We start from the raw sequence: 56,616 nt of genomic DNA on the forward strand, positions 1-56,616 counted from the left end.
GTAGGCGCCCAGGTCGAAGTCGCCGGGCCGGTCGAACAGTTCGTCGCTCAGGGCCGCGTCCAGGATCTGGGCGGCACGGTAGGTCGCGACGCCCTTCGGGGAGGCGGCCACGAGGTACCAGGTGCCCGATTTGAGGACCAGCCCGTACGGGTGCAGACGGCGGTTCACCTCCTGCGGGGCGCGCCAGCGGTGGTAGCGCACGTCCACCGCGCGCCGGGTGAGCACCGCCTCTACGAGGAGGGGCAGCTGCGGTGCCCCTTCGGGTTCCCGGTACCAGCCGGGGGCGTCCAGATGGAAGACCGCCGCGGTCCGTGCCGCCTCCTCGCGCAGTCCGGCGGGCAGCGCGGCCAGCAGCTTCAGCCGGGCCGCCGTGACCTCGCCCGCGAGGCCCAAGTCGGCGGCGGGGCCGGGCAGTCCGGCGAGGAACAGGGCCCGCGCCTCGCCCTCGCTCAGCCCGGTCAGCCGGGTGCGGTAGCCGTCGAGGAGCTGGTAGCCGCCCCGGCGGCCCGGCTCCGCGTAGACCGGCACCCCGGCGGCCTGCAGACGGGTCAGATCACGGTATGCGGTGCGCACGGACACCCCCAGCTCCTCGGCGATCGCCTGTGCGGTCAGGCGGCCCCGGGACTGGAGCATCAGCAGCACCGACAGCAGTCGGCCGGCGGACATGGCGCCATTCTCCCCCGGAAACCCTGACAGGTTCTGTCACAGTGCTGCCCTACCGTCGGTCCGCGGCCCGGCTCAGCGCACCCGTGGCCGGCATCGCGTATCCCGCAGCGCACCGAACAGGAGCCCCGCCGTGCCCTCGACCGACCTCGCCGGCCTGCCTGCCGTGATCGAACTTCGCCAGTACACGCTGCGTCCCGGGCGGCGCGAGGAGCTCATCGAGCTGTTCGACCGGGAGTTCGTGGAGTCCCAGGAGGAGGTGGGGATGATGGTGCTCGGACAGTTCCGGGACCTCGACGACCCGGACCGCTTCGTCTGGCTGCGCGGCTTCTCCGACATGACGGCCCGCCACCGAGGGCTCACCGACTTCTACGGCGGCCCCGTCTGGGCCGAGCACGGCCCGCGGGCCAACGACACCATGCTCGACTCCGACGACGTCCTGCTGCTGCGCCCCGAGAAGGCCGGGTTCTCCTACGACCCTTCCGGGCGGCCGCCGGTGGGAGCGCCCGCGCCGGACCGGTTCGTGTCCGCCACCGTGTGGTCCTTCCCGTCCGGCCGGCAGGACGGCGTGGCGCTGGTCCGGGACGGCATGCTGCCCGCGCTCGCGGAAACGGGTCCCGCGCCCTTCGCCTTCCTGACCACCGAGGACGCGCCGAACACGTTCCCCCGGCTGCCGGTCCGCACCGGCGAGAACACCGCCGCGCTCTTCACCTCGTACCCCGACGAGGGCGCGCACCACAAGCACCGGGCCGGGGTACGGGCGCACGCCCGGGTGCGGGACGAGATCCTCCCCGCCCTCGATCGGGAGCAGTCCGCGGCCCCCCAGGAACTGAGGCTGGCGCCCACGGGCCGCTCGCTCCTCGCGTGACTCCCCACGAGCGAAGCGAATGAGGCCGGGCAGGCTCCGCGGTTGCCTGCCCGGTCTCATGCGGCGCAGCCGGGGGTCAGGCCGCCGCGCGCCCCGCCTTCAGCGCCGCCGCGATCTCCACGGTACGGCGGGCCTGGTGCCGGGCCGCCTGCAACTGGACGTCGCCCGGCGCGCCCGCACCGGCCACGTGGGAGGTGCCGTAGGGGTTGCCGGACTGGAACTGGATCGGGTCGGTGTAGCCGGGGGGCACGATGATGCCGCCCCAGTGGTAGAAGGTGTTGCCCAGGGCGAGGAGGGTGGACTCCTGGCCACCGTGGGCGGTGTTGGAGGCGGTGAAGGCCGAGTACACCTTGCCCGCGAGCTTGCCCTGGAACCACAGGGGCCCGGTCGTCTCCATGAACGCCCGGAGCTGGCTGGCCGGGTTGCCGAAGCGGGTGGGCGTGCCGAAGAGCACCGCGTCGGCCCACTCCAGGTCGTCGTGACCGGCCTGGGGGACGTCGGCGGTGTCCTGGAGGTGCTGGACCCATTCCTGCCTGAGGTTGATGACCTCCTGCGGAGTCGTCTCCGCGACCTTGCGCAGGCGCACCTGCGCGCCGGCCTTCTCCGCACCCTCGACCGCCGCCTGAGCCAGCGCGTGTACGTTGCCCGTGGCGCTGTAGTAGATGATCGAGACATTCACGGATTCCGACATCGGTTGCCTTCCTTGGTCACCTGGCTAGTGTTCTGTTCACCGGGTACGACGACGCAGCCCCGCGAAATGTGAGGCGGGCGCCCGCCTCACACTCCGGGGCCCTGTGTCGTCGGACCGAACGGGGGCGGAGCGACCGAGGGAGTCGGCGACACCATGACAGACGCATCCGGGGCCGAGGACATCCGGCCCGACGATCCGGGCCTGAGCGCGATCATGAGCGAGCGGCGCCAGCTGCTCAATCTCACCTACCGGCTGCTCGGCTCGCTCACCGAGGCCGAGGACGTCGTCCAGGAGACGTACACCCGCTGGTACGCCATGTCCGCGCCGGAGCGGGAGGCCGTCGAGTCGCCCGGTGCCTGGCTGACCACCGTCGCCAGCCGTATCTGCCTGGACCTGCTCGGCTCGGCCCGGGCCAGGCGGGAGCGTTACGTCGGTGAGTGGGTGCCGGAGCCGCTGCCCGCGGACACGCAGTGGATCAGCGGGCGGTGGGGCGGCGGTACGGCGGTCGACCCGGCCGACCGGGTCACCCTCGACGAGTCGATCAACATGGCCTTCCTCGTCGTCCTTGAGTTGATGACCCCGGCCGAGCGCGTGGCGTTCATCCTGCACGACGTCTTCCGGTACTCCTTCGCCGAGGTGGCCGCGATCGTCGGCCGCAGCGAGCCCGCGTGCCGGCAGCTGGCCTCGTCGGCGCGCCGCCGGATCCGCGCCTCGCAGACCGCCGCGGCCCCGGCGGCCCGGAGCGCCGACATGGTGCGGGCCTTCAAGGCGGCCTGGGAGGCCAAGGACATCGACGCCCTGATCGGGCTGCTGGCCCCCGACGCCACCGCGACCGGCGACGGCGGCGGCCTCGTCCAGGCGGTGCTGCGCCCCATCGAGGGCGCCGAGCAGATCGCGCGGTTCTTCGCCGGGCGGATGGACGTGGTGCCGGATCTGAGGCTGGCGGAGAGCACGGTCAACGGCCAGCCGGGCCTGGTCGCCGAGGTGGACGGCGTGCCGGTGTCGGTGCTGGCGTTCGATGTCGCGGGCGACCGGATCAGGCAGATCTGGTCGGTGCTCAACCCCGACAAGCTCCGCTTGTGGCGCGAAAGTTGACGCCTACCGCGCCGGGTCGCCGCACTTCTGGGCCATCAGCAGGTACTCGTGCGAGCGGTTGGTGCGCATCGGGTCGTCGTCGTCCTTGACCGGCCAGTCGTAGAGATGGACGCGCTCGTCCCCGAGGGTGAGATGGCGGCCGAGCACGCGTGCGGCGTCCCAGGCCAGCGGGACGAACCGGTCACCGATCCGCCGGTTCTGGACGGCGATGACGGCGTAGGCGTCCGGCCGCATCACCGCCGCGACGGCCGCGAAGGCCTCGTCGAGTGCCGTCAGATAGGTGTCGTAGTCGCGCAGCGCGTACATCTGGCCCGGGTCGGGGTCGTCGAGGTCCAGTGCGGTGCCGAAGTACGGCAGGTCGCACAGGACGAGGTCCACGCTGCCGGGGTCGAGCGGCGGCTTGCGGGCGTCGCCGCAGAGCATGCGCTGGTCGGGGTAGCGGGCGACGCGTCGCCGTGCCTCCTCGGCGCGGGCCGGGTTGATCTCCAGGCCGACCCCGAGCCGCCCCTCCGCGGCGCAGGCCACGAGGGTGGTGCCCCATCCGGCGAAGGGGTCGAGGACCAGGTCGCCGGGTGCGGTCAACTCGGTGATCAGCGGGCGCAGTTGGCTGACCAGCCCGCTCTGTCCGGCGACCTCCTCCCGGGCGAACTCCGGGTCCTCCGCGCCGAGCAGGCGCCAACTGGACATCCCCATGGGGTCACGCAACCTTTCCGGTGGGGCGGGTTTCGGGTACGGCCGGTCCGGGCTCGGGCGGCAGCGGGTGCACCGCGGCCTGCGGCAGCCGGCGTTCGAGGCGCAGTACGCCCAGCGCGGAGCCCGCCACGCCCGCCGTGAGCAGGAGCCACATACCGGTGGCCGACAGGGAGAGCAGGGCGGTGAGCACGGTCGGCGCCAGCGCGATGGGCACCGCCCAGGACAGCTGGTAGACGGCGAGATGACGGCCCCGGGTCTCCTCCGGCGCGGCCTGGGCGACCAGCGCGGAGGCCGTGGCGCCGTGCAGCAGTTCGCCCGCCGTGAACAGGGCGGTCGCGGCGAACACTCCGGCGATCAGGGCCGCCCCGGTCGACAGCCCGCCGAGCACGGCGAAGGTGACGAAGGACAGGCCGAAGATGCCCGCGCCGAGCGCCACCGCGCGGGTTCTGCGGTACCTGAGCAGGAGCCGGGTGACCGGGATCTGGAGCACGGCGATGCCGACCGTGTTGACGGCGTACACGATGCCCACCAGTGAGACGGGCGCGTCGAGTTCACTGGTGAGGTACACCGGCAGCGCCACGGCCAGCACCATGTAGGCGAAGGCCGTCGGGATGTTCAGCAGGGTCAGGCTCAGGAAGGGCCGGTTGCGGGCCACCATCCGGTAGCCGCCCTTGCGGGAGACGCGGCCGCCCGCCGGCCGGGCCGGTGCCTGGGGGCGGATCGTGCTCATCAGCCCGGCCGCGAGGAGATAGCCGGCGGCGGCGCCGAGGACGACGACGTAGAACCCGGAGTCGTCGAGGGCGAGGGCCGCGCCCGCGAGGAGGCCGCCCAGGCCCATCCCGGCGTTGCGCAGGCTGCGTTGCAGGGCGAGCAGCTTGTCCCGCTCGGTGCCCCGCACGATCTCCGCGACGAAGGACTGGATGGCCGGCGGGTAGGAGGTGTCGCCGAGGGCGACCGGCAGCACGACCGCGAACATGGCCAGGCCGTTGTCGACGAAGGGATAGGCGCAGAACGCCGAGGCGCGCAGCACGTATCCGCCGACCAGGACGGTCCGGGCGCTGAAGCGGTCGATGAGCACGCCGGCGACCGGATTGCTGATCAGGCCGATCACCGAGGCGGCCGTGACGATGGCCCCGACCTCGGTGAGCGGCAGCCCGGTGACATGGTGGAAGTACAGCAGCGACAGCGGCAGGTACATGCCGCTGCCGGTCGCGTCGACGACCATGCCCGCCATGTACTTGAAGCGGACGGACGACAGGTACCGCCGCATCACGCCTCCCCGTCCCCGGCCGCCGGCACGATCTTCGTCTCGGCGACGATCCGGGCACCGAGCGCCCGCAGTCTGCGCTCGCACTCGGCGCGGGTCGGTGCCGAACCCACCGCCGCCGTGAGGAAGTCCGCGGATCCGGCGGCCGGGGGGATCACCTGCCCTTCCTCGGCGAAGAGCCAGAAGCCGCGCACCCACTCCTCGTCCGGCACGGAGGGCAGCGAGCGCACCAGCCCGGGCCGCTTCATCGTGAGCACCTGTCCCGACATGCACCGCGGCCGCAGCAGTCCCCGCTCGTCCACGGCGCCCTCGACCGCGGGCAGCGAGAGCCCCGCCTCGGCACGGGTCACCTGTACGGCGAGCTGGATCCCGAAGAGGATCTCGAAGACCTCCCGGATCTTGGCGCCGCCGGACCGCCCCGCGATCTCGCACAGCACCAGCCGGTCGTCGGGCGTGTGGAAGACCTCGGCGTGGAAGGCGTGGGTGCGCAGCCGGGAGCCCTCGGGCTTCAGCGCCGCCAGGGTCCGCTCGACCAGCGTGAGCAGCCGGGGGGTGAGCGGGTCGGCCGCGTCCAGGGTCAGGTCGACGCGGGGGCCGGGGTCGACGCCGAAGGAGGCCAGGTCGTACTGGTACTGCGAGGGCCAGGCGGCCACCGTACGGCCGTCCACCACCAGTCCGTCGACATGGCACATCCGCCCGGGCACGTACGCCTCGATCAGCAGGTCGTCCCGCGGCCCGCCCCGGTAGGCCGGCGCGAGCCGCGCTTCCAGCTCGTCCCGGCCGGCGACGATGCTGAGACCGATGGAGTTGTAGCCCTCGCGGTGCTTGAGGACCACCGGGAAGCCGTGCCGGGCGGCGAAGTCGCGGGCCTCCTGGGCGCTGCCCGGCACGGTGTGCGGGGCGACCTCGATGCCGGCCTGCCCGGCCAGTCTCTTCATCAGGGCCTTGTCGCGGAAGGGCCGGATGTCCGCGCCGCGGGCCCCGTCGAGCCCGAGGCGCTCACGCAGCCGGGCGGCCAGGGCGAGGTCCGCCTCGTGGTGGGCGATGACGTGGGTGATCCGGTGCCGCTCGGCGAGGGCGAGCGCGCGGGCGGGCACGGCTTCGTCGTCGAGGGTGTCGAAGAGTTCGAGGTGGGTGAAGTCGTGGTCGAGGTCGCCGGGGAGTTGTTCCCCGGCCGACTCGATCTTGTCGCGGGCGGCGAGGACGACGATGTCGCCGGGGTAGGGCGTGCGGTCGTCGAGGCCGGGGGCGTCGCCGCTCAGCCAGCGGCGGTAGGGGAAGGCGGCGAGGGGGTTGCGGTGCAGGACGAGCACGCTCATGCCGTGGTCACCGTCCCGTCGTTCACCGGGGCCGCCTGGGCCAGGCGGGGCCGCCCGTCGGGGTCCTTCAGCCGTACCTTCAGCACGGTCCCGATGAGTTCGGCGCCGCGCCGGATCGCCGCGGTGGTGTCCTCGCCGGTGACGGCGACCAGGCCGAGGCGGTCCCAGTTGTCCCGCAGCGGCCGTACCGTCTGCCCCGGCCGGGCGCTGACGCGCACCGCGAGCACATCGGCGAGGGCCTGCGCCTCGGCCACGCCGTCGACGGACTCCACGAGGTCGCCGGGCCGTCCGATCACCGACCGTACGGCGGCTCCGCCGTGCGCCTCGGGCCGGTCGGGAAGCGCGTCGGCGAGGCCGAAGGGGGCGCCGAGGGCGAGCTTGACGGTGTCGATGCCGTAGACGCTGTGGACCAGGTCGGTGATGGCGTCGCCGGCGATCCGGTTGTGGCTCTCGACGACCCGGGGGCCGCGGGCGCCGATCCGCAGCTCGGTGTGGCAGACGCCGTCCTTGATGCCGAGCCGGTCCAGGAAGGCGACGACGGCTGCCCGTACTTGCTCCTCGGCCGCCGCGCCGAGCCGGGCGGGGACCGCGTGCCCCAGTTCGGCGAAGTGCGCGGGGTCGGTGAACTTCTCGGTGACGGCGATGACCACGTGACGGCCCGCGGAGCTGAAGGACTCCACGCTGTACTCGGGGCCGTCGAGGTACTCCTCCATCAGGAAGTCCTGGAGCAGCATCAGGGTCGAGACCCGGTCCGTCCTGGTGCCCGCCAGCCGGCGCACCCCGGCCCAGACGTGGTCGGCGTCGGCGGGGCCGTCGAGGCGGTGAACGCCGATGCTCGCGGTGGCGTCGGTCGGCTTGACGATGAAGGGGTAGCCGTGGCGCTCGCCGAAGGAGTCCAAGTCGGCTCGATCGCGCAGGAGTTGGGCGTGTACGGCGTCCGGGGTGCCGGCCAGGTGGGCGCGCATGGCGGCCTTGTCGCGGAAGCGCCGGGTGACCTCGTAGCCGGTGCCGCCCAGAGCGAAGAGGTCGTTGACGCGGGCCGCGTTCTCCAGGCCCGGCTCGGTGATCGATACGGCGGCGGTGAAGCCGGGGGTGTCCCACAGCCGCTTGGCGACGGGTTCCACCAGGTCCCAGCGGGTGTAGTCGAGGACCTCCACGTGGTCGGCGAGGCGCCGTTGCTCGGCGTTGACCTTGGTGGGGTGCTGCAGCAGCAGGACGTGCAGGCCCAACTCCTTTGCCGCGGCGACGGTTTCGTCCGTGGCGCCGACGAGGAGCAGGCAACGCTCGGGAGTCATGGGTCGGTGGGGCTCCGTTCCGGTGGGCGGGGCTGGGCGTCCGTGCGCCTGTCAGTCCGACGAGACAGCGCGGCGAACTGTGAGGTGCGGGCTCGGCGGGCACCGCTCAGGACGTCGGGGCGTCCGGCGTGCCGGGCACATCCTGTGCCTCGGGCCACCAGCTGAGGTAGCGCTCTCCGCTGTCCGGGAAGACGGTGACGACGGTGGCGCCCGAGAGGTCGTACCGGCGCGCGAGTTCCAGGCAGCCGTACGCGGCGGCGCCGGAGGAGACGCCGACCAGCACTCCGGTGGCGGCCGCGAGGGCGCGGGTGGTGGCCGCGGCGTCCTCGTCCTCGACGGCGATCACCTCGTCGATCAGCGTGACGTCGGTGACCGGGCTGGTGAATCCGCCGTTCAGGCCGGGGATGCGGTGGGGGCCCGGTGCTCCGCCGGACAGCAGGGGCGAGCCCGCGGGTTCGACGGCCACGACGTTCAGCCGCGGATTGTGCTCGCGCAGCCGGCGGGCGACTCCGGTCAGGGTGCCGCCGGTCCCGACGGCGCACACCAGGTGGTCGACGCGGCCGCCGCTGTCCCGCCAGATCTCCGGGCCCGTCGTCTCGTAGTGGGCCCGGACGTTGTCGGCGTTCACGTGCTGCGCCGCGTACCAGGAGCCCGGGGTCTCGGCGTGCAGTTCCTCGGCGCGCTCCACGCAGCCGGCGAAGCCGAGGGTGTGGTCGGTGAGTTCGATGCCGGCGCCCAGCATGCGCAGGGTCAGCAGGCGCTCGCGGGAGGCGTTGTCGGGGAGCACGATGCGGCAGCCGTAGCCGCGGGCCGCGGCCAGGGCGGCCAGGGCGATGCCGGTGTTGCCGGAGGTGGACTCGATGACGGTCCCGCCGGGGCGCAGGGTGCCCGCCCGCTCGGCGGCGCGCAGCATGAACAGGGCGGCCCGGTCCTTGATGCTGGACAGCGGATTCGCCGCCTCCAGCTTGGCCAGCACATGGGCGTCGTCGGGCAGCCCGGCGAGTCTCAGCCGCAGCATCGGGGTGTTGCCCACCAGTTCCTCGAGTGAGCTGACGACACTGCCGGTCGACAAGTCGGTCACGGGGCCCCTCCGGATCGGCTCTGCTCGATACACCTGCCGGGGGCTCGGTGCGGCCCCCTCCGCGAGCACATGCTGGCCCAGAATCCGGCGCTCCGGGTCCGCGCGGCCACGCGACCCATGGTTCGGGTTGCCGCACTGCATCGACTGCGGGGGTCGCTCGCGCCGTCGCTCCTGGCGCGGATACGTACGTTCGTGCCGGAGGTCGAAGAGCCGTCCGAGCACGGGGGTACGTAGATGAAGAGCCAGGAAGACGTCGGCGCATGCCTGCCTGACCTGCTGACCGCTCAGGCCCGGGCCCGTCCGGGCGATATCGCCGTGGTGCACGAGGGCGAGTCGCTCACCTTCCGCGAGCTGGCCGACCAGGCCGATGACGTGGCGCGATATCTGCACCATCTCGGCGTCGGCGCGGACGACTGCGTGGGGCTCTTCGTCGAACCGTCGCTGGACCTGGTGATCGGTGCCTGGGGGGTGCTGCGGTCCGGCGGGGCCTACCTCCCGCTCTCGCCCGGCTATCCCGAGGAGCGCATCCGCCATGTCACGCGGGACGCCCGGATGAGCGTCGTGCTCACCCAGGACGACCTGCGCGGCCGGCTGGCGGACGTGCTCGCCTCCGACGCCGTCGTCATCTGTCCGGACGACGTCGTGGAGTTCAGGAAGCGCCGCTCCGGCTCGGACCCGGCCGGGTTGCCGGAGGGGCCGCGGCCCGGGGACCTGGCGTACGTCATCTACACCTCGGGCAGCACCGGCAAGCCCAAGGGTGTGGCGATCGAGCACCGCGCGCTGGCGCATCAGATGCGCTGGCTCGCCGGCACGTTCTCGCTCGGCGCCGACACCACCGTGCTGCACAAGACGCCGATCAGTTTCGACGCCGCGCAGTGGGAGCTGCTGGCCGCCGCCTGCGGCAGCCGGGTCGTGGTCGGGTCCGGCGGCATCCACCGGGATCCGCAGCGCATCGTCGAGGCCGTCACCCGGCACGAGGTGACGGCCCTGCAGTGCGTGCCCACCCTCCTGCAGGCCCTCGTCGACACCGACGAACTCGACCGCTGCACGTCGCTCACCCACCTCTTCAGCGGCGGCGAGGCACTGTCCCGGGCGCTCGCGAGGCGGCTGACGCGGGCCCTGCCGGACACCGCACTGGTCAACCTGTACGGCCCGACCGAGTGCACCATCAACACCTCGGCCCATCTCGTCGACCCCGCCGCCCTCGACGAGGGCCCCGAGACCGTGCCGATCGGCCGGCCCGTGACCGGTCTGCGCTATCACATCCTGGACGCCGACGGCTGCCCCGTGGCGCCGGGTGAGACGGGTGAACTGCACATCAGCGGCGTGCAGTTGGCGCGCGGCTATCTGCACCGGCCGGAGCTCACCGCCGAGCGCTTCACGACGCCCGACGGCCGGGAACGGCTGTACCGCACCGGCGATCTGGCCCGCTGGAACCCGGACGGCACCGCCCAGTTCGCGGGCCGCGTCGACAACCAGGTCAAACTGCGCGGCTTCCGTATCGAGCTGGACGAGATACGCCTGGCCGTCGAGGCGCACGACTGGGTGCGCAACGCCGCCGTCCTGCTGCGCACAGACCCGCGCACCCGGGCCCAGCACCTGGTCGCGTGCGTCGAACTCAGCGCCCGCGAGGCGGCGTTGATGGACCAGGGCGAGTTCGGCGAACACCATGTGTCGAAGGCGTCCAGGCTCCAGGTCCGGACCCAGCTGTCCGACCCGGGCGTCCGCGACGAAGCCGATCTGCGGGGCCGTCCCGCCTTACCCCTGCCCGGCGCCACTGCCGACCCCGAGGCACGGCGCCGGGCCTTCGCCCGCAAGACGTACCGCTTCTACGAGGGCGGCCCGCTGAAGGTCACGGACGTTCTGTCGGCGCTCGGCCGGCGCGCCCGGGGAGCCGGATCGCGCCGCCCGGAGGAGCTGGCGCTGCCCGAACTCGGCGCGGTCCTGCGCAACTTCGGGCAGCACCTCAGCGCGGAGCGGCTGCTGCCGAAGTACGCGTACGCCTCCCCCGGATCCCTGTACGCGGTACAGCTCTACCTGGAGCTCAGCGGCATCGAGGGTGTGGCGCCGGGCCACTACTACTACCACCCGGTCCGGCACGAACTGGTGCTGATCCGCCCTGCCGCGGTGGATCGGGCCCGGCACCGGGTGCACTTCGTCGGTCGCAGAGCGGCGATCGAGCCGGTGTACAAGAAGAACATCCAGGAGGTCCTGGAGATGGAGGCCGGGCACATGGCCGGCCTGTTCGACGAGGTGCTGCCCGCCCATGGCCTGGCCCTCGCCGAGACGCCGCACGACACCGGCCTGCCGCGCCTGCTGGGCTGCGCCGAGGACGACTTCGGCCTGGGCTCGTTCGACCTGGTGCCCTGGACGCCGGAACCCGAGCACCGCGCGCTCGACATCTACGTGCAGTTCCCTCCGGGCAGCGAGGCGGGACGGCCGAGCGGCCAGTACCTGTACCGGGACGGCGAACTGCACCGGGTCAGCGACGCGTTGGTGCTCAAGCGGCATGTGATCGCCATCAACCAGGCCGCCTACGACCGTTCCGGCTTCGGCATCACCCTGGTCAGCCGGGCCGCCGAGCAGGGCCGGGAGCGGCTGGGCTACCTGGACCTCGGCCGTGAACTGCAGCGCCTGATGTCGAATACCGTCCACCTGGGCTTCATGCCCGCCGGGTACAGCTCCCGCACCGGTGACGACCTGCCCGCCGCCCGCCGCATGACGGCGATCCTGCGGACGGCCCGACGGCCCACCGGGCCCTCGTACTTCTGCGTCGGCGGCACGATCAGCGAGGAACAGGTCCGCCACGAGGGCATGCACGAGGACCAGGTGCACATGAAGGGGCCGGAGGAGCTGATCCGGGACGATCTCGTCGCCTCCCTGCCCGAGTACATGCTCCCCAGCCGGATCCTGGTGCTGCCCGCCCTGCCGCACACCCCGAACGGCAAGCTCGACACCAAGGCCCTCGAAGGGGTGGTCGACCGGACGGCGGCCCGGGCTCGTCCCGTGGTGGAGCCGCGCAACGGCGTCGAGGCACGGCTCGGCGCTCTGTGGCGGACGGCCCTGCGGCGGGAGTTCGTCTCCGTGCACGACGACTTCTTCGCGCTCGGCGGGAACTCGCTGATCGCGGTGGGCCTGGTCAAGCGGATCAATGAGAGCTTCGGCTGCGCCCTGCCGCTCCAGGTGCTGTTCGAGGCACCCACGGTGGCGAAGCTGGCCGAGGCGGTGAGCGCGCGCGCCGCGGCGCCCCCCTCGCGGATCACACCGCTGCGCTCCGAGGGCAGCGGGCCGCCGGTGTTCTGCTGGCCGGGACTCGGCGGGGTGACGATGAACCTGCGGCTGCTCGCGGCCCGCGCGCCCGGCGGGCGGCCGGTCCACGGGATCCAGGCGCACGGCGTCAATGAGGGCGAGTCGCCGCTGGCGTCCGTCGAGGAGATGGCCGCCGCCGACGTCGCGGCCCTGCGGCGCGTCCAGCCGCGGGGTCCCTACACGCTGTGGGGCTACTCCTTCGGCGCGCGGGTCGCGTTCGAGGCGGCAGGGCAGCTGGAGCAGGCCGGGCACCGGGTGGAGCAGGTGCTGCTGCTGGCCCCGGGATCGCCGCGGCCGGCCGGCGCCCCACGGCCCTCGCCGGTGGCCGACTTCACCGATCCCGTCTTCACCACCCTCCTCTTCTCCGTCTTCGCCGGCACCGCCCGCGGCCCGGCCGTCGAGGAGTGCCTGCGCGAGTGCGCGGACGAGGAGAGCTTCGCGCGGTTCGTCGAGCGACGCTTCCCGCAGCTGGACAGCGGATTGATCCGCCGTGTCATCGCCGTGGTACGGCGTACGTACGGCTTCACCCATGACCCGGCCGCACGCCAAGTGGCCGCGCCCGTCACGGTGTTCCGGGCCGCCGGGGACGAACCCTCCTTCCTGGAACGCTCACCGGGGCGCACGGCAACCCCGCCCACGATCGTGCAACTGGAGACCGACCACTACGGGGCGCTGCGCGAGCCGGGCGTCGACGAACTGGTCAAGGCGCTCCGGCGCGCCATCCCTCGACCCGCGACCCCCTGGACAAGGACGGCCTGATGCCTCACGTGACCATTCAGCACTTTCCGGCGACCCTCACCGCCGAGCAGCGGCTCCACCTCGTGGAGCAGGTGACGGCCGCCGTGCAGGAGGCGTTCGGGGTCGAGGAGCGGGTGGTCTCCATCGCCCTGGTCCCGGTCCCGCCGCAGGACTGGGACGCCCGGGTCTACCAGCCCGAAATCGCGGGCCACCGCGAGGAGTTGGCGAAGGAGCCGGGCTACTGAGCCACGGCGCCGGTTCTAGAGTTTCGAGCCAGGATCACTGGGGTGACCGCCTTCTCGGTTGCGCCTGCCGGGGGCGTTCACCAAGGATCTGAGGGGACGGCAACCGCCGGGGTGCGGGGAAACGGGGGAAAGGATGACGTCATGAGCGCGGGCAGCGGGCAGACCCGGGACAGCCTGTCCCCCGCCGACACACCGCTGGAATCCCTGCTGCGGATCGCCGACACGCTCGGCAGCCTCGAACGGTACGCCACCGAGACCGCGGGCCACCTGCTGCTGGTGGAAGGCGCCGACAACGGGGCCCCCGGCCGGATCCGGTACATCGACGGCCCGGAGACCGTCCAGGACACGATCGGCGACGCCCTGTGGCGGGCGAAGCGGGAGATCCTCACGGCCCAGCCGGACGAACCCGGCCCCGGAGCCGCACTGGACCTGCTGCACGCGGCCGTCCGCGACCCGCTGGCGCGCGGAGTCGCGCTGCGCACGCTCTTCCAGCACAGCGCCCGCTTCTCCGAGCCCACGAAGAAATACGTGCAGCAGGTCATGGCCCAGGGTGACGTGGCCGTGCGCACGCTCCCGGAGTTCTTCGACCGGCTGATCCTGATCGACGGCGAGATCGCCTTCATCCCCGGCGGTGAACACCCGCACAGCGCGGCACTGATCCGGGACGGCGCCGTCGTCGCGTTCCTGCGGGGGGTGTTCGAGAAGGCCTGGGTACGGGCCGAGCGGTTCCCGTTCCGCCCGGTGCGGGCGGCGGACGCGGCCCGCGAGGTCGTACCCGACGTCCGCCAGGCCATCAAGGCGCTGCTGGTGGAGGGCCGTTCCGACAAGGCGATCGCGCGCCGCCTCGGCATGAGCCTGCGGTCCGTGCAAGGACACATCGCGTCCCTGCGCGAGCAGTACGGCGCCCAGCACCGCTTTCAACTCGGGTACCGGATGGCGCACGGCGAGATTATCGGCCCCGGAAATGGGTGCACGCCCGGCACCACTTCGTAACCCGACCTTGACATCGGTCTATTCGATAAACATACTCAAACTTGACATGGCCGACGTGGAATTATTCGCGACATCATTCGACGCCCCGTCGGAATTCATCCGATGGACCGAAGCGCAACCAACCAAAATGCATGGCATTGCACCCCCTTTGGCGGAATTCCGAGCGCTGGGCCCATTGGAAGCGACCGTCGCCGGCCGGCCGGTGGATCTCGGGGCGCCGAAACAGCGCAAGTTGGTCGCGTTACTCGTCAGCCGCCTCGGCCAGCCGGTACCGGTGGACGTGATGCTGGAGGCCCTGTGGGCCGGCAGCCCGCCGCCGTCCGCGATGACGTCCCTGCAGTCCTACGTCGCCAATCTGCGCCGGGTGCTGGAACCGGGCCGGGCGCCGCGCACCCCGACGCGGGTCCTGCACACCAACGACCGCGGCTATCTGCTGGACGGCCACGTCGTCGAGGTGGACGTCCACCTCTTCGAACGGCGCGCCAAGGCGGGCTGGCAGGCCTGGAACCGGGGTGACCCGCAGGAGGCGCTCAGCGAGTTCGAGGCCGCGCTGGCGTTGTGGCGGGGCGAGGCCTACTCGGAGGTGTCGCACTCCGTCCATGTGGCGGCGGAGGTGGCACGGCTCGGGGAGTTGCGGCTGTCGGCCGTCGAGGGCCGCTGTGCCGCGCTGCTGGCGGTCGGGGCCCACGAGGTGGCGGTCGCCGAGCTGGAGGCCTTCATGCAGGCCCACCCGCTGCGCGAGTACGGCTGCGAGCTGCTGAGCCTGGCGTTGTACCGAGCCGGCCGGCAGGCGGACGCCCTGGCGGTGCTGCGGACCAACCAGCGCCGGCTGGGCGACGAGTTGGGCATCGATCCGCGGCCGGCGCTGCAGCATCTCGAACGCGAGATCCTGAGCCACGCCCCGGCGCTGGACTGGCGTCCGCCACCCGCCCCGGCCCCGACGGCCCCGCGCAGGCCCCCGGCCACCCCCCGGGTCCCCGCGCCCGTGCCGGAGACGGACGAGGAGATCTTCGTCGGCCGTGAGGAGGCGCTGCGGCACCTGGCCGCGGTGTGCGCCGAGGCGGCACGCGGGCGGGGCCAGGTGGTGACGGTCTCCGGTGAACCGGGCGTCGGCAAGACCGCCCTGCTGCGGCGCTTCGCCCAACTGGGCCTTACAGCGCCGGTGTTGTGGGGTGCCTGTCCCGGGCATGTGCCCACTCCGCCGCTGTGGCCCTGGCAGCAGGTGCTGGGGACGGCGGGCACGCACCTTCCGCGCCGCCCGGTCCCGGGTCCCGTGGCCGAGGTGCTCGACGGACAGACACGGCAGCCGCTGGACGGCGCCGACGCGGACGCGGCCACCTTGCGGCGGTTCGAGGCGATCGTGCAGTACCTGACCGGGGCGTCGCACGCCCGGCCCCTGGTGATCGTGCTCGATCACCTCCACCGGGCCGACCCCGGCTCACTGCGGCTTTTGGCCCACCTCGCCGAGTCGGTGCGGACGAGCCGTCTGCTGGTGGCGGTGGCCTACCGATCCGACGAGGCGGCGGCCCTGGCCGGGACCTCGGCCGCGCTGGCCCGGGCGGAGATGACGCAGGTGGAGCTGAACGGCCTGACCGGCGCGGAGACCCGGACCCTGGTGCACGCGATGCTCCGGCGGGAGGTGAGCGGGGCCGCCGCCGAGGAGCTGCGGTACCGCAGCGGGGGCAATCCGTTCTACCTGCGCGAGCTGCTCAAGGTCAGTGACGGCGAGGAGGGCCGGGGCCGGGCACCAACGGTGCCGGGGCCGGTCCGTGAGGTGGTGCTCGGGCGGGTGGCCCATCTGGGCCCTGTCGCCGCGGAGTTGCTGTCGGTCGCCTCCGTCGCCGGCCGCGCCTTCGCCGTCGACGTCGTCGCGGAGGCCGCCTCGCTGGAGATCGAGGCGGCCCTGAAGGCCGTCGACGCGCTCGTGGCGGCCGGACTGATCGGCGAGGACCCGCAACGGCTGGGCTGGTACTCCTTCACCCATGCGCTGACCGCCGAGGTGCTGTACCAGAGCATCGGGCGGCTGCGCCGGGCCCATCTCCTGCGCCGGATCCGCGCCGCGGCCGTACCGCCGCGCACGCCGACATGATTCGGCCTGCCCGCACCCCTCGCACCCGGTCCGGGAAAGTCGAGCGGGAGTCCGGCGCGCCTTGAGGCCGACTTGGCGGATGCGCGGACTCCGCTCGGACCCGGCATATGCCCGCTCGCGCCCCCGATCGCCCGAACGCCGGGAAAGTGCCTAGTCGGCCGCTCGTCCCCGCCGCCCGAACGGTCCCGGGCCGGTGCCGCGCGCCGGTCCGCGCCCAGTCCACGCCAAGTCAGCGCCAAGCCGGTCGACAGTCCGGCCCAAGTCGCATGGACAACACTGGTCGGCGTACGCACCGGAATGATCCGGCCACGCCAGACACCGTGTGGGCACTGCCCCGTCGACCGCTGCCGAGCGACCACTCCCCTGCCCGGGGTTGCCCTCCCCCTCGACGCACATCACCTCGCGTCGGCATTCCACCGGGCCGGGGTCGAAGGAGCCTCGCGTTCCGGTCACGGGACGACCCACTGGAGAAGGACTCGACGACGTACGGGGGAGAACATGAAGTTCCAGGTCCTGGGCACGTTGTGCGCCGAGATCAACGGGAACTCGATCGTTCCCACGGCCGGCAAGCCCCGGCAGATGCTGTCCCTGCTCGCCCTGTATCCGGGACGCGTGGTACCCGTCTCCACGCTCATGGAAGAACTGTGGGGGAGCACACCACCCCAGAGCGCGCTGGCGACCTTACAGACGTACATCCTTCAGCTGCGCCGGCGCCTGGGCAGCGCCATGGGGCCCGACACGCCCGCCAAGGAGGTCCTCGCCACCCGGCACGGCGGCTATGTGCTGGCGATTCCCCCCGACTGCGTCGATGTGCACGCCTACGAACGGCGGGTCGCGGAGGGCCGGTCGGCGTTCGAGGCGGGCGACGACACCGTCGCGGCCGACCGCTTCCGGCAGGCGCTCACGCTGTGGCGGGGACCGGCGCTGGTCGACGTACGGGTGGGGCCGGTGCTGCGGATCGAGGTCATGCGGCTGGAGGAGAGCCGCCTCGGGACCGTCGAGCGGCGGATCGACGCCGATCTGAGGCTCGGCCGGCACACCGAACTCATCCCTGAACTCACCGAGTTGACGGCACGCTACCCGCAGCACGAGGGCCTGCACTCGCAGGCCATGGTGGCGCTGTACCGCTCGGGCCGGCAGGCGTCGGCCCTGGAGGTCTACCGGACGTTGCGCATCCGGCTGATCGAGGGCCTGGGCGTGGAGCCGTCCCCGCGGGTGCAGCGGCTGCACCAGGCGATGCTGGTGGTCGACCCCCAGCTGGACGTCGTCGCCGGACCGCGCCGCAGTTCCACGTTCGACCTCTACACCGCCTGAAGGCCAAGGCCGCGGCCGGTGCCCGGGGCACCGGCCGCGGCAGGCGTCCGGCCTGCTCAGTCCCGCTTCACGGCGCAGATGACCACACGGTTGATGATGGCGTCCGCCGGGATGTCGGCGGGATCCTTGGCGGTCACCTTCGTGACCTCGAACCCGCACTCCTCCAGCCAGCTCCGGTACGTGGACAGCTTCTGCAGCCCGCCGCGCCCCACCACACAGCCGAGGATGTAGGCCGGGAAGAAGTCCGCCTGGAGGTCGTCGGGGTCCGTGATGTCCTCGGGGTACACGGGCGCGAGGACCACGACCTGCCCGCCCGGCTCCAGCGCCCGGTGGGCGTTCCTGAGGATGGTGAGGACCTCGTCCTTGTCGTACATGTCCACGAAGTGCTTGAGCAGCACCACGTCGTAGCCGCCCGGGAGGGACTCGAGGACGTCACCGGCCACGAACGAGCACTGCTCCGTCAGCCCGTGCTCCTCGAAGGTCCGCAGGCACGCGGCCTCCAGGGCGGGCTGGTCGAAGGTGGTCACCCGCAGGCCGGGCGAGCCCTTCAACTGGCAGGTCATCACGGCCCCGAGGCCGTTGCCGCCGCGCGCGTCGAGCACCCGCGCCCCGGCCGGGACGTCGAAGCTGCGAAAGAACCAGGGATAGACACTGGCCGTCTCGTTCTGCGCCAGCGGCCCCCACGCGGAGCGCACCTCCGGGACCACGGCCGCCGCCTCGAACATCGTGCCCTCGAAGCCGTAGAGCTCCTTGAGCCCGACCGCACTGCCGGTCGAGATGGACTCGGGCAGGTAGTACAGCTGCCGCATCATGCCCGTCTTGATCATGCCCATGAAGGTCAGGACGCGCTGGAGGTCGGCCTCCGGGACGTCCGCGAGCGCGGCGAGGGTGTAGCCGCCGGTGGTCTCGTCCAGGGCGACGAAGCCCTCCTTCAGCGGCAGTTGCAGCACCTGCTCCACGGCGTCGGGCTTCGCGCCCACGACCGCGCCGAGCTCGGCCGCGGTCAGGGCGCCCTCCTTGCGCAGGGCGTCGACGATGCCGAGCTCGAAGCAGGCGTACAGGGTCATGAACCGGGTCGGTCCCACCATGTACTCGCGCATCCGGGCCAGTACCGCTTCAGGGTTGGACACAGCAATCCCCTCGGATCGACCTGTGGGGCCAGGCCCCGCTCCAGTGCTGCTACCGAGTATCGGGAGCGGATCTGGAGCGCCGGTAGAGCGGTGCTGTGGTGCGGCCCGGGTCCGGGTCACCTGCCGTAGCGGCGGTCCCGGACGGCGTACGAACGCAGCGCGCGCAGCAGGTCTATCTCGCGGAAGGCCGGCCACAGGACCTCGACGAAGTGCACCTCGGCGTAGGCGGACTGCCACAACAGGAAGCCGGACAGCCGCTGTTCGCCCGAGGTGCGGATGATGAAGTCCGTGTCGGGGCCCGCCGGGGAGTAGAGGTTGTCGGAGATGTGCTGGAGGTCGAAGTTCTCGGCCAGTTCGCGCGGGTCGCCGCCGGCGGAGAGGTGTTTGTCGAAGGCGGAGCGCACCGCGTCGATGATCTCGCGGCGCCCGCCGTAGCCGACCGCCACGTCGACCTTGAGGCCGCCGCGGCCGGTGGTGCCCGCGACGGCGTCCTTCAGGGACCGGGCCGTCTCCCCCGGCAGCAGGTCGAGTGCGCCGATGACGTCGATCCGCCAGTCCTCGTCGGCCGCGCAGATGCTCGCCACGGTCTCCTCGATGATCTCGAGCAGGGGCCCGAGTTCGGCCGGCGGCCGGTGCAGGTTGTCGTCGGACAGCATCCACAGCGTGACGTGCTCGATGTCGGCGGCGTCGCACCAGCGCAGGAAGTCGCCGACCTTCGCGCCGCCCACGCGGTAGCCCTCACGGACGTCGTCGTGCCCGGCGCCGCGGGCCCAACGCCGGTTGCCGTCCAGCATGATGGCGACATGCCGTGGTCGTGGCTTGCCCTCCAGCTTACGCGCCAGCCGCCTGACGTACAGGGCTTCCAATGCCGACCGAAGCGCCCTCAAGGCCACGTGCCATGTCCCTTCGTCCCCACCAACCGCCAATGGGGGCCACCGTATCCCCCGTCGGGGAGCTTCAGCCATCGACGCTGTTCAGGCGGCGCTGGGCGGGGGCGGAAGGGGGTGGGCTCAGGATGTGCGGTAGGCCACGCGGCGGGCCATGTCCGCCAGTTCCGTTCGCCACACCTCGTCGAGGGGGGCGTCCGCGATGGCCTTGCGGCCCCGTTCGACGAGGCCGTCGATGTGCCGCTCGACGTCGCGCGGCACACCCGTGTCCACCAGACGGCGGCGCACTTCGTCGGGGGTGTGGCCCGGCTCGGTGATCAGGGTGTGGATGTGCTCGTCGCGCTGCATCGCCCAGCCGAGCAGCAAGGTCATCTTGTGCTGGGTGAAGTCCAGGCCGGTGGGCTTGCCGGTGTCCGCGGAGTCACCGAAGGCGTCGAGCAGATCGTCCCGCAGCTGGAACGCCTCGCCCACGGCTTCGCCGTACTCCTCGAAGGCGGCGGCGAGGTCGCCGCGGCCCGCCGCGCCCGCGCCCACCACGAGGGGCCGGTGAATGGTGTACCGGCCGGACTTGATGCGGGCGATCAGACGGGAGGTGCGGGGGTCCGCGCAGAACTCGGCCGCCGCGTGGACGTCCATGTACTGGCCGATCATCACCTCGGAGCGCAGCCGGTGCCACTCCGGGAGCGCCGGGCCCGGTGCCCGCGCCATCAGCTCATCGCTGTAGACGAGCGCCAGGTCACCGACGAGCAGGGCCACTCCCTCGCCGTACCGGCGTGACTCCCCCTGCCAGCCGCGGCTGCCGTGCAGGCGTGTGTACGTGGTGTGGACGGTGGGCACGCCGCGCCGGGTGCCGGAGTCGTCCAGGACGTCGTCGTGGACGAGGGCGGACAGGTGCAGCATCTCCAGGGCGGCGCCGGCCGCCACGATCCCGGGGTCGTCGGGGTCGCCGCCGGCGGCGAGATAGCCGGTGACGCAGAAGGCGGGCCGGATGCGCTTGCCGCCCGACGCGATCAGCGCGGACAGCGCGTCGATGGGGACGACCGCCCCCTCGTGCACCCCGGCCCACAGATCGCGCTCGGCGGCGAGGAGGGACCGCAGCCTGTCCTCGACGCGGCGGAGCAGGTCCGCGCGGAGAGCGACCGCCTCCTGGGCGGTGTCGGTGCTGATGTCCGAAGTCACGGATATCTCCTGGGGGTTCGGATGGCGGGCATGGGAGCGGGCCGCGCAGGGTGAATCTGGAGTTCCCCTTTAGCGCCGATCGACCGCGGATACAGAACGTTGACACCCCGAACCGCCCCGTGGAAATCTCCCAGTGCGCCCGGGGCCGAATTCGAGATCTTCAGCCGCGACTTTCCGCTCTTCCCACGAGCCTTCGCCTCGCCCACGGCTGTGCAAATCCACTGGGACGGTTCACGTCATTCAAGACGGCCGACGGACAACCCGCCTCCGAAAGGAATCGCATGGATTCTCATGCCTGCCCGAAGAATTCTGTCCAGGAACCAGGCGGGGCGATCGAATCCGGTCTCTGCGCCTCGCGTGTCCGGCAGTTGGAAGGTGATCTGCGCGCGCTGCCCGGTCTCTACCAGGAGAGTCTGCACCACGTCTTACCGACGTCCCGGCGGCCGCACCACACCCGGGTCTCGGGGAGCCGGAGCCGGGACCGCTTGAACATGTCCGCGCTGGACGCCCGGCACAACATCCTCGCCATCTTGGAGTCGTGGGCGCGGTACGTCACCGACGAACTCGGTGGTGCCGCCCCCGCCCGCTCGGTGCCGGACCTGTCCCGTTTCCTGCTGCGCCACCTCACGTGGCTGACCGGACAGCCGCCCGCGGCCGATTTCGCGGACGAGATCGACGCGCTGCGACGGGAGTTGCTGCGCACGATCGACCCGGAGCCCGGTGAGTCCCAGGTGGTCACCCGGGAGTGCGTGGTGGCCGACTGCGCCGGAAGGATCACGACGTCGCCGCGGCCGGCCGGGGACCGGACGAGCATCCGGTGCTCAGCGGGGCACACCTGGGAGATGCACGAGTGGATCACCCTGCGCCCGCTCATGGAGCGGCGGCGGAAGGCTGTCGGCGCATGACGAGACCACCACGCCACCGGCTGGTGCCCACCAAGGTGGCCGCGCTCGCCGCGGGGGTGTCCGAGGCGACGATCCGCAAGTGGGTGAGCCGCGGCAAGATCACCCGCTACGGCTCCCCCGGCCGCTCCGAGTTCGACATCGACGAGCTCACGGAGATCGCCCTGCGCCGCCGGAGTTGAGTGTCGTGGTGGCCAGACCTTCGCCTAGTCCTTCGTCGGCCGGCCCGGGACGGGCAGGGGGCGGGACAGGGCGCGGTCGACGAGCGGGCCCGCGGCGCCGGTGTAGGCCGCCGGTTCGAACAGGTCGGACAGCCGGGCGTCGGCGAGGGCGGCCGAGGCCCCGCCGTCCTGCCGCAGCAGCTCCGCCAGCGGCTCGCCGGTGCTCGCCGAGCGGGCGGACGCCTCGTTCAGCAGATCACGGGCCCGGCCCTTGCCGAGGGCGGGGGCGAGTACGGCGGCGATCCGCTCGGAGATGATCGCTCCCCCCGTCATACGGGTGTTGGCGCGCATCCGCTCCGGATCGACGGACAGGTGGGAGACGAGTTCCACCGTCTGGTGCGCGGCGCCCCCGGCCAGCCGCAACAGGGCCCGCAGGGGCTCCCATTCGGCGTGCCAGGCACCGGCGGACCGTTCGTCCTCGCTCGGCAGACAGCCCAGAACGGTCGCGGCGAGCTGGGGTGCCTGCAGTGCGGCGGACCTGACGGCCGTGGCGAGCACGGGGTTGCGTTTGTGCGGCATCGCCGAGGACGCGCCCCGGCCGCTGGGCGCCGGCTCGTGCACCTCGCCCACCTCGGTGCGGGTCAGCGACAGCACATCGACGGCGATCTTGCCGAGAGCTCCGCACAGGAAGGCGGCGGCCGTGGCCGTGTCCACCATGGGCGTGCGCAGCACGTGCCAGGGCAACAGGGGTGCGGACAGGCCCAGTTCGGCCGCGAAGGCGTCCGTCAGGTCGCGGACGTAGGTGGCGGGGTCGGCTCCGGGCGCGTGGGCGAGGTAGCCGGCGAGGGTTCCGGCGGCGCCCCCGAGCTGGACGTCGGCGCTGAGCGCGTCGAGCTTGTGGACCGCGTCCAGGACGAGATGGCGCCAGCCCGCCGCCTTGAGCCCGAAGGTCGTGGGCACCGCGTGCAGGGCCAGGGTGCGGCCCGCGATCAGGGTGTCCCGGTGCTCCCTGGCGAGCACGGCCAGCGCCTGCTCGACCCGTTCGAGGTCGGCGCGGATCAGCCGCACGGCCCGGCTCACCACCAGGACGGTCGCGGTGTCGAGGATGTCCTGGCTGGTGGAGCCCCGGTGCACGTAGCGGGCCGCCTCCGGGTCCCGGTCCGCGACCAGCGCGGTGAACTCCCGTACCAGCGCCACCACGGGGTTGGCGGACTCGCGTGCCTGCCGGGCCAGGGCGGCCAGGTCGAGCCGGTCGGCCCTCGCGGCCTCCGTGATGACCTGTGCGGCGGCCACGGGCACGGTGCCCAGGCGGGCCTGCGCCCGGCTGAGTGCCGCCTCGGCGTCCAGCATGGCCTGGAGCCAGGCCCCGTCGTGCACCGCGTCCACGACGGGGGTGGCCGCCCAGACCGGGGACAGCAGACCGGCGTCGCCGGTGGGACCGGTGTCAGTGGGCATGGGTGAGTCCTTGGTCGGTGGGTGCTTCCTGGCCGCCGCCGGATGCGGGCGCTTCCCGTCCGCCACCGGATGCCGTGGTCTTCCGGTCGGCGCAGGCGAGGGCCGCGCGGGCGATGGCGTCGGAGTCGGTGAGGGTCACGGAGTTCACGCCGGGACGGATGCCCGCGGCCGTCACCCAGTGCACCGACTCCGTGGGCACGCCGAAGGCGAAGCGCCGGGGATGGGCCCGTCCGGCCGCGTCGATCAGGTGGAACGGCCGCCCGGTGACGGCGAGTCCGTCGCTCTCGTACGCGCCGCCGGAGCGGGTGCGGATGCGGTAGGTGGCGCACTGTCCGGTGGCGAGCAGCCCGCGCAGCAGCCGATCGCCGGTGCGGCGCAGGGTGATGTCGGGCAGACGGGCCTCGACCAGGGCGTCCGCCCGGACCTCGGAGCCGGGCACGAGCGGCGAGGCGGCTGTGTACCCGGTGCCGTCGACGGCCACGCGCAGGCCGGGCCCGATCACGTGCAGCACACCGGCCTCGATCAGGGCGATCATCTCCTCGACGCGCCGGGCGGGCGGTCCGATGGAGAGGAACGCGTTGAGCGGGGTGTACCAGGCGTCCAGGTCGGCGCGGTACGACTCGCCGTGCAGGCCCCCGTGGTCGACGGCGAGCCGGACCTCGTTGCGCAGGTCGCGCAGGACGTCCAGGGCGGCCTTGAGGGGACCGCTGACATTGCCGCACCTGGCTTCGGCGACGTCCTTGCGCAGGTGGTCGAGGAGCCAGTCGGTGAAGTCGCGGCGGCCGGTGAACTCCCGGTCCCGGTAGGGCCGGGCAAGCAGTTCCCAGTCCCAGCGGTACTTCTCGCTGATGCCGTACGCCGACAGCACGGCGTCCTTCTCCCGCTCCCCCGGTCCGGCCGCCAGGAAGTCGTCCTGGAGCTGCCGCGCCCGGGCGATGTGCCCGCGAGAGGTGAACACCGTGCGGTAGTAGACGGCCTCGACCTCGCGGGAGATCAGGGGCCACAGATCCTTGCGGAAGTCGAGTCCGGAGCGGGCGTGGGTGCGGCGCAGCTCCGCGACGCGGTCGGCGGTGAGCAGCAGCGGCTCGTGCCGGCCGTGCGGGCCCTTCTCGTTGTCGCCCCGGGCCTGGTACGGGATGCCGCGCCGGGACCCGGCGTACAGGTGCGGCTCCCGGCCGCTGGGGTGGTAGACGAGCCGTCCTCCGGCCCGTGAGAAGGAACCGCCGCGGCCGGCGGTGAGCTCGGCCAGGTGGTCGAAGAAGTTCAGCCCGAGCCCGCGCAGCAGCACCCTGGTGCCGGGGGCCAGCACGTCGAGGTCGACGTCGGCCGGGTTGGCGGGGGCGAGGTGAATCAGTCCCGCCCGGCGCGAGCGGGCGCCGAACTCCCGCTCGGCGGTGTCGGCGCGAGCGGGCAGATGCCCTAGGCAGAGGATCACGGCGTGCAGGTCCGTGAGGACGGTGCCGTTGTCGAGGACGATCCGCTGGAGGGCGGGGTTCTCGGCGTCCGGGTCGTCGTCGAGGGAGACCGCGAGGGCGGTGTGCGAGGTGACGCGCAGCCCCGGGGGCGCGTTGTCGACGACGTGCCGGTACGCCCAGCGCAGGTACCGGCCGTAGAAGGCGCGGGTCGGATAGGTGTCGGGGCCCAACTGCCGGGCCTCGTCCAGGACATGGGGCGGGCAGTCGTGGCGGAGGCGGCCCGCGAGGAGCGCCTCGGCCCACTCGTGGAGGCTGGGGCCGGGTTCCAGCGGGCCGCGCAGGTCGACGGAGGCGTCGGTGAACACCGATATCTGTCCGGCCACGGTGTTCATGAGCAGATGGCGGGACTGGTCGGTGCGCCACACCTTCCCCGCGCCCGGCGGGTAGGGGTCGACGACATGGACGTGGACCGTGCTGCCCTCGGGCATCGCGCGGGCGTTGGCGCAGAGCCGTTCGACCACCGAGAGGCCGCGCGGGCCGCTGCCGATCAGGCCCACCGTGCAGTGTCTCGCTGTCATGGTTCCTGCTTCCGCCGGTGTCTTCACCACTCGACCAGCGCGAACCCCGCGGCCATGCCTCCGCCGAAACCGGCGAGGAGGATCAGGTCGCCGGTTCGGAAGGCCTCGGCGCGGGCGGCTTCCGCGAGGGTGATCGGGATGGAGGCGGCTCCGGTGTTGCCGTAGTGCGTCAGGGTGCGGTGCATGGTCGCCCTGGGCAGGGCCAGGGAGGCGAACAGGGTGTCGAGCAGGACACCGTTGGCCTGGTGCGGGACGAAGTGGGCGATGTCGTCGGGGGCGATGCCGCTCTCGTGGAGGAACTGCTTGGTCAGCAGGGGCAGTCGGTCCTCGACGAAGCCGCGCACCGCGCGGCCGTCCATCCGGAAGTACTGCAGCCCGGCGTCCAGGGCGGCCCCGTCCAGGGGCAGCCTGCTGCCGCCGGCGGGCACCTCGATCAGGTCCGACAGCTCCCCGAAGGTGTGGGTGGCGAGCGCGCGGACGCGGCCGCCCCGGCCCGGGCCCAGGACCATCGCGCCGGCGCCGTCGCCGAACAGCACGACCGTCCTGCGGTCGGCCGGGTTGAGGATGCGGGAGTACACGTCGGCGCCGATGACCAGGGCGTGTCCGCCCCTTCGGGCCAGGATCCCCTCGGCCGCGGCGAGCGCGAACACCTCGCCGGAGCAGACGGCGTTGACGTCGAACGCCGCCGCGTCGACGGCGCCGAGCAGGTGCTGCACCCGGGCGGCGGTGGGCGGCTGGGGCCGGTCGGGTGTGGAGGTGGCGACGACGATCACCGTCAGCCGGTCGGCGGTGATGCCGGCCGACCGCAGCGCGTCCCGTCCGGCGGCCGCGGCCAGGTCCGAGGTGGCCTGCCCGGGGGCGGCCCAGCGGCGTTCGCGGATGGCGGTCTTGCGGACGACCCACGCGTCGTCGACGCCCGCCGCGGCTCCGGCCTCGTCATTGGAGACGACCCGGTCCGGCACATGAGCACCCGTACCGAGCACCCCGACTTCGGTCATGCGCCCGTCTTCCCCTCGATCGGTGTGGATACGGCACGGCCGGCTAGCGCGTCTCGTAGATCCGCTTGTGGTCGCGCACGGCCGCCAGCCGGAAGGGTCCCGTGGTCTCGGCCGGGGTGCGGTGGTCCCCGCCGTCGGCCGGGAAGGAGTGCTCGTGCAGGCCCCGGTAGCGGGCGTAGTCCACGGCGGTGCGCCGGTCGATCGCCGCGCGGTGCCCCTCGGTGCGCAGGTGGTCCCGGTATCCGGGTACGGCGGTGCCGGCGAAGAACTCGGCGACGCTGCCGGAGCCGTAGCTGAGGAAGCCGACGGCCTGCCCAGTCAGGTCGTCTGCTTGGTCGAGCAGGGCGGCCAGGGCGAGGTACACGGAGGCGGTGTAGCTGTTGCCGATGACGTTGTTGTAGGCGGTGGTCAGTCCGAGGTCGCGGGTGACGCGGTCCTCGTCGACGCCGTGCCCGCAGTAGTTGAGGAGCTGGCGGTGGGCCTTGTACGCCATCTTCGTGAACGGCTGGTGGTAGCAGAACGCGGCGAACTCGTCGAGCGCGCGCCCGCCCTGCTCGGTGTAGTCCTTCCAGCTGCCCTGCACCGCCAGGAGGTAGGCGCCGATGGACTCCTGTCCGTCGACCAGGGCTGCCTCGCGGTAGTTCGGCCGCCAGAAGTCCATGACGTCGGCGGTGAACACCCCCGAGGGCTCCTCGATGCGCACCAGCGCGGGGTCGGCGCCGACCAGCATGGCCACCGCGGCGGCGCCCTGGGTGGCCTCGCCGGGGCTGTCCAGCTCGTACTTGGAGACGTCCGCGGCGATCACGAGGACCCGTTGCGCCGGGTCGCGGCGCACCAGGCCGAGGGCGAACTGGAGGGCGGCCGTCGCGCCGTAGCAGGCCTGCTTGAGTTCGACGACGCGGGTGGCCGAGGGCAGTCCGAGGAGGGTGTGGACGTAGATCCCGGCGGCCTTCGCCTGGTCGATGGCGGACTCCGTGGCGAGGATGACGGTCCGGATCCCGTCGCTGCCGTGCCGCTGGAGGATCGGCGCGGCGGCGGTCGCGGCCATGGTGACGATGTCCTCGTCGGCGGCGGGCACGCTCATCGACCGCTGGCCGATGCCGTGGTGGTACTTGCCGATGTCGGTGCCGTTGTGCTCGGCGAGCACGGTGTGCGCGAGGACGAACTCGGTGGTCGCGAACGACAGATCGTGGATGCCGGTGGCGAGGTCGTCGGCCATGTCCCTAGACACCTGCCTTCGCTGTCTCGTGGGCCCGTTCCAACTGCACGTGGGCGCGCATGAGTTCGCCCGGGTTGGTCTGCGCGGCGAGCAGGGAGAGCTCACCGCAGAGCACCGTGGCCGCCGCGATCACGGCGAGGCGGCGGGCGTTCTCGCCGGGGGCGCGGTCGGCCAGGCAGCCGAGGCGGGCGAGGTTCGTCTCCACGAAGTCGAGTCCCTTGCCGTTGCCGACCGAGCCGACGATGAGGTTGGGCAGGGTGCAGGCGAAGTAGAGGTCGCCGTCGCGGTCCTCGGCCATGACGACGCCCTGGGAGCCCTCGACGATGTTCGCCGCGTCCTGTCCGGTGGCCAGGTAGAAGCCGAGCAGCATGTTCGCGAAGTGGGCGTTGGCCGAGCGGATGCCGCCGGCGAGCAGGGTGCCGAGCAGGTTCTTGCGGATGTTCAGCTCGACGATCCCGGCAGCCGTGGTGCGCAGGACTCCCTCGACCACGTCCCGCGGGACGAGCAGTTCGGTGACCACGTTCTTGCCGCGGCCCAGGATGCCGTTGACCGCGGTGGCCTTCTTGTCGGTGCAGTAGTTCCCGGAGATCGATCCGTAGGCGATGCCCGGGATCGTCTTCAGCAGGTGTCCGAGCAGCGCATCGGAGGCGAGGGTGGCCATGTTGTGGCCGGAGGCGTCGCCGGTGCTGAACTCGAACCGGATGAACAGCAGGTTGGCGTTGATCTCGTGGCGTACGCCGATCAGTTCGGCGTAGCGGCTGCCGGTGCGCACCACCTCGCGCAGCTCGTCGATGCGGGAGTCGATGGTCCGCGCGGCCGTCAGCGCCGTCTGCGCGTCCAGCGCCTCCACGAGCACCGAGCGGGTCATGCGCTCGTCGACGAGGGTGGCGACGATGCCCCGCTCGCAGAGCATGGAGACCTTCGCGCCGCGGCCCACGGAGGGCCACAGCGGTGACTCGTAGGTGGCGAGCGGGACCGGGGTCTCGGTGGTGGCCACGTTCCCCGAGATCCGCAGGGGGCCCACCCAGCGCATCGGGACCCCGGCGATCGCGTTGTCGGTCATGGTGTGTTTCCCGTCATCTGGTGGCGGACGTCAGGCTGCCGGAGCGGCGGGCGAGCGGCCGGGTGTCGATGCCCCGGTCGGCGCAGAAGTCACGCAGTTCGCCGTGGATCAGCAGGTCGCAGTGGGTCAGTGCGGCGGGGGTGGGGGCGCCCAGCACGGTCTGGAGGGCGGCCAGTTGGTCGAGCCAGGCCCGGATCCGTGCGATCAGCGCCGCCACTCCGTCGTCGAGGAGCGTGCGCAGGAAGGTGCCGGAGACGCCGACGCCGGACGCGCCGAGCGCCAGCGCGCGGGCCACGTCGAGGGGGTGGCGCACCCCGCCGGAGGCGAGGACGGGGATCGGGGCGTCCTGCGCGTCCAGCAGACAGGCGGCGGTGGACTGTCCCCAGCCGTTGAGCCAGGAGTAGTCGGCGAGTTCTCGGCGGCCGTTCTCGATACGGGCGAAGTCGGTGCCGCCCCGGCCGCCGAGGTCGGCGATCCGTACGCCGAGGCTGTCCAGCAGGCGCACGGTCTCGCGGCTCAGCCCGAAGCCGACCTCCTTGACGATCACCGGGACGTCTACGCCGGCCGCGATCCGCTCGATCTGCGGCACCCAGGACGCGAAGGAGCGGTCCCCTTCCGGCATCACGGTTTCCTGCACGGTGTTGACGTGGATCTGCAGGGCGTCGGCGCGCAGCAGGTCGACGGCGCGGCGCGCCCTGTCGACGGAGGCCGTGGCGTTGACGTTGGCGATGACGAACCCGTCCGGGTTCTCCTCGCGCAGCACGCTGAACGTTCCCGCGCAGCCGGGGTCCTTGAAGTAGGCGCTCATGGAGCCGGACGCGATGGGCACGCCGGTCTCGCGGGCGGCGATGCCCAGGTCCCGGTTGATGGCGCCGGTGCGCTCGCTGCCGCCGGTCATGGCGTTGATGTACAGCGGCACCGGCCAGGACAGGCCGGCGAAGGTGGTGGCGAGGGAGACCTCGGGCCGGTCGAGGCCGGCCAGGGCGTGGTGGACGAAGGAGATCTCGTCGAACTGGTTGCGTCCGCTGTGCTGTTGCTGCTGCTCGACAGCGAGGCGGACATGGTCGTCCTTGCGTTGAGCGATCATGGCTGGTCTCCTTCCGCGGCGGGACGGATCGGCAGGGGCGTCACCCCGGCCGAGGCCCACCGTTCGCGCAGTCGGGCGATGTCCCGTGGGGCGCCGGCGTCCAGCAGCGCGATGCCGCAGTCGCCGCCGCCCGCGCCGGAGGGCTTGGCCGCGCCTCCGACGGCTTCGGCGGCCTCGCACAGCGCGGTGAGCCGGGGTGTGAAGACACCGAGGGCGGCCTCGTCGTCCAGCAGCGCCAGCTCCCGGCGGGCCTGCCGGACGCGGGCCATCAGCTCCGGTCCGTCGCCGCGCTCCAGTGCCTCGGCCGCCGCGTGCACGCAGTCGGTGGTGGCGCGGACGAACCGCCGGTGGGCGGCGGTTCCTCGCCAGGGACGCCGGTGCAGCTCGGACACCAGGGACGCCGTCGAGGCCGGGTCTCCGGTCCAGCCGACCTCCAGGGAGAGCTCTTCGGGCGGCGGCAGCGGCCGTACGTCGAAGCCGGGCCAGGGCGCTCGCAGGGCCGCCTCGACGCCGTGGTCGCGGGCGAGGTCCCGGACGGCGGCCCGGTCGGGCGCCCGGTAGACGATCCAGCCGCCCCAGGTGCTGGCGGCGAGGTCGCCGCCGGAGCCCTTGGGGTCGAGCCGGGCGGTGGCGAGCAGGGCGAGCCGGAACCGTTCCTCGTCGGACAGGGTGAGTCCGCAGTACGCGGCGACGGCGGCCACGCTGGCCACGGTCACCGCGCCGCTGGATCCCAGGCCGTACTTGGTGCCGCGGTCGTGCAGGCCGCTGACGACGGACAGGCCGAACTCAGGTGCCGCACGGCCGCGTTCGGCCAGCAGGTCGGCGACGGTCTCGATGGCGGACAGCACATGGGTGAGTCCGGTGTGCGGGCCGAGCCGGCCCTCCCGCCACCGCAGGCGCGCGCCGGCCGGGCCGAGGTCGGAGGTGATCTCGACGCCCGGCTCGGCCGGGTCGGTCACCGTGACGGTGACGTACCGGTCGACCGCGACGAGGATCGCCGGGTTCCCGGGCTCGACGACCGCGTACTCCCCCGCGATGAACAGCTTGCCCGGAGCGCTCCGCCGGATCACCGGCCGTCCTCGCCCGACAGGCGCGCACCCGGGCCGGGTCCGGCGATGTGCACCGAGCCGTCGGGGGCGGCCGCCCGCACCGCCTCGGCGACGCGGGCGGCGTCCGCGCGGCGGCACAGCACCTTGACGTTGGGTCCGGCGTCCATGGTGGCGTAGGCCGGGACGCCGTCCTGGCGGAGCCTCAGGACGGCGTCGAGGACGGTCAGGCCGGCCGGCGCCAGATAGCGGACCGCCGGACGGGCCGCGAGCATGGTGGCGTGCATGCCGAGGGCGTTGCGTTCCGCGATCTCCCCGACCGCCTCGATGTCACCGGCGAGCAGGGCCGTCCGCATCTCGGCCAGGTCGGCCTCGCTGGAGAGCGCCCATGGCTCGTAGAGCGGGGAGGTGTCGACGGTGCGCCGCATGGCCGTCCGGCTGGAGACGGGCTTGGGGCCCGCGTCGACGACGGCGACCACCAGGGCCGGGTCGAGGTCTCCCGTGGGCACGGGTTCGGCGTAGGAGCCGAGGTCGGCCTCCTGCGCGGTGCCGGAGCCCGCGTGCCACACCGCGAAGCCCCCGAAGACCGACCGGGACGCCGATCCGGAGCCGCGCCGGGCGAGCCGGGACAGGGCGGTGGCGTCGAGGCCGAGGCCGTACGCGGCCGCCGCGGCGACGGCGAGGGCGGCGAACCCGCTGGCGGACGAGGCGAGGCCGGCGCCGGTGGGGACGGTGTTCTCGCTGTCCACCACGGCCCGGTGCGTGCTCCCGGCCCGGGCCCGCACCAGGTCCAGGAAGCCGACGACGCGGCGCAGCGGCTCGCCCCCGGCGGAGCTGCCGTTGAGGGTCACCACGTCGTGCCCGGCGTCGGGGTCGAGGCGGACGGAGGTGGTCGTGGGGAAGACGTCCAGGGTCATCGACAGGCTGTCGGTGCGGGGCAGGACCAGGTGTTCGTCCCGCTTGCCCCAGTACTTGATCAGCGCGATGTTCGGGTGCGCGACGGCGGTGGCCCGTCCTGCGGTGTGCCGCTCCCGCTGGGCGGCGAGGGGGGTGGGAAGGTCAGCGCGCATACTCGCCCGGCCCTCTCAGCGGTACGACCCAGGTCTGCACGGCACCTGCGGCGTACAGCTCCTGGATGACGTCACCGGCCTGCTCCCCGCGCGTCAGGGCGAGGACGCAGCCGCCCAGGCCACCGCCGGTGATCTTGGCTCCGAGGCTGCCCGCCGTGAGCGCGGCCTCCACCAGGGCGTCGATGCCGTTGGTGCTGAGTCCGGCCGCCCGCAGCAGATCGTGATAGTCCGTCAGCCGTGCGCCGAGCTCCTCCGGTCTGCCGTCCGCGAGGGCGTACCGGGCCTCCTCGGTGAGCCGCGAGGCGCGGTCCACGAATCTCTCCCGCGCTCCGGCGTGCCGCGCGAATCCCTCCCGCAGCAGCTCGACCGCGTCCTTCGTACGGCCGACGACACCGCTGTCGGCGATGACGAGCAGGCCGTAGCAGCCGATGGCCAGTTCCTGCGCCTCGCCCTTCTGGAACAGCAGGGGTCCGGCGGCGCCCACCGTGCGGGCGTCGACGCCGCTGGAGCGGCCGTGCGCCATGTTCTCGGCCGTCTGGACCAGGTCGAACGTCTCGTTCTCCGTGACCTGGCGGTCGTGGAGGTCGGCGAGGGCGTGGACGACGGCGCGGGCGCAGGCCGCGCTGGAGCCGAGTCCGCGGCCGTGCGGGATGGCCCCGTCGACGGTCACCTCCAGGTGCGGGCTGCCGTCCACGCCCGTGGCCGCCATGAACTCGGTGATCAGCCGGCGCAGCCCGTCGGACGCCTGCGTGACCATCGGCCGGGACGGGGAGCCGATCATCGTGAAGGACACCCCGCCCGGTCCGTCGGTGACCCGGGCGGTGGCGGTGACCGTCAGCTGCGGTACGGGAACGGCAAGCGCCGGAGCCCCGTAGACGACGGCGTGTTCCCCGAGCAGAAGGGCCTTGGCGTGGGCGCGGCCGGTGCCGACGGAACCGGCCCGGCGGTCGGTCGGCGCCCCCTCCGCCGACGTGGACAGAGTCACAGCACTCAACTCCCTTGTCGTTTCCGCGGTCAGCGGGGCTGGGGGACCATGAGCAGGCGGCGGGGATGGAGCGTGGTCTCCGGCGCGGTGCGGATCTGGTTGCCGGGCTCGGTGGCGAGCTTCCATTCCCGGGTCACGCCGTCGAGGATGACCTGGAGTTCCTGCCAGGCGAACATCTCCCCGACGCAGCCCTTGGAGCCGATGCCGAAGGGGATGTAGGAGGCGTCGACCTTGCCGGGGTTGAGGGAGATCCAGCGGTCGGGATCGAACCGGTGCGGATCGGCGTAGCACTCCGGGTCGCGGTGCAGCAGATACGAGCTGAACACCACGTTCGTGCCCGCGGGCAGCGCATGGTCGCCGAGCGTGACGTCCGCGAGGGTCTTGCGGCAGGAGATCCACACCGGCGGATAGAGCCGCAGGATCTCCATCAGGAACCGCAGGGTGTAGCCGGGCGCGTCGGGCGCCTGGGCGGTACTGCCGCTGCGCGCCAGGTCCTTGAGGAGCCGCTCCTCGGCCAGGGGGTTCCTGGACAGCACATACAGCGCCCAGGACATGACGGAGGCGGTGGTGACCGTGGCCGCGGTCATCATCATGACCGCCTCCTCGCACACCTGCTCCGGGGTGAGGAGGGGCTTCCCCGTCTCGTCGCGGTCCGCGAGGAGTGCGGCGAGGTAACCGCCCGTGCCTTCGGGCCGGTTCGGCAGGTCCTCGATGCAGGAGGCGAGCAGGTCCCGGAACTCCGTGCGCGCCCGGGACAGCCGTCGGGACGCCCCCGGCCGCGCCGCCCGGGCCGCCGAACTCCCGTACAGCGGCTTCCTGATCATTTCCCAGGCCAGGGCGGACAGCCGCTCGCCGAGTGCGGCCGTCGTCCCCGGAGCGAGTCCGGGGATGAGCGTGCTGACCGAGATCGTGCAGGTGATCCGGCACATCTCGGCCTGGACGTCCACGACTTCGCCCGGGCGCCAGGCGCAGACGACGTCACGGACGATCTCGCGCATCGTGGGGACGTACTCGTCGACCTTCGCCGACCGCAGGAAGGGATGGGCCAGCCGCCGGTAGTGCCGGTGCATGGCCTCGTCCTCGGAGAGCATGCCGACCCGGCTGAGGTTCCTGGCCTTGCGGAAGAGTTCGCCCTTGCCGTAGTTCTTGCTGTCGCTCACCAGGATCCCGCGGACCAGCACCGGGTCCCGGACGAATACGGCGTCGACACCGTCGACGGTCAGGCGGCGCAGCCGGCGGCCTCTGAGGAGGCTTTCCATCCGGCTGAACCGGAATTCCGGGCCGCTCTGCTCACTCATCGCCGTCATTCCTCCTACACCTTGTCGCGCGCGGCGATGTAAGCGGCGTTGAGACGGCTGACGGGGCGCCAGCGGTAGTAGGACTGGAGCTTGTAGTACTCCTCGCCGGAGGACGTCACGGCGGCGTAGACCATCTTGGGGTTGTCGACGCCGTACGGAACGCTCTTCACGAAATGCTCGATCCTGGTGCCGAGCCGTGCGAAATACGCCATCGGGTCGTCGGTCTTCACCCCGTAGGAAATCCGCTCGATGTCCGGGGAGTCCCAGTTGTGGGTGGTGTAGATGCCGAACGACTTCTCGCAGAAGGCGAACATCTGCTCACTCGGGCTCGGCAGGCCGAGGTCCCGGTGCATCGCGAGGACGGTTTCCTTCTCGTAGCATTCCGCGGGCGCCCTCAGGTAGGCGTTCATCGTGCGGCTGCGGTAGTCGATGCCGATGACGTCCACCTTGTCGGCCAGGCCGTATCGGGTGAAGAAGTCGAGGTTCCCGGCCAGGCTCGGGGGCATCGACGGCAGACCGGTGAGCCGGTCCAGGGTCTCGTGCTCCCCGGCCGGGAAGTACACCCAGATCTTCTTGAACCCGGTCGTGACGCCGAAGTCGATGCCGTAACTGTCGATGGGGCACAGCTGCCGGAGGTCCGGGAGCAGGCCCGCGATGGGGTGCTCCGGCTTTTCCATCAGGCCCTTGGCCAGGGCGACTTCGTAGGGGTCGGTCTCCTTGGGCAGCGTGAAACGCGCGTCGAGATCTCCTTCGTGCCGTGCGTTGGTGGCCACCCTGAAGGCGATCACCGCCTCGGCGAGTTGTTCTTCGAACGCGGCCAGAATGGGCCGGACGACCTCGCGCGAAGCGGTCACGTCCAGCAGGCCGGCTGACTTCTCGATGGCGGAGAGGAAACCCTCCACCGAGACATCGACTGCACCCGACATCATTGCTCCCAAGAGTTCAGTCTCGGATCCTGTGGTCCTTGTTCACTTGCGCCTGTTCTTGAGCCGGTCCGCCAGCGCGAGGCGCTGCACCTTCAAGGTCCCGGTGCGCGGGAGTTCGGCCTCAGGGATCTGGACCGGGTCGGCCAGCTGCGGGAAGTCGGCGACGGCCGCGCGCCACCGGCCGAGGTCGAGCGGCCGGTCGCCGTGGGTGCACAGCACCGGGACGGCCTCGGCGTCGGGGCCGTGGACCACCACCAGCTCGCTCAGTTCGGGCATCTTGTCGAGGACCAGGTCCTCGACCTCCAGGGAGCTGCGCAGCCCGGGGATCATGTCGACCTCGCGGTCGAGCATGTGCAGACAGCCGAACCTGGTGAAGTAGCCGACGTCTCCGGTCGGCCACCAGTCGCCCTCGCGGTTGCCGTCGTAGCGGTCCTGCTCGCCGAAGTACGTCTTGGCGAGGCCGGGCCAGGAGACCTGGATGCGGCCGGGGTTGAGTTCGGTGGGCCGGGTGCCGTCGCGGCTGACGACGCGGACCTTCGCCGAGCCGAGCGGCATCTGCCAGCCCACGCAGCGGCCGTTGGCCTTGTGGGCGGAGTGCCGGAAGTAGGCGCGGCCGACGGCGGGGCCGACCTCGCTCTGCCCGTAGATCTGGAAGAACAGGGCGCCCGGCCGGTCGGACGCCTTCAGCAGCCGGCTCATCGTCCGCGGGTGGATCGCGTCGAAGGTGCTGCTGAAGTACTTCACCGAGGCGAACGGCCTGCGCGGGTCCTCGGCCAGACCTTCCCACGCCATCAGCGAGTTGGGCAGCGCCTCGATGAGTCCGGGCCGGTTCTCCAGGAGCAGTTCGGCGACCGTGTCCGGGTCCGACTCGTTCATCAGCAGCACCGGCATCTCCTTCAGGAGGGCCAGGGCCATCGCGGCGACGTTCCGGGAGTGCACGAAGGGGATGGCGATGGCCACGCTCTCCCGCTGCCGCATGAGGGAGAGCAGCCGCCACTGCGGCTTGAGCCGGATGCCCTGGGTGCGGGGCGTGTGCACGACCAGCTTGGGCACTCCGGTGGTGCCGGAGGTGTGGGTGATCACGGCGGCCTCGTCGATGGGCCGCACGACAGGCTTGACCCGCGGTGCCTCGGCGAGCCGGGACAGCGAGACGGCCCCTTCCCGCTCGCCGTTGACGACGATCACTTCCCGGGTGAGGTCGGCCAGGGGCAGTTCGGCGAGCGCGTCGAGCTTGTGCTCGTCGGTGAGCAGGTTCGGCCGGTGGACCCGCTGCAGCAGGGCACCGACCGTCACCGCGTCCAGGCTGGGCGACAGCAGCACAGGCACCGCGCCGATCCGGGACGTGGCACAGGCCAGCACCCACACATCGGCGTTCGCCCTCTTGTGGATCACCACGTGTTCGTCGGGCCGCACCCCGGCGGCCCACAGCCGCGCGGCCAGGTCGTCGACGATGTCGGCGAGCTGAGCGGCCGTCAGATGACGGCCGGTCTCGGGCAGTACGTCCAGATCGTGGTCGAGCGTGAGCGGCGTCGAGCCGTTGACGGCCGCGGCCATGGCCGGCAGCAGGCCGATGTGCAGACCGCGCTTCTGGATCGATCGATAGGCCACGGAGCCTTGCATCGGGGCTGCCTCCTTCGGGGGGCGTGGGTGGAGGGCGTCGCTCAGCGGGCGAGGACCAAGGTGGCGGGCGGCGCCGAGTGGAAGGAGACGCTGGTGAATCCGGCCTTGGTCAGCCATTCCTGGTAGTCGCAGCGGCGCCAGGTGCTGCCCTGCTTGCTCTTGAGGAGCATTTCGGCGGCGAAGATCAGCGGGAAGGCGGGGCCGCCGCGGTCGTCGTCGACGACGTAGTCGTTGACGACGAGGGTGCCGCCGGGCTTGAGCGCCTGCCGGAGCCGGGTGAAGACCTCGACGTTGCTCTCCGGCCCCTCCTGGTGGGCGATGTGGGAGTACACGGCGACGTCGAACTCGGCGGTGCCGAAGTCGGTGCTGTGGAAGTCGCCGTCGACGGTGGTGAACCGGTCGGCCACGCCGCGCTCGGTCAGCAGCCGGCGGGCGATGGCGTTGATCGGCTCCCAGTCGAGCTGGGTGGCGCGGGCCTCGGGGTTGGTCTCCAGCCAGATGCCCGAGTAGACGCCCGAGCCGCCGCCGACGTCGAGGACGGAGACCGCACCGGCGTCGGCCAGCCCGAGCAGTTCGGCCGCGAGCGTCGCGGCGGGCATCGACTGGGCGGCGATGGCCGTGACGATCCCTTCCCAGTGCGGGTTGTTGGCCACCTCCACCACCGACTTGGCCACCGGTCCCCCGATCCGGACCACCTCGGCGAGGTCGGCCAGGCTGCCCATGTGGGTCAGCTTCAGCTTGGCGAAGCTGCTCAGCGAGGCGGGCTTGCCGTCGACGAGGTAGGCGGACGCCTCGGCGGTGTTGCGGTACCGGCCGCCGGACAGCTCCACCAGGCCCACGCTGACCAGCCCGTCGAGCAGGGTCTGTGCGCCCCGCTCGGAGATCCGGGCCCGGTCGGCGAGTTCGGCGGCCGTGTCCGCGCCGTTCTCCAGATGGGTGAAGAGCGAGTGGGTCGCCGACGCGGCGAGGATGCCGGTGGCCCAGTAGCCGTTGATCAGTCGCATGACGGTGTCGGGCGACGGCTGCGGGTTCGTCATGCTGCCCCTCCCAGGGTCCGGCCGGACGCCGGTCGCAGCGCGCCGCGCAGCGCGCCGGCGACCCGTTCGACCTGGTCCGGGGTGAGTTCCGCGTGCATGGGGATGGCGAGGTTGCGGGCGAACAGGTCCGCCGAGACCGGGCACTTCTGGTCCGACCGGAACACCGGCTGCACATGGGTCGCCCATGCGCCCTGTCCGCAGCCGATGCCCTGCCCGCGCAGTGCGGCGGCGACCGCCGAGCGGTCCACGCCGGCGTCCAGCGTCACGATGTACGACTGCCAGGCATGGGTACGGTCGCCGGGCACGTACGGCAGCGTCAGGAGCTCCTCGTCGGCGAGGAGTTCGCCGTACTGGGCGGCGACGGCGTTGCGGCGGTCCAGCAGCTCCTCCACCCGGCTCAGTTGCACCTGGAGGATCGCCGCGGCGATGTCGGAGAGCTTGTAGTTGTAGCCGATCTCGGTGAACTCCGGGATGGGCAGGCCGACGACCTTCCCCAGGTCGAAGATGCTGCCGATGCCGAAGGAGGACCGCAGCCGCGCGTCCGCCCCGATCCTCGGGTCCCGGGCGAGCAGCGCGCCGCCCTCACCGCTGGTGGCTCCCTTGCGTCCGTGGAAGGACAGACAGGCCACCTCGGCGAGCGCGCCCGCCGGGCGGCCCTGGTAGGTGGCGCCGACCGCGCAGGCGGCGTCCTCGACGACGAACAGGCCGTGCCGGTCGGCGATCGCCTGGAGTTCCGTGTAGTCGGCGGGCAGGCCGAGCGTGTCGACCGCGATCACCCCGACGGTGCGGGGCGTGATCAGGTCGGCGACCGCCTGCGGGTCGACGGTGCCGGTGTCGGCGCGTACGTCGGCGAAGACCGGTACGGCGTCGACGTACCGCACGGCCTGCGCGGGCGCTGGGAAGGTGTAGTCGGCGACGATGACCTCGTCGCCCGGTTCGACGCCGAGCGCGAGGAGGGCCAGGTGGAGCGCGGCGCCGCAGTTGCTCGCCGTGACGGCGTCCCCGACGCCGTACTGCTCGGCCAGCTGGGCCTCCAGCGCCTTGCCGCGCGGACCCTGTCCGGCCGGCCAGCCGGAGGCGAACACCTCGGCGACGGCGTCGAGTTCACGCTCGCCGAGGCTGGCGTGGACGAGGGGGATGGGGTGCATCGCGGTCACCTCTCGCTCTGGCCGGGTATGCCGACGGCCGTCGGGGGCTGGAAGCGCAGCGGGGTGATCTGGCCGACGTCGTAGCGCCGGCGCATCGCCTCCACGGCCGCGGGGTCCACGGCGGTGCCGCGCGACCAGATCTCGGCGATCTCCTCGAAGTACGCCTCGTGTTCGGGCGAGGGGTAGCTCTGGAAGAGCATCTTCACCGGCTTGTCCGTGGCGTTGCGGAACGCGTGCGGGGTGCCGGGCGGGACGAACATGCAGCTGCCCTCGGCGGCGCGGACGACCCGGTCGCCCTTGGGGGACTCCCAGTGGTGCCAGGTGTCGCCGGTGCGCTCGACCGGCTCGAAGCACAGCAGGTCGAGCTCGCCCTCCAGGACGTAGAAGAACTCCTGGGAGCGCTGGTGGACATGGGCCCCGACGTCGAATCCGGGCGGCACGACCACCTCGAAGATCGATACCGAGGAGCCCATCTCCTGGGTGGCCTTGAAGGTCACCGACTGCGCCGGGGTGACCAGCTGTCGCCCGGCGCCCGCCGGGAGGATGAGGTCGGTCATGTACTCCGCTTCCTGTGTGCGCTGCGTTCAGGTGTGCGCCGCGTTCAGGCGAAGGTCTGCGGGACGCCGTCGGCCGCCCAGGTGCCGAGCGCCATCTCGGCGGTGATGCCGGGGCCGAACCCCGCGATCAGACCGGTGGCACCGGGCGCGGGGGGCTCCTCCTCGAACAGCCTTCGAGCGGCTTCGAGTACGACGGCGCTGGCGATGTTGCCGTACTCGTTGAGGGTCGACCAGCTGTGCCGGAACACCTCGCGGTCGACGTCGAGGAACTTCGCGAGGTCGTCGAGGATGCGCGGACCGCCGGCGTGGATGATGTAGAAGTCGAGCTTTCCGGCGTCCCAGCTGTGGTCCTTGGCCAGCTCGCGCAGGACCGGGGCGAGCGGCTCCATGGTGCCGGGCACCCGGCGGTCGAGCTGGAAGTGGAATCCGGTGTCCTTGACCGCGTAACTGATCCAGTCCTCGGTGTCCGGGATGAGGTAGGAGGCGTTGCGCTCCAGGTCGATGCCGACACCGCCCTCGCCCCGTACGACGGCGGCGGCGACCGCGTCGCCGAACAGGCCGTCGGAGAGCAGCGAGCCGATGTCGTCCGCGTCGGGCTGGTAGCACAGCGAGCACAGTTCGCAGGAGACGATCAGGACGTTGCTGCCCGGGTGGGCGGCGCAGAAGTCGTGGGCGCGGTTGATGGCCGCTCCGCCCGCCGCGCAGCCGAGCTGGGCGATGGGTATCTGCCGGGTGTCGGAGCGGAATCCGAGGTTGTTGATCAGCCAGGCGGTCAGGGACGGCATGAGAAAGCCGGTGCACGACACGTAGATGATCGCGTCGATGTCACGGGTCCTCAGGTCGGCGTTGGCGAGGGCCTGTTCGATGACCTGGGGGGTGCGCTTCTTGGACTCGACCTCGTAGATGCGGTTGCGTGCCTCGAAGCCCGGGTGGTGGAGCGTCTGCTCGATGGGCTGGACGAGGTGCCGCTTCTTGACCCCGGTGTTGCGGATCAGCCGCAGCGCCAGCGGGAGTTGGGGCTTGCCTGCGTGCGTTCGCTCCGCGAACTCCAGGGTCTCTTCCAGGGTGATGACGTGTTCGGGCGCGTTCATCGCCGGCTTGCATAGCCTCGGCATATCGGGGATCCACTTCCTCAGAGTCTCGACAGCAAGGGCAGTGGAGCGGTGCGCTGATGGCGGATCAGCGGACTGCAGGAGGCCCGCCGAAGCGTCAGGCGGGCAGGAGCAACTCCCGGTCGCTGCCGGACAGCACCGGTCGCGGCCGCGATCGGCCGGGCTACGGGAGGAAGTGTGCGGGGGAAGTGCCGGTCAACTACCCGAAGCAGACAGCCGACTTGGGCTGTTTTCGGGCAGGGAAGGCGTGCGGAAATAGTGACACGGGAGGGGCGTCGGCGCCAAGGAAAGCCTGGGGTGACTCAGGTCACATCCCGAGGACGCACCGTGGCATGGTGGCTCCACGCATAACCGGACCCAAAACTATGTAGCCCCACCACATGTGCGCTCCACCTGCGGGTTTCTACGGTGTGCCGACACGTACCCGTCCCCACCGCACACGAGGAAGTGGCGCACATGGCCTCCGCAGCAACCGCTCCACCAACCCCCGCCAGCCTCAAGCGCATCGTCGCCGCGAGCCTCATCGGCACCACCATCGAGTGGTACGACTTCTTCCTGTACGGTGCCGCCGCCGCCCTGGTCTTCAACACGCTGTTCTTCCCCGACTCCGACCCCCTGGTCGGCACCCTGCTCTCCTTCCTCACCTACGCCGTGGGCTTCGCCGCCCGCCCCATCGGCGCGCTCGTCTTCGGGCACTACGGCGACCGGCTGGGACGCAAGAAGCTGCTGGTCCTCAGCCTGATGCTGATGGGCGGCGCCACCTTCGCCATCGGACTGCTGCCCACGCACGACACCATCGGCACCGCCGCTCCGGTGCTGCTGACCGTGCTGCGGCTGGTCCAGGGCTTCGCGCTCGGCGGGGAGTGGGGCGGCGCCGTCCTGCTGGTCTCCGAGCACGGGGACGCGCGGCGCCGCGGGTTCTGGGCCTCGTGGCCCCAGACCGGGGCGCCCGCGGGTCAGCTCCTCGCCACCGGCGTGCTGGCCGCGCTGACCGCCCTGCAGAGCGACGCCACCTTCGAGTCCTGGGGCTGGCGCGTGCCGTTCCTGCTCTCCGGCGTCCTCGTCATCGTCGGCATGTGGATCCGACTGTCGGTGGACGAGTCGCCGGTGTTCAAGGCGGCGCTGGCGCAGGCCGAGGCCCGCAAGGCCGAGCAGGTCGTCGAGAAGGCGCCGCTGGTCGCCGTGTTGCGGCACCACTGGAAGGACGTGCTCATCGCGATGGGCGCGCGGATGGCGGAGAACATCTCCTACTACGTGATCACGGCCTTCATCCTGGTGTACGCCGTGGAGCACACCGGTCTGGAGAAGCAGACCGCCCTGAACGCCGTCCTGATCGCCTCCGCGATCCACTTCGCGGTGATCCCGGGCTGGGGCGCGCTGTCCGACGTGTGGGGCCGGCGTCCGGTGTACCTGCTGGGCGCGCTCGGGATGGGCGGCTGGGCGTTCCCCTTCTTCGCCCTCGTCGACACCGAGAGCTTCGGCCTGCTGATCGTCGCGGTGACGGTGGGTCTGGTCTTCCACGGGGCGATGTACGCGCCGCAGGCGGCGTTCTTCTCCGAGATGTTCGCGACGCGGATGCGCTACTCGGGCGCCTCGATCGGCGCGCAGTTCGCCTCCGTCGTGGCCGGTGCTCCGGCACCGCTCATCGCGACGGCGCTGCTGGTGAAGTCCGACGGCTCGACCCTGATCTCGCTGTACCTGCTGGCCGCGGTGGCCATCACCCTGGTGGCCGTCCTGGTGGCCCGCGAGACCCGCCATCGCGACCTCGCCCAGATCGGCGCCACGTCCTCCGAGCGGGACGCCGCGCCGGACACCGCCTCGGACACCGCCTCGGTCCGCTGAGGACGCCGACCCCACCTCTCAGCCCCCGACCGGGATGCCGGTCGGGGGCCGGGCCATGTCCTCGGGCCGCTTACCGCGTCAGCCGGTGCAGCCGCAGTGCCATCTGGATCTCCAGCGCGCGGGCCGGGGTCTGCCAGTCGTCGCCGAGGAGGCGCCCGATGCGTTCCAGACGCTGGGCGACGGTGTTCACATGGACGTGCAGGTCGTCCTTGGTGCGGGCGGGGCTCATCCCGCTGGCGAAGTAGGCGTCGAGGGTGCGGACCAGGTCGGTGCCGCGCCGTGCGTCGTAGGCCACGACCTGGCCGATGGTGCGGTCGACGAAGCCGGTGATGTCCCGGTCGCCGGAGAGCAGCAGTCCGACGAAGCCGAAGTCCTCGGCGGCGGCGCCGTCTCCGCGGCGGCCGAGCAGCCGGAGGGCGTCGAGGCAGCGGCGACCCTCCTCGTAGGCGGCGGCCACGGCGTCCGGGTTGGTGGCGAGGTCCCGCAGCGGGGCGGAGGCCCCGACGGTGACCGGCTCGTGGACGGCGGTGCCCAGGTGGTGGGCGGTGCGGCGGGCCAGGCCGGTGGCGGTGTCGCCGGTTTCCAGGGGCAGCAGCAGGACGGTGCCGCCGTCGCGGGCCGCGGCGAGGCCGTGCCGGGTCGCGGCGAGGTGGGAGGCGGCGGACCACAGGCGCCGGCGGGCCGCGGCCTCCTGGTCGGCGTCGGCGGCGGCGCCGTCGAGGCGGGCGGCGAGCACCACATGGGTGGCGTCCAGGTCGGCGTCGAGCCGGGTGGCGCGCTCGCGCAGCAGGCGCGGATCGCGGTCGCGGCCGTCCAGCAGGTCGTCCAGCAGCTCGCCGCGCACCCGCTGTTCGGCCTCGGCGGCCGAGCGCCGGGCGAGCAGCAGCAGCGAGGTGACCATGGCGGCGCGCTCCAGGGTGCGCTGGTCGACGGGGTCGAGCCCGGGATGGCCGCGCAGCACGAGCGCGCCGAGCAGTTCACCGCCCGCGGACACGGCGGCGATCCAGTCGTCCTGGTGCCGTACGGCGTGTCCTTCCGCGCGGGAGGACTCCAGCGCGCGGGCGGGCGCGCTCTCGGTGAACTCCACGGTCCCGTCGAGGACTTCGGAGACCGCCGCGGCCACGTCGTGCACCCCGCCGCCGCGCAGCACGAGTTCGGCGAGCCGGTCGTGCACGTCGGAGGCGCGCTCGATGACCGCGCTGCGGTCCCGGATGATCTCGTTGGCCCGCTCCAGACCGGCGAGGGCCGAGCGGGTCTCGGTGAGCAGGTTGGCGGTGTCGATGGCGGCCGCGGCCAGGGCGGCGAAGGAGCCCAGCAGCGCGATCTGCTCCCGCTCGAAGACCCGGGCCCGCCGGTCCGCCGCGAACAGCACGCCGATGACGTGCGGCCCCAGCATCAGCGGCACCCCGCAGATCGCCACCAGGCCCTCGTCCCGGACCCCGGAGTCGATGCTGAGGGTGTGCCGGAACCGGTCGTCCTGCAAGTAGTCGTCGGTGACGTACGGGCGGGCCGTCTGGGCGACGAGGCCGCCGAGCCCCTCCCCCATGCCGAGGCGCAGCTGCTGGAAGCGGGCGGCGACCGAGCCCTCGGTGACGCGCATGTAGGTGTCGCCGCGCTGGGGGTCGTTGAGGCTGAGGTAGGCGACATCGGTGCCGAGCAGCGACCGGGCGCGCTGCACGATCGCCTGGAGCACGGCGTCCAGGTCCCGCAGTCCCGCGAGGTCGTGGGCGGTCTCGAACAGCGCGGACAGCTCGGCCTCGCGGCGGCGCCGCCCCTCCAGCTCCGAGCGGACGCGCAGCGCGAGCAGCTTGGCCGCCTCCAGCGCGGCGATCCGCTCGGCGGGCTGTCCCTCGGCGCGGGCGAGCAGCACCGGCTGCTCGTAGGCGTCGGCCGAGGCGCCTCGGGCCAACAGCTCCAGGAACGGCGCCTCGGCACCGCCGTCCGGCGCGGGGCCGGCGGCGCGCTCCTCGGACTGCACGTGATCGCGGGACATGCTCACAGGATTCCTCATCGCACCACCACCGGGTCAGTCCCTGTGGACAACCCGCGTCCCACGACCGCTCAGTGCGCCGTCCAGCCGCCGTCCAGGACGAGGGACGTGCCGGTCACGAAGGACGCCTGGGGACTGCACAGATACGCCACCGCCTCGGCGACCTCGTCCGGTTCGATGAGCCGCTTGAGCGCACTGTCCTGGAGCATGACGTCGGTCAGGACGCGCTCCTCGGGGATCCCGTGCGCCCGGGCCTGGTCGGCGACCTGCTGCTCGACCAGGGGGGTGCGCACATAGGAGGGGCACACACAGTTCGAGGTGACGCCATGGGGCGCGCCCTCCAGGGCGGCGGTCTTGGAGAGGCCCTCCAGACCGTGCTTGGCGGACACATAGGCCGCCTTGTAGGCGGAGGCGCGCAGGCCGTGCACCGAGGAGATGTTGACGATGCGGCCCCACCCCTGGCCGTACATATGGGGCAGGGCGCCGCGGATGAGCCGGAAGGGCGCCTCCAGCATCACGGTGAGCACCGTGTGGAAGACGTCGGGCGGGAACTCCTCCAGGGGCCGCACCAGTTGCAGTCCGGCGTTGTTGACGAGGACGTCGGTGCCGGCGGCGACGAGTTCGGCGGCGTCCAGGTCGGTCAGGTCGAGCAGGTGGGGTTCGACGGTGCCCGCGAGGCCCCGGCACTGCTCGGCGAGCGCCTCCAGGCCCGCGGCGTCCCGGTCGACCGCTCTGACCTTGGCCCCGGCGGCCGCGAGCCGCAGGGCGCAGGCGCGGCCGATGCCTCCGGCGGCGCCGGTGACAAGGGCGGTGCGGCCGCCGAGGTCGAGCGAGGGAGCGGGGGGCGCCGGGCGGGCGTGGGACGCGGTCATGCCCCGACCCTAGGCAGCGCTCCCGTCCCGCCCCATGTGGTCAGAACCCATACTTCATTCGGAAGTCGTGGGTTCGAACCATGTGGGTTCGTCGGACAGGGCCTGTTTGATGCGGAACAGCTGGCGTTCGCCCATCGGGGGCAGCGCGTCCACCTCGTACCAGCCGACGTCCAGGGACTCGTCGTCGTTCACGCGCGCCTCGCCGCCGACCGCCCGGCAGCGGAAGGTGATGTCCATGAACTGGCATCGGTCGCCGTTGGGGTAGGCGACTTCCTTCCCGGCGCGGACGAGCACGACCCGCTCGACGACGCAGCGCACCCCGGTCTCCTCGTACACCTCCCGCACGGCGGCTGTCGCGGGCTGCTCACCGGGGTCCGGGATGCCCGAGATCACCGTCCACTTGCCGTTGTCCGCGCGCTGCCCCAGCAGGACCCGCCCGGCGTCGTCGAAGACCACGGCGCTGACGCCCGGCAACCACAGGAGCTGGTGGCCCGCGGTGGCCCGGATCGTGCGGATGAAGTCAGGTGTCGGCATGCCCTCGACCCTAACGGGCCGGTGCGGTCCGCCTCGTGCGCGCTCCGGCGCCGATCGCCCAGCCGAGTCCGCCCGCGGCGACCAGCACCAGGGCGATCTCCGGCAGGATGCCGAGGCGGGTGGCGGGCGTCTCGGAGGAGCGCAGCGGTACCTCCTGCACCAGGGAGTCGGCCACGAACATGCCGGTCCGCTGGGTGATGGTGCCGTCCGGCATGATGATCGCGCTGACGCCGCTGGTCACCGGGACGGTGACGGTCCGGCTGTGCTCGACGGCCCGCACCCGGGACATGGCGAGCTGCTGGTAGGTCATCTCGCTGCGGTCGAAGGTGGCGTTGTTGCTCGGCACGGAGATCAGCTGGGCGCCGGCGGTGACGGTGTCGCGCACCGCCCAGTCGAACGCCGCCTCGTAGCAGGTGGCCAGGCCCACCTCGGTGCCGCCGATGCTGAACACACCCGGCTCGCTGCCCCGGCTGAAGTCCTGACGGACCATGGACGTCCACTCGGAGTTGATCGCCCCGATCATCGACCGCAGCGGAAGGTACTCGCCGAACGGCTGGATCTGCCGCTTGTCGTAGGTCTGGAGCGGGCCCTCGACGGGGTCCCACAGGATCTGCTCGTTGAGCAGCTTGCCGTCCCGCTTCACCACGCCGCCGACCGAGATCGGCACCCCGACGGCCTTGGCCGCCGCGTCGATGACCGCGCGCGCGTCGGCGTTGGCGAAGGGGTCGATGTCGGAGGAGTTCTCCGGCCACAGCACGAAGTCGGGCTGGGCCGCCTTGCCCGCCTCGACCTCGGCGGCCAGCCGCTCGGTCTCCCGCGCGTGGTAGTCGAGCACGGCCCGGCGCTGGGAGTTGAAGTCGAGGCCCGCGCGCGGGACGTTGCCCTGGATGACCGCCACGGTCACCGTGCCGTCCTCGGCCCGGTCGCTGACCAGCGGCCGGGCGGCCAGCGCCCCGGCGACGGGGACCGTGACGCTCAGCAGGGCCACGGCGGCGGCCGACCGCCGGACGGCCCCGGTGCGCCGCCGCACGGCGAGCCGGACCACGTCGTACAGGCCGAAGCCGCACAGGACGACCGCGAAGCCGAGCACCGGGGTGCCGCCCACCGCGGCGAGCGGCAGGAAGACGCCGTCGGCCTGGCCGAAGGCGATCTTGCCCCAGGGGAATCCGCTGAACGGCGCACGCGCGCGTGCCGCCTCCCCGGCGACCCACAGGGCCGCGGCCCACAAGGGCGAGCCGGGCAGCCGGGAGACCGCGGCGATGCCCGCGCCGACCAGCGCGACGAAGACGGCCTCGATGACGACCAGCGCGAGCCAGGGGCCGGGGCCCACCTCCACGCCCGTCCATACCAGCAGCGGCAGCAGGAAGCCGAGACCGAAGAGGTAACCGAGACCGAGGGCCGCCTTCCAGCCGCGGCCGCGCAGCACCCAGGCGAAGCCGGCGAAGGCCGGCAGGGCCAGCCACCACAGGGTGCGCGGCGGGAAGCTGACGTAGAGCAGCACTCCGGAGAGCGCCGCGGTGAGAGGCGGGAGCAGGCGGTCGAGCCACACCCGGTACGGGGCGGGCGCGAGCGGCTTCACCTGGTCCGACTCCTCCACGGGGGTTGCGGTGACGGTCACTGTGGGAGTGTACGGCGGGCCGGCCGGCCGCCGACAGCGCGGCCCTGGGGGCGGCGGCCCGGTGTGCCACATCGCTCCTGCCCAAGACGTCCACAAATCGTCCATCAGCCGTTACCGTGTGCCGAGCACATGTCGTTCGAGCCGGTCAGCACCATGTCGGAACGTTTCGTCACGGTTCGGGGGCGACCGGGTAGCGGGGGTCGGGGTGGGTGCCACGGGGATGACGTCTACGGCCGGTTCCGAGGGCGCCAGGGACATCGGCGAAAGACGCAACGCTCTGGACGCGGCGGGCGTCGTCGTGCTCGGCGCCTGCGCCGCCTGGTCCCTGGTCACGGCCACCGTCCAGGACGGCCGGCCCGAAGGTGTGCTGCTCGCGATCCTGGCGGTCGCCGCCGGTTACGCGGCGGGCCGGATCGGCGGAGCGCTGCTGCCCGTCGCCGCCCCCGGCGCCGCCGCGCTGGCCGGAGTCGCCCTGACGGTCACCCTCCCGCACCTGGGCCCGGATCCCGAGATCGTGCCCCCGCTCGGCCAGGCCGGTGCCACGGCCGCCCTGCTCACCCTGTCCACGGGCGCCGCCTGCTGCGCGGCCTGGGCCGCCACCGCGCCCGCCCGGCTCGCCCTGCGCCTGCTGGCGGCCGGGATCGCGGTGACCGCGGCCGCCCTAGGCTCCACCACCGGCTTCGTGGTCTGTTCCCTGGTGCTGTTGTGCTCCCTCGCCGCCGGGCGGATGCGGCACCGCGGTGTCGGGGTCGCGGGACTGGCCGTGGCCACGGCCGTGGTGACCGGCCTGACCTGGGCGGTCGCCGGGCGGGCGGTGCCGGACGGGTTCGCCGCGTCGGTGGAGGGCCAGCTGACCGGACACCGCCTGGACCTGTGGCACGACGCCTTGGAACTGGCCCGGCAGAACGCCGCCCTGGGCGTGGGGCCCGGCCGCTTCGGCGAGCTGAGCACGACCGCCACCAGCACCCTCCTGTCCGACGGCAAACCGCACTCGGCGCCCCTGCAGCAGGCGGCCGAGCAGGGGGTCGTCGGAGTGGTGCTGCTGGCGGCGGCCTTTGGCTGGATGCTGTTCGCGCTCTGGCGCGCTCCCCGCCCGACACCGGTCGTCCTCACCGCCGGCGCGGCGCTGACCGGCCTCGCGGCGATCGCCGCCGTGGGCAACGCGCTCAGCTTCACCACGGTGTCGGTGGGCGCGGGACTGCTGGCCGGAGTGGCCACGGCCCGCCCGCTGCCCGAGGCGCCGCCCGCGGCCGTGCCGGAGACGCGCCCGCGCCCCGCGGCATGAGAGCAGTGCGCGGTGCCGGGCGTACCCGCGCGCAGCCGGTCCCGCGTGAGATCAGTGCGCGGTGCCGGGCGTACCCGTGCGCAGCCGGTCCCGGATGAACCGGACCGCGGCCTCGGCGTCGTCCACGGTGATCGTGAACGTATGCCCGTCCCACAGCCGCAGCACCACGCCCTCACCGCGCCGTACGACGACCGCGGTGCCCTTCTCCGGCCGCCAGCGGTAGCCCCAGCCGCCCCAGTGGCGCGGGGTGACCAGCGGGGCGAAGTCGGCGCCCGCGACCTGCGACAGCGGGATGCGGCGGCGCGGCACACCCATGTGGCCGCAGCGCACCTCGAGTGACTCCATGTCGACCTTCAGGGCGACATGCACGAACGCCAGGGTGCCGAAGAGCACCAGCAGGCCCGCCGCGATGCAGCCGACGACGGCCATCGCGAGCGGGGCGACGCCGGAGGTCCAGGCCGACTCGACGGCCAGCTCGATGCCGAGCGCCATACAGGCGGCGCCGATCAGCGCCAGCAGCCACTGGACGCGGTTGGTGGCGCGTCCGGTCCAGACGTCGGGGTACGGCGCGTGCTCGGCCTGGGGGTGCTCCCTCATGGCAATGAGGTTACTCAGGTTTCGCTGCGCTGCTACCTCGTAGCGCAGGGTGACTGGTCCGGGTGGGCGTCCTTCGGAGGGCCGCCGGTCACCGGGTGGGGGTGACCGCCCGCAGCAGCCGGCCCTCCTCGTAGGCCAGGGCGGGCTCGGGCAGGGCGCCCTCGCGTCCGCTCAGCAGCACGGTGACGGTGCCGCCGGCGTCGGCCCCGGGCGCGGGCTGCGCGCCGATCCGGCGCAGCGCCTGGGCGGCGACCGCTTCGGCGGAGCCGCGCAGGACGAGCGGCGGGCGGCCGGGCTGCTGGACGGCGGCCCGGATGCGCTCGGCGACCAGCTCGTAGTGGGTGCAGCCGAGGACGACGGTCGTCACGTCGTCGGGGGTCAGGGCGGCGGCCGCGGCGACGGCGGCGGTGATGGCGTCCTCGTCCGCGTGCTCCACGGCCTCGGCGAGCCCGAAGCAGGGCACCTCGGTGACCGTCACCCCGTCGGCGAAGTCCTTGATGAGGTTGCGCTGGTAGGGGCTGCCGGTGGTGGCGGGCGTCGCCCAGATCGCGAAGGGGCCGCCGCCGGCCGCGGCGGGCTTGATCGCGGGGACCGTGCCGATCACCGGAATGGCCGGTTCGAGACGGGCGCGCAGGGCGGTCAGGGCGTGCACGCTCGCGGTGTTGCAGCCGACGATCAGCGCCTCGGGCCGGTGCGCTGCCGCGGCCTCGGCGACGGCGACGGCGCGCCGGGTGAGGTCCTCGGGGGTCCTCGGTCCCCAGGGCATGCCGTCCGGGTCGAGGGAGAGGACGAGATCTGCGTCGGGCCGCAGCCGTCGTACCGCGGCGGTGGCCGCGAGCAAGCCGATTCCGGAGTCCATCAGCGCGATCTTCACCCGGCCACGATAGTCGATGGGCCCTTGCGGGCCGGTGGCGTGGGGCAGACTGCGCGGGTGAGCGCCTTCGTGTGGATCGCCGTCGGATCACTCGCCGTCTGGCTGTGGCTGCTGCTGTGTCAGGGCTTCTTCTGGCGCACCGACGTACGGCTGCCGGCCCGGCGGGAACCGCGCGCGTGGCCGTCCGTGTGTGTCGTCGTACCGGCGCGCGACGAGGCGGCGGTCCTGCCCGACAGCCTCCCTTCGCTGCTGGCCCAGGACTATCCCGGGCGGGCCGAGATCTTCCTCGTCGACGACGGCAGCCGCGACGGCACCGGGCGCTCGGCGCGTGAGCTCGCCGACCGACACGGGGGTCTGCCGCTGACCGTGGACTCCCCCGGTGAACCGCCCGCGGGCTGGACCGGCAAGCTGTGGGCGGTGCGCCATGGCATCGGCCTGGCACGCGCGCGTGACCCCCGCTACCTGCTGCTGACGGACGCCGACATCGCCCACGCCCCCGACAGCCTCCGCCGGCTCGTCGCCGCCGCGGAGACCGGCGGCTTCGACGTGGTCTCGCAGATGGCCCGGCTGCGGGTGGAGAGCATGTGGGAGCGGCTGGTGGTCCCGGCCTTCGTCTACTTCTTCGCGCAGTTGTATCCCTTCCGCCGGATCGGGAGGAAGGGGAGCCGCACGGCGGCCGCGGCCGGGGGGTGTGTGCTGCTGCGCGCGGACGCGGCCGAGCAGGCCCGGATCCCGGACGCCATCCGGCACGCCGTGATCGACGACGTGGCGCTGGCGCGGGCGGTGAAGGGGAGCGGCGGGCACATCTGGCTCGGCCTCGCCGACGGGGTGGACAGCGTGCGGCCGTACCCCCGGCTGCACGACCTGTGGCGGATGGTCTCCCGCAGCGCGTACGCGCAGCTGCGCCACAGCCCGCTGCTGCTCGTCGGTACGGTCGCCGGGCTCGCGCTCGTCTACCTGGTCCCCCCGCTCGCCCTCGCGGCGGGGGACACGGCGACGGCGACGGCCGGCGGGCTCGCCTGGCTGGTGATGACCGGGACGTACGTGCCGATGCTCCGCTACTACCGGCAGCCGCTGTGGCTCGCTCCCCTGCTGCCGTTCACCGCGCTGCTGTACCTGCTGATGACGGTCGACTCCGCGGTGCAGCACTACCGGGGGCGCGGCGCGGCCTGGAAGGGCCGTACCTACGCCCGTCCGGACGCGGTGCCCGAGGAGGGGTGACTACTTGCGGCCGGGCGTCCAGTTCATGCCCCAGCCGTACGCGTAGTCCACGGTCCGCTGCGGGCTCACCCCTCGCTCGGGCACCAGGTAGCGGGCCTCGCGCTGGACGACGAGGTCGCTGCCGGTGTTGGTGATCAACGCCAGCGCGCACACCGTGGAGGGCACCGTGCACTCGTCGAGCGAGAAGTCGACCGGGGCGCCGAACTGGGGCGTGAGGGTGACCGTGGCGTTCAGGTCGGCGAAGGAGCGCGCGCCCTCGTAGATGGTCACGAAGACCAGGATGCGCCGGAAGGCCCGCTGCTGGTCCAGGTTGACGGTGAGGTTCTCACCGGTGGCGACGGCCCCGGTGCGGTCGTCGCCGTCGAGGTGGATGTACGGCGGCTGGTGCAGCGAGCCGTAGGCGTTGCCGAGGGCCTGGACGACGCCCTTGCTGCCGTCGGTGAGCTCGTACAGGGCGCACAGGTCGAGGTCGAGGTCGTTGTGCATGGCGATCGGTCGGCCCAGCTTGCTCGCCCAGCCCGAGAACTGCTTGCGCACCTGCCAGTTGAGGTTCACCCGCAGGGCGCCCGAGGTCCCGCCCTGCTTGGTCAGCGAGACCGAGGGGGCCGACTTCGTGAGCGTCACCTTGCTGAGACTGACCGGGGACGCCTGGGGCGGGGACGGGGCGGTCGGCGGCATGGCGGGCGCGGAGGGCATCCTCGCGGCGGGAGCGGCCGGAGCGGCGGAGGGCGTCGCGGGTGCCGCCTGCTGCGGCTCGTCCACGGTGATGCCGTAGTCGACGGCCAGGCCCTCCAGGCCGCTGCCGTAGCCCTGGCCGACGGCGCGGAACTTCCACGCGCCCTGCCGGCGGTAGAACTCGCCGAGCACGAAGGCCGTTTCGACGGTGGCCCCGGCGCTGTCGAACCGGGCCACCGAGGTGCCCTGGGCGGCGTCCTTGACCTCGATGGCGAGATCGGGGACCCGGCCGAAGGAGCCGCCGTCGGAGGAGGCGGCGAGGATGACGGTCTCGATCGCGGGCTCCACGCGCGCGAGGTCGACGAGGAGGGTGTCGGTCACCCGGCCCCCGGCGTCCCGCTTGCCCTCGTGCCGGACCGCGCCCGAGGCGTGCGCGGGCTGGTTGTAGAAGACGAAGTCCGCGTCGGAGCGGACCTTCCCGCCGACCAGCAGCAGCGCCGAGGCGTCGGCGTCGGGCACCCCGGGCCCGGAACGCCAGCCCAGTTCGACGCGCAGCGCCGTCGTCGGCACCGGAACGTTCGATCCCTTCGGCATTGACATGTCCGCCCCCATCACGTGTCAGCGCGCCAGGTCGTGCCCCGGCCGGTTTCCTTCGGTTCCGTACAGGGTCAACCTATTCCCCGCGCGCGGGGAAGCGGCACCGGAGGGACCCGGGAAGATCGCCGGCCAACCGTCGGTAACCCCCTCGGAACTTGGCCTTTACCGGATCGGAGTGCCGCATGGCGTCCCTTTTTGGCAAGTTCGCTCGCATTGGGGATCCCGCGTCACCGCCAACACGGAAATCAACCCTCTTATCGGTCTCCCCAACCAGCACATCGTGGGCTTAACTTATGTGCCATGACCTCCCCCCGCTCCACTTATGGTGGCGGCTACTACTCCGCCTCCTTCCCGGACACCCCGATCTACGACTCGCTCGTGGCCGAGCGGGGCACCCCGCAGATCGCCCCGATCCGGGTCCCCGCCGCGTACGACACGAGCAGCAGCCATCTGCCCGCGCTCCCCTCGGCCCTGCCCGCCCTGCCGGCGGCACCCTCCCAGCCGTCCTACGGCAACGGCTACGGCTACCCGCAGGCCCAGCAGCCCGCGCCGCTCCAGCAGGCCCCCGCCGCGTACATCCCGCAGCAGGCGGCCGCGCCCCGCGGCTATCCGGGTCCGCAGCCCCAGCAGCCGCGCCCAGCGGCCCCGACGGGTTACGAGGCGATGCGTCCGGCGGCACCCCGGCCCGCGGCCCCGGTGTACCAGGACCCGTACAACAACCAGCAGTACCGCGGCTACTGAGCCGTTCCCCGGCCGGTCCGTGCCACCTGGCACGATGACCCCATGGGGAATGCACGACTTGAGTCGATACACGTTCATCCGGTCAAGGCGTTCCGGGGCACCGCGCCCCGGGAGGCCGTGGTGGAGCCCTGGGGGCTGGCCGGTGACCGTCGCTGGATGCTGATCGACGACGGGGGAAAGGTCGTCACACAACGCCAGCAAGCGCGTCTCGCGTTGGCCGCCGCCGAGCTTCTGCCCGGCGGCGGCCTTCGGCTGTCCGCGCCCGGCATGGAGCCGCTGGCCGTCCGGGTGCCGAAGCCCGCCGCCACCGTCCCGGTGGAGATCTTCCGCGACAAGGTCCAGGCGGTGCCCGCCGAGGACGACGCCGTGCACGCCTGGTGCAGCACCTATCTCGGCGTCGCCGTGCGCCTGGTGCACCTGGACGACCCGGCGACGCGCAGGCCCGTCGACCCGGAGTACGCGCTGCCCGGTGAGACCGTCAGCTTCGCCGACGGCTACCCGCTGCTGCTCACCTCGACCTCCTCCCTCGACGCCCTCAACACCCTGATCGCCGCGGGCGATCACGCGGACGAGGGCCCGCTGCCCATGAACCGGTTCCGGCCGAACGTCGTCGTGTCCGGCACCGCCGCCTGGGCCGAGGACGAGTGGTCCCGTCTCGCCATCGGCGACGTCACCTTCCGGGTCGCCAAGATGTGCGGGCGGTGCGTCGTCACCACCACCGACCAGGGCACCGCGGGACGCGGCAAGGAGCCGCTGCCCACCCTCGGACGCCATCGCCGCATCGGCGGCAAGCTCGTCTTCGGGCAGAACCTGGTGCCGCTGACCGGCGGCACGATCCGGGCCGGGGACCGGGTGGAGATCCTCGCCTGACCCGCGGTGGCGGGAACCATGCCCGGCAGCCTGCGCGTTGAGCCTTTCGCGAGCAGTTCATGAGAGGTTCGGGCGCGGGCGATGTCGCTCTCCCTTCGGCCGGGATCGCGCGTGGGCGGCTCCGCCGGGGGGTGGTCACGGAGCGGGAAGGGGGCGCGGGACGGTGCGGGCCATCAGTGGGCTCTGGCGCTGGCGGCACAACCCGCTGCGCCGGGCGACCGATCTTGCCGAGGCCTGGGTCGCGCTGTGCGCCCTGCTGCTCCTCCTCGTCCTCGCCCCCGTGGCCGGCGTTCTGGTCGGCGCCCTCGCGCAGGAGGCGCTGCGGGAGTCGGTACGCGAACAGCGGGCCTCCCGGCACCAGGTGACGGCCACCGTCACCGGCACCCTGGGCGGCTCCCCGCTGGACGCCGACCCGGAGACCGCCGCCTCGGGCCGGGAGGTGCGCACCCGGGTGCTGGCCGACTGGACCGCGCCGGACGGCACCGAGCGGCACGGCGCGGCCACGACGCGGATCGACGACCCGCGGCCGGGCGACCGCTTCCCGCTGTGGACGGACCGTCAGGGCCGCGTGGCCGCGCGCCCACTGGACTCCGCGACGGCGACCACGCATGCCGTGCTGGCCGGGTTCGGCGCGGCTCTGCTGGTCATAGGCGCCGTCGAGAGTTCCAGACGGCTGATCGTCCGGCGCATGGTCCGCCGCCGGTACGCCCGTTGGGACCAGGCCTGGGACCGGGCGGGACCGGACTGGGGCCGGACCGGCGCCGGCAGCTGACCGCGTTCCGCCTCTGGTCAACCCGAGGACTGCGCGCACGCTACGGTGGACCGGCCGAGTCTTCGGTGAAGATCCGCGCGGGCCGGTCACCGGCGCGCCGACGCGTCCCGAAGGCGACGAGCCGTCAGTACGACCGAGGTGGGGGCACAACAACGCCATGGCACAGGGCACGGTCCAGGTGACGCACACCGGCACGTCGCGGTGGCGGCGCCGCACGGGTGAGTACGCATCGCTCGCCGCAGCGCTCCAGGCCGCGGCCGACGGTGACGTCCTCACCATCGCGCCCGGTACCTACCGGGAGAACCTCGTCGTCCAGCGCCCGGTGACCCTGCGCGGCCCCGAGGGCTCCCCCGGCTCGGTGCGGATCGCCCCGCCGGACGGTGTGCCGCTGACCGTGCGGGCCTCGGCGGTGATCCAGGACCTGCACGTGGAGGGCCAGGACTCGGCGGCGCCCGCCCTGCTGATCGAGGAGGGCGCGCCGGCGCTGGCCGACATCCGGATCGTCACCCGTTCCGCCGCCGGCATCGAGGTGCGCGGCGGTGCCCGGCCGACCGTGCGGCGCTGCACCGTCGACAACCCCGCGGGCATCGGCATCGCCGTCCTCGACGGCGGGGGCGGGGTGTTCGAGGAGTGCGAGGTCGTCGCGGCCGGCCAGTCCGGTGTCGCCGTACGCGGCGGCGGCCACCCCCGGCTGGAGCGCTGCCGGGTGCACCACGCCGGCGCGGGCCTGACGGCGACCGGTGAGAACTCCGCGCTGGAGGCGGTCGGTTGCGAGGTCTACGAGGTGCGGGGCAGCGGTGTCCAGATCACCGGCCGGGCCACCGCGCACCTCACCGACTGCGATGTGCACCGCACCGCGGCCGACGGGGTCACGCTCGACACCGACGCCGTGCTGACCCTCGCCGACTGCCGGATCCACGACATCCCGGAGAACGCGGTCGATCTGCGCTCCCGTTCCGTGCTCACCCTGACCCGTACGACGGTGCGGAAGTTCGGGCGCAACGGCCTGTCGGTGTGGGACCCGGGCACCCGCGTGGACGCCAACCAGTGCGAGATCTTCGACAGCACCGGCGACTACCCGGCCGTCTGGGTCAGTGACGGCGCCACCGCCGTCCTGGACTCGTGCCGGGTGCACGACGTGCCGGACGCCCTGTTCGTCCTCGACCGCGGCTCCCGCGCGGACGTCGTCGACAGCGACCTGTCGCAGGTGCGCAATACCGCCGTGTCGGTGAGCGACGGCGCCACCGCCCAGCTCGACGACTGCCGCATCCGGGACGCGGCGACGGGCGCCTGGTTCCGCGACCACGGCAGCGGCGGCACCCTCGCCAACTGCGCGCTGGACGGCGTGCAGACCGGCGTCATCGTCACCAAGGGCGCCGACCCCACCATCGAGCGGTGCACGGTCGACTCCCCCGCCGAGGCAGGCTTCTATGTGTCGGCGGGCGGCCGGGGCAGCTTCCTGAACTGCCGCGTCACCAACAGCGCGGGGTACGGCTTCCATGTGATCGACGGCTGCCGTACGACGCTCAGGAAGTGCCGTACGGAGCGCTGCGCCCGCGGCGGCTACGAGTTCGCGGACGCCGGCCCGGACACGG

General features: G+C 72.6%; 49 protein-coding genes (2 of these 49 running past the window's edge). 16 read left to right on the forward strand and 33 right to left on the reverse strand.

The window, feature by feature from the left end:
- A protein-coding gene (locus tag ACWD11_RS19740) for a helix-turn-helix transcriptional regulator (protein ID WP_451284391.1) crosses the window boundary here: on the reverse strand, positions 1–666 show its 5' portion. The gene continues 363 nt to the left of window position 1, outside the view; only the first 666 of its 1,029 coding nucleotides appear in the window; it begins with the start codon at positions 664–666; its stop codon lies off the left edge, out of view.
- 130 nt (positions 667–796) lie between these two features.
- On the opposite strand from ACWD11_RS19740, the gene ACWD11_RS19745 reads away from it, so the two are divergent.
- Complete coding sequence (locus tag ACWD11_RS19745; protein WP_389417867.1) at positions 797–1,531, forward strand: NIPSNAP family protein; 735 nt, start codon at positions 797–799, stop codon at positions 1,529–1,531.
- A 76-nt stretch (positions 1,532–1,607) separates the two neighbouring features.
- Here the strand turns inward: ACWD11_RS19745 and wrbA are convergent, their stop codons facing one another.
- Positions 1,608–2,222, reverse strand: coding sequence for an NAD(P)H:quinone oxidoreductase (gene wrbA, locus ACWD11_RS19750; RefSeq protein ID WP_389417866.1), 615 nt, complete (start codon positions 2,220–2,222; stop codon positions 1,608–1,610).
- Between the two features lie 153 nt (positions 2,223–2,375).
- On the opposite strand from wrbA, the gene sigJ reads away from it, so the two are divergent.
- The gene (gene sigJ / locus ACWD11_RS19755; protein ID WP_451284393.1) at positions 2,376–3,317 is read left to right on the forward strand and encodes an RNA polymerase sigma factor SigJ; all 942 of its coding nucleotides are present in this window, start codon (positions 2,376–2,378) and stop codon (positions 3,315–3,317) included.
- Positions 3,318–3,320: 3 nt separating this feature from the next.
- On the opposite strand, the gene ACWD11_RS19760 is transcribed toward sigJ, so the two are convergent.
- The 5 genes from ACWD11_RS19760 to ACWD11_RS19780 all read right to left on the reverse strand — a co-directional run bounded on the left by ACWD11_RS19760 (position 3,321) and on the right by ACWD11_RS19780 (position 8,972).
- A complete protein-coding gene (locus ACWD11_RS19760) occupies positions 3,321–4,010 on the reverse strand; it encodes a TRM11 family SAM-dependent methyltransferase (RefSeq protein WP_389417864.1) in 690 nt (229 codons plus the stop codon).
- A gap of 4 nt (positions 4,011–4,014) precedes the next feature.
- Positions 4,015–5,280 carry an MFS transporter gene (locus tag ACWD11_RS19765; protein WP_451284395.1) on the reverse strand — a complete coding sequence of 422 codons (1,266 nt, stop codon included), beginning with the start codon at positions 5,278–5,280 and terminating at the stop codon, positions 4,015–4,017.
- Positions 5,280–6,596 carry an ATP-grasp domain-containing protein gene (locus ACWD11_RS19770; protein ID WP_451284397.1) on the reverse strand — a complete coding sequence of 439 codons (1,317 nt, stop codon included), beginning with the start codon at positions 6,594–6,596 and terminating at the stop codon, positions 5,280–5,282. Before ACWD11_RS19770 ends, ACWD11_RS19765 begins: the two co-directional genes overlap by 1 nt.
- On the reverse strand, positions 6,593–7,891 hold the full coding sequence (locus ACWD11_RS19775) for an ATP-grasp domain-containing protein (RefSeq protein ID WP_451284399.1): 1,299 nt from the start codon (positions 7,889–7,891) through the stop codon (positions 6,593–6,595). Before ACWD11_RS19775 ends, ACWD11_RS19770 begins: the two co-directional genes overlap by 4 nt.
- A gap of 106 nt (positions 7,892–7,997) precedes the next feature.
- A complete protein-coding gene (locus tag ACWD11_RS19780) occupies positions 7,998–8,972 on the reverse strand; it encodes a PLP-dependent cysteine synthase family protein (RefSeq protein ID WP_451284401.1) in 975 nt (324 codons plus the stop codon).
- A 234-nt stretch (positions 8,973–9,206) separates the two neighbouring features.
- Here ACWD11_RS19780 and ACWD11_RS19785 point away from each other — a divergent pair, with 234 nt between their 5' ends.
- The 5 genes from ACWD11_RS19785 to ACWD11_RS19805 all read left to right on the forward strand — a co-directional run bounded on the left by ACWD11_RS19785 (position 9,207) and on the right by ACWD11_RS19805 (position 17,660).
- Positions 9,207–13,040 (forward strand): non-ribosomal peptide synthetase family protein, encoded by a 3,834-nt coding sequence (locus ACWD11_RS19785; protein ID WP_451284403.1) that lies wholly within the window; start codon positions 9,207–9,209, stop codon positions 13,038–13,040.
- A complete protein-coding gene (locus tag ACWD11_RS19790) occupies positions 13,040–13,264 on the forward strand; it encodes a tautomerase family protein (protein ID WP_451284405.1) in 225 nt (74 codons plus the stop codon). Before ACWD11_RS19785 ends, ACWD11_RS19790 begins: the two co-directional genes overlap by 1 nt.
- 141 nt (positions 13,265–13,405) lie before the next feature.
- A complete protein-coding gene (locus ACWD11_RS19795; RefSeq protein ID WP_451284407.1) occupies positions 13,406–14,257 on the forward strand; it encodes a LuxR family transcriptional regulator in 852 nt (283 codons plus the stop codon).
- A 127-nt stretch (positions 14,258–14,384) separates the two neighbouring features.
- On the forward strand, positions 14,385–16,346 hold the full coding sequence (locus ACWD11_RS19800; RefSeq protein WP_451284409.1) for a BTAD domain-containing putative transcriptional regulator: 1,962 nt from the start codon (positions 14,385–14,387) through the stop codon (positions 16,344–16,346).
- Between the two features lie 498 nt (positions 16,347–16,844).
- Positions 16,845–17,660, forward strand: coding sequence for an AfsR/SARP family transcriptional regulator (locus ACWD11_RS19805; protein WP_389417855.1), 816 nt, complete (start codon positions 16,845–16,847; stop codon positions 17,658–17,660).
- A gap of 56 nt (positions 17,661–17,716) precedes the next feature.
- Here the strand turns inward: ACWD11_RS19805 and ACWD11_RS19810 are convergent, their stop codons facing one another.
- The 3 genes from ACWD11_RS19810 to ACWD11_RS19820 form a co-directional block, all read right to left on the reverse strand.
- Positions 17,717–18,790 (reverse strand): methyltransferase, encoded by a 1,074-nt coding sequence (locus tag ACWD11_RS19810; RefSeq protein ID WP_451284412.1) that lies wholly within the window; start codon positions 18,788–18,790, stop codon positions 17,717–17,719.
- Between the two features lie 116 nt (positions 18,791–18,906).
- Positions 18,907–19,677: an isoprenyl transferase gene (locus tag ACWD11_RS19815; RefSeq protein WP_451284621.1), complete on the reverse strand. Its 771-nt coding sequence runs from the start codon at positions 19,675–19,677 to the stop codon at positions 18,907–18,909.
- A gap of 123 nt (positions 19,678–19,800) precedes the next feature.
- Positions 19,801–20,856, reverse strand: coding sequence for a polyprenyl synthetase family protein (locus ACWD11_RS19820; RefSeq protein WP_451284414.1), 1,056 nt, complete (start codon positions 20,854–20,856; stop codon positions 19,801–19,803).
- Between the two features lie 491 nt (positions 20,857–21,347).
- On the opposite strand from ACWD11_RS19820, the gene ACWD11_RS19825 reads away from it, so the two are divergent.
- Together ACWD11_RS19825 and ACWD11_RS19830 are read left to right on the forward strand one after the other, a co-directional pair.
- Positions 21,348–21,761, forward strand: a complete 414-nt coding sequence (locus ACWD11_RS19825; RefSeq protein ID WP_389417852.1) for a hypothetical protein — start codon at positions 21,348–21,350, stop codon at positions 21,759–21,761.
- Positions 21,758–21,940, forward strand: a complete 183-nt coding sequence (locus ACWD11_RS19830; protein WP_389417851.1) for a hypothetical protein — start codon at positions 21,758–21,760, stop codon at positions 21,938–21,940. Before ACWD11_RS19825 ends, ACWD11_RS19830 begins: the two co-directional genes overlap by 4 nt.
- A gap of 24 nt (positions 21,941–21,964) precedes the next feature.
- Here the strand turns inward: ACWD11_RS19830 and ACWD11_RS19835 are convergent, their stop codons facing one another.
- The 16 genes from ACWD11_RS19835 to ACWD11_RS19910 are packed head-to-tail and all read right to left on the reverse strand — an operon-like array spanning position 21,965 to position 40,536.
- Complete coding sequence (locus ACWD11_RS19835; protein WP_451284416.1) at positions 21,965–23,374, reverse strand: class-II fumarase/aspartase family protein; 1,410 nt, start codon at positions 23,372–23,374, stop codon at positions 21,965–21,967.
- On the reverse strand, positions 23,364–25,367 hold the full coding sequence (locus ACWD11_RS19840; protein WP_451284418.1) for an FAD/NAD(P)-binding protein: 2,004 nt from the start codon (positions 25,365–25,367) through the stop codon (positions 23,364–23,366). Before ACWD11_RS19840 ends, ACWD11_RS19835 begins: the two co-directional genes overlap by 11 nt.
- Before the next feature lie 23 nt (positions 25,368–25,390).
- Entirely contained in the window at positions 25,391–26,365 is a 975-nt protein-coding gene (locus ACWD11_RS19845; protein WP_451284420.1) for a 3-oxoacyl-ACP synthase III family protein, read from the reverse strand.
- A gap of 43 nt (positions 26,366–26,408) precedes the next feature.
- The gene (locus tag ACWD11_RS19850; protein ID WP_451284421.1) at positions 26,409–27,584 is read right to left on the reverse strand and encodes a hydroxymethylglutaryl-CoA synthase; all 1,176 of its coding nucleotides are present in this window, start codon (positions 27,582–27,584) and stop codon (positions 26,409–26,411) included.
- Positions 27,585–27,588: 4 nt separating this feature from the next.
- Positions 27,589–28,647, reverse strand: coding sequence for a hydroxymethylglutaryl-CoA reductase (locus ACWD11_RS19855; RefSeq protein WP_389417846.1), 1,059 nt, complete (start codon positions 28,645–28,647; stop codon positions 27,589–27,591).
- Between the two features lie 13 nt (positions 28,648–28,660).
- Complete coding sequence (gene fni / locus ACWD11_RS19860) at positions 28,661–29,734, reverse strand: type 2 isopentenyl-diphosphate Delta-isomerase (RefSeq protein WP_451284423.1); 1,074 nt, start codon at positions 29,732–29,734, stop codon at positions 28,661–28,663.
- Positions 29,731–30,804: a phosphomevalonate kinase gene (locus ACWD11_RS19865; RefSeq protein WP_389417844.1), complete on the reverse strand. Its 1,074-nt coding sequence runs from the start codon at positions 30,802–30,804 to the stop codon at positions 29,731–29,733. Before ACWD11_RS19865 ends, fni begins: the two co-directional genes overlap by 4 nt.
- The gene (gene mvaD, locus ACWD11_RS19870; protein WP_389417843.1) at positions 30,801–31,850 is read right to left on the reverse strand and encodes a diphosphomevalonate decarboxylase; all 1,050 of its coding nucleotides are present in this window, start codon (positions 31,848–31,850) and stop codon (positions 30,801–30,803) included. Before mvaD ends, ACWD11_RS19865 begins: the two co-directional genes overlap by 4 nt.
- The gene (gene mvk, locus ACWD11_RS19875; protein WP_451284426.1) at positions 31,840–32,835 is read right to left on the reverse strand and encodes a mevalonate kinase; all 996 of its coding nucleotides are present in this window, start codon (positions 32,833–32,835) and stop codon (positions 31,840–31,842) included. The genes mvaD and mvk overlap by 11 nt, the downstream gene beginning before the upstream one ends.
- Positions 32,836–32,864: 29 nt before the next feature.
- Positions 32,865–34,133 (reverse strand): cytochrome P450, encoded by a 1,269-nt coding sequence (locus ACWD11_RS19880; protein ID WP_451284428.1) that lies wholly within the window; start codon positions 34,131–34,133, stop codon positions 32,865–32,867.
- A 14-nt stretch (positions 34,134–34,147) separates the two neighbouring features.
- The gene (locus ACWD11_RS19885; RefSeq protein ID WP_451284430.1) at positions 34,148–35,062 is read right to left on the reverse strand and encodes an aromatic prenyltransferase; all 915 of its coding nucleotides are present in this window, start codon (positions 35,060–35,062) and stop codon (positions 34,148–34,150) included.
- Between the two features lie 39 nt (positions 35,063–35,101).
- Positions 35,102–36,679 (reverse strand): class I adenylate-forming enzyme family protein, encoded by a 1,578-nt coding sequence (locus tag ACWD11_RS19890; RefSeq protein WP_451284432.1) that lies wholly within the window; start codon positions 36,677–36,679, stop codon positions 35,102–35,104.
- 41 nt (positions 36,680–36,720) lie between these two features.
- Positions 36,721–37,716 (reverse strand): methyltransferase, encoded by a 996-nt coding sequence (locus ACWD11_RS19895; protein ID WP_451284434.1) that lies wholly within the window; start codon positions 37,714–37,716, stop codon positions 36,721–36,723.
- On the reverse strand, positions 37,713–38,864 hold the full coding sequence (locus ACWD11_RS19900) for a DegT/DnrJ/EryC1/StrS family aminotransferase (RefSeq protein ID WP_389417837.1): 1,152 nt from the start codon (positions 38,862–38,864) through the stop codon (positions 37,713–37,715). Before ACWD11_RS19900 ends, ACWD11_RS19895 begins: the two co-directional genes overlap by 4 nt.
- 5 nt (positions 38,865–38,869) lie before the next feature.
- Entirely contained in the window at positions 38,870–39,421 is a 552-nt protein-coding gene (locus ACWD11_RS19905) for a cupin domain-containing protein (protein ID WP_389417836.1), read from the reverse strand.
- Between the two features lie 44 nt (positions 39,422–39,465).
- Positions 39,466–40,536 carry a type III polyketide synthase gene (locus tag ACWD11_RS19910; protein ID WP_389417835.1) on the reverse strand — a complete coding sequence of 357 codons (1,071 nt, stop codon included), beginning with the start codon at positions 40,534–40,536 and terminating at the stop codon, positions 39,466–39,468.
- Positions 40,537–40,989: 453 nt separating this feature from the next.
- On the opposite strand from ACWD11_RS19910, the gene ACWD11_RS19915 reads away from it, so the two are divergent.
- Entirely contained in the window at positions 40,990–42,375 is a 1,386-nt protein-coding gene (locus tag ACWD11_RS19915) for an MFS transporter (RefSeq protein WP_451284437.1), read from the forward strand.
- A gap of 70 nt (positions 42,376–42,445) precedes the next feature.
- Here ACWD11_RS19915 and ACWD11_RS19920 read toward each other — a convergent pair whose 3' ends face one another.
- The 4 genes from ACWD11_RS19920 to lnt all read right to left on the reverse strand — a co-directional run bounded on the left by ACWD11_RS19920 (position 42,446) and on the right by lnt (position 47,389).
- Complete coding sequence (locus tag ACWD11_RS19920; protein WP_451284439.1) at positions 42,446–44,368, reverse strand: helix-turn-helix domain-containing protein; 1,923 nt, start codon at positions 44,366–44,368, stop codon at positions 42,446–42,448.
- A 68-nt stretch (positions 44,369–44,436) separates the two neighbouring features.
- Positions 44,437–45,237 carry a 3-hydroxybutyrate dehydrogenase gene (locus tag ACWD11_RS19925; RefSeq protein WP_451284441.1) on the reverse strand — a complete coding sequence of 267 codons (801 nt, stop codon included), beginning with the start codon at positions 45,235–45,237 and terminating at the stop codon, positions 44,437–44,439.
- A gap of 54 nt (positions 45,238–45,291) precedes the next feature.
- The gene (locus ACWD11_RS19930; RefSeq protein WP_389417831.1) at positions 45,292–45,771 is read right to left on the reverse strand and encodes an NUDIX hydrolase; all 480 of its coding nucleotides are present in this window, start codon (positions 45,769–45,771) and stop codon (positions 45,292–45,294) included.
- Positions 45,772–45,781: 10 nt separating this feature from the next.
- Positions 45,782–47,389: an apolipoprotein N-acyltransferase gene (lnt, locus tag ACWD11_RS19935; RefSeq protein ID WP_451284444.1), complete on the reverse strand. Its 1,608-nt coding sequence runs from the start codon at positions 47,387–47,389 to the stop codon at positions 45,782–45,784.
- 220 nt (positions 47,390–47,609) lie between these two features.
- On the opposite strand from lnt, the gene ACWD11_RS19940 reads away from it, so the two are divergent.
- Positions 47,610–48,674 carry an O-antigen ligase family protein gene (locus ACWD11_RS19940; RefSeq protein WP_451284446.1) on the forward strand — a complete coding sequence of 355 codons (1,065 nt, stop codon included), beginning with the start codon at positions 47,610–47,612 and terminating at the stop codon, positions 48,672–48,674.
- A gap of 51 nt (positions 48,675–48,725) precedes the next feature.
- On the opposite strand, the gene ACWD11_RS19945 is transcribed toward ACWD11_RS19940, so the two are convergent.
- The gene (locus ACWD11_RS19945; protein ID WP_389417828.1) at positions 48,726–49,271 is read right to left on the reverse strand and encodes a hypothetical protein; all 546 of its coding nucleotides are present in this window, start codon (positions 49,269–49,271) and stop codon (positions 48,726–48,728) included.
- A gap of 88 nt (positions 49,272–49,359) precedes the next feature.
- Positions 49,360–50,145: a glutamate racemase gene (locus ACWD11_RS19950; protein WP_389417827.1), complete on the reverse strand. Its 786-nt coding sequence runs from the start codon at positions 50,143–50,145 to the stop codon at positions 49,360–49,362.
- A gap of 57 nt (positions 50,146–50,202) precedes the next feature.
- Here ACWD11_RS19950 and ACWD11_RS19955 point away from each other — a divergent pair, with 57 nt between their 5' ends.
- Complete coding sequence (locus ACWD11_RS19955; RefSeq protein ID WP_451284449.1) at positions 50,203–51,366, forward strand: glycosyltransferase; 1,164 nt, start codon at positions 50,203–50,205, stop codon at positions 51,364–51,366.
- Here ACWD11_RS19955 and ACWD11_RS19960 read toward each other — a convergent pair whose 3' ends face one another.
- Positions 51,367–52,635 carry a TerD family protein gene (locus ACWD11_RS19960; protein ID WP_451284623.1) on the reverse strand — a complete coding sequence of 423 codons (1,269 nt, stop codon included), beginning with the start codon at positions 52,633–52,635 and terminating at the stop codon, positions 51,367–51,369.
- Positions 52,636–52,938: 303 nt separating this feature from the next.
- Here ACWD11_RS19960 and ACWD11_RS19965 point away from each other — a divergent pair, with 303 nt between their 5' ends.
- The 4 genes from ACWD11_RS19965 to ACWD11_RS19980 all read left to right on the forward strand — a co-directional run.
- Positions 52,939–53,379 carry a DUF6643 family protein gene (locus ACWD11_RS19965; RefSeq protein ID WP_389417825.1) on the forward strand — a complete coding sequence of 147 codons (441 nt, stop codon included), beginning with the start codon at positions 52,939–52,941 and terminating at the stop codon, positions 53,377–53,379.
- Positions 53,380–53,421: 42 nt separating this feature from the next.
- On the forward strand, positions 53,422–54,249 hold the full coding sequence (locus tag ACWD11_RS19970; protein ID WP_451284451.1) for an MOSC domain-containing protein: 828 nt from the start codon (positions 53,422–53,424) through the stop codon (positions 54,247–54,249).
- Positions 54,250–54,412: 163 nt separating this feature from the next.
- Positions 54,413–55,021: an Rv1733c family protein gene (locus ACWD11_RS19975; protein WP_451284453.1), complete on the forward strand. Its 609-nt coding sequence runs from the start codon at positions 54,413–54,415 to the stop codon at positions 55,019–55,021.
- Positions 55,022–55,178: 157 nt separating this feature from the next.
- Positions 55,179–56,616: the 5' portion of a right-handed parallel beta-helix repeat-containing protein gene (locus ACWD11_RS19980; protein ID WP_451284455.1), read on the forward strand. The gene runs 1,001 nt beyond the window's last position; the window shows 1,438 of its 2,439 coding nt (coding positions 1–1,438); it begins with the start codon at positions 55,179–55,181; its stop codon lies off the right edge, out of view.

This window comes from Streptomyces sp. NPDC002776, assembly GCF_053592195.1.

What these genes read in the sequence shown, in the direction of transcription:
- wrbA (WP_389417866.1), bottom strand. Translation starts at nt 2,222, where the DNA reads ATGTCGGAATCCGTGAATGTCTCGATCATCTACTACAGCGCCACGGGC.
- sigJ (WP_451284393.1), top strand. Translation starts at nt 2,376, where the DNA reads ATGACAGACGCATCCGGGGCCGAGGACATCCGGCCCGACGATCCGGGC.
- ACWD11_RS19760 (WP_389417864.1), bottom strand. Translation starts at nt 4,010, where the DNA reads ATGGGGATGTCCAGTTGGCGCCTGCTCGGCGCGGAGGACCCGGAGTTC.
- ACWD11_RS19765 (WP_451284395.1), bottom strand. Translation starts at nt 5,280, where the DNA reads ATGCGGCGGTACCTGTCGTCCGTCCGCTTCAAGTACATGGCGGGCATG.
- ACWD11_RS19770 (WP_451284397.1), bottom strand. Translation starts at nt 6,596, where the DNA reads ATGAGCGTGCTCGTCCTGCACCGCAACCCCCTCGCCGCCTTCCCCTAC.
- ACWD11_RS19775 (WP_451284399.1), bottom strand. Translation starts at nt 7,891, where the DNA reads ATGACTCCCGAGCGTTGCCTGCTCCTCGTCGGCGCCACGGACGAAACC.
- ACWD11_RS19785 (WP_451284403.1), top strand. Translation starts at nt 9,207, where the DNA reads ATGAAGAGCCAGGAAGACGTCGGCGCATGCCTGCCTGACCTGCTGACC.
- ACWD11_RS19790 (WP_451284405.1), top strand. Translation starts at nt 13,040, where the DNA reads ATGCCTCACGTGACCATTCAGCACTTTCCGGCGACCCTCACCGCCGAG.
- ACWD11_RS19795 (WP_451284407.1), top strand. Translation starts at nt 13,406, where the DNA reads ATGAGCGCGGGCAGCGGGCAGACCCGGGACAGCCTGTCCCCCGCCGAC.
- ACWD11_RS19800 (WP_451284409.1), top strand. Translation starts at nt 14,385, where the DNA reads ATGCATGGCATTGCACCCCCTTTGGCGGAATTCCGAGCGCTGGGCCCA.
- ACWD11_RS19805 (WP_389417855.1), top strand. Translation starts at nt 16,845, where the DNA reads ATGAAGTTCCAGGTCCTGGGCACGTTGTGCGCCGAGATCAACGGGAAC.
- ACWD11_RS19825 (WP_389417852.1), top strand. Translation starts at nt 21,348, where the DNA reads ATGTCCGCGCTGGACGCCCGGCACAACATCCTCGCCATCTTGGAGTCG.
- ACWD11_RS19830 (WP_389417851.1), top strand. Translation starts at nt 21,758, where the DNA reads ATGACGAGACCACCACGCCACCGGCTGGTGCCCACCAAGGTGGCCGCG.
- ACWD11_RS19835 (WP_451284416.1), bottom strand. Translation starts at nt 23,374, where the DNA reads ATGCCCACTGACACCGGTCCCACCGGCGACGCCGGTCTGCTGTCCCCG.
- ACWD11_RS19840 (WP_451284418.1), bottom strand. Translation starts at nt 25,367, where the DNA reads ATGACAGCGAGACACTGCACGGTGGGCCTGATCGGCAGCGGCCCGCGC.
- ACWD11_RS19845 (WP_451284420.1), bottom strand. Translation starts at nt 26,365, where the DNA reads ATGACCGAAGTCGGGGTGCTCGGTACGGGTGCTCATGTGCCGGACCGG.
- ACWD11_RS19850 (WP_451284421.1), bottom strand. Translation starts at nt 27,584, where the DNA reads ATGGCCGACGACCTCGCCACCGGCATCCACGATCTGTCGTTCGCGACC.
- ACWD11_RS19855 (WP_389417846.1), bottom strand. Translation starts at nt 28,647, where the DNA reads ATGACCGACAACGCGATCGCCGGGGTCCCGATGCGCTGGGTGGGCCCC.
- fni (WP_451284423.1), bottom strand. Translation starts at nt 29,734, where the DNA reads ATGATCGCTCAACGCAAGGACGACCATGTCCGCCTCGCTGTCGAGCAG.
- mvaD (WP_389417843.1), bottom strand. Translation starts at nt 31,850, where the DNA reads ATGCGCGCTGACCTTCCCACCCCCCTCGCCGCCCAGCGGGAGCGGCAC.
- ACWD11_RS19880 (WP_451284428.1), bottom strand. Translation starts at nt 34,133, where the DNA reads ATGAGTGAGCAGAGCGGCCCGGAATTCCGGTTCAGCCGGATGGAAAGC.
- ACWD11_RS19885 (WP_451284430.1), bottom strand. Translation starts at nt 35,062, where the DNA reads ATGATGTCGGGTGCAGTCGATGTCTCGGTGGAGGGTTTCCTCTCCGCC.
- ACWD11_RS19890 (WP_451284432.1), bottom strand. Translation starts at nt 36,679, where the DNA reads ATGCAAGGCTCCGTGGCCTATCGATCGATCCAGAAGCGCGGTCTGCAC.
- ACWD11_RS19895 (WP_451284434.1), bottom strand. Translation starts at nt 37,716, where the DNA reads ATGACGAACCCGCAGCCGTCGCCCGACACCGTCATGCGACTGATCAAC.
- ACWD11_RS19900 (WP_389417837.1), bottom strand. Translation starts at nt 38,864, where the DNA reads ATGCACCCCATCCCCCTCGTCCACGCCAGCCTCGGCGAGCGTGAACTC.
- ACWD11_RS19905 (WP_389417836.1), bottom strand. Translation starts at nt 39,421, where the DNA reads ATGACCGACCTCATCCTCCCGGCGGGCGCCGGGCGACAGCTGGTCACC.
- ACWD11_RS19910 (WP_389417835.1), bottom strand. Translation starts at nt 40,536, where the DNA reads ATGCCGAGGCTATGCAAGCCGGCGATGAACGCGCCCGAACACGTCATC.
- ACWD11_RS19915 (WP_451284437.1), top strand. Translation starts at nt 40,990, where the DNA reads ATGGCCTCCGCAGCAACCGCTCCACCAACCCCCGCCAGCCTCAAGCGC.
- ACWD11_RS19920 (WP_451284439.1), bottom strand. Translation starts at nt 44,368, where the DNA reads ATGTCCCGCGATCACGTGCAGTCCGAGGAGCGCGCCGCCGGCCCCGCG.
- ACWD11_RS19925 (WP_451284441.1), bottom strand. Translation starts at nt 45,237, where the DNA reads ATGACCGCGTCCCACGCCCGCCCGGCGCCCCCCGCTCCCTCGCTCGAC.
- ACWD11_RS19930 (WP_389417831.1), bottom strand. Translation starts at nt 45,771, where the DNA reads ATGCCGACACCTGACTTCATCCGCACGATCCGGGCCACCGCGGGCCAC.
- ACWD11_RS19940 (WP_451284446.1), top strand. Translation starts at nt 47,610, where the DNA reads ATGACGTCTACGGCCGGTTCCGAGGGCGCCAGGGACATCGGCGAAAGA.
- ACWD11_RS19945 (WP_389417828.1), bottom strand. Translation starts at nt 49,271, where the DNA reads ATGAGGGAGCACCCCCAGGCCGAGCACGCGCCGTACCCCGACGTCTGG.
- ACWD11_RS19960 (WP_451284623.1), bottom strand. Translation starts at nt 52,635, where the DNA reads ATGCCGAAGGGATCGAACGTTCCGGTGCCGACGACGGCGCTGCGCGTC.
- ACWD11_RS19965 (WP_389417825.1), top strand. Translation starts at nt 52,939, where the DNA reads ATGACCTCCCCCCGCTCCACTTATGGTGGCGGCTACTACTCCGCCTCC.
- ACWD11_RS19970 (WP_451284451.1), top strand. Translation starts at nt 53,422, where the DNA reads ATGGGGAATGCACGACTTGAGTCGATACACGTTCATCCGGTCAAGGCG.